This window comes from Paenarthrobacter sp. NEAU-H11 (assembly GCF_050573415.1).
Lineage (GTDB): Bacteria > Actinomycetota > Actinomycetes > Actinomycetales > Micrococcaceae > Arthrobacter.
Genome location: NZ_JBNZGA010000009.1, coordinates 1 through 56,931, shown reverse-complemented (window position 1 = coordinate 56,931; position 56,931 = coordinate 1). Strand labels below are relative to the sequence as shown.

Genomic DNA, 56,931 nt, shown 5'->3' with positions numbered 1-56,931 from the left:
GCCGCCGGTGAGGACGAAGATCAGGTCGAAGTACGTCAGGGACCCCACCACCATCAGGGTGGAGGAAGTGATGATGGTGTACTTCAGCTGGGGAAGGGTGATGTGGAAAAACTGCTTGATGGTTCCCGCCCCGTCGATCTCCGCTGCTTCGTAGAGTGACTTGGGAATCTGCCGCACCCCGCCCTGGTAAATGAGCGTATGGAAGGGGACGAACTGCCAGGCGATCACGAAGATGACCAGGCCCAGGGCCAGATGCGGGACTCCCAGCCAGTCCTGGGCCAGGAACGGCAGGCCGAGGCCCGTGGCCAGGCCGAAGTTCGGGTCCAGCAGGGCTTTGAAGGCGATCGCGACTGCTGCTGAGGAGAGCAGCAGCGGCAGAAAATACAGCACCGCAAGGGCCGCCCGGTAGCGCTGGCTTCCGGCGGTGAAGACTCCCAGAAGGAGGCTGATGGGAGTCTGGACCAGCCAGGACGCGATCATGATCAGGAAGGTCAGCCCCAGGGCGTTGTACAGCCCGGGATCCGCCAGCACCGAGAACCAGTTACCCAGCCCTGCTGATCCGATGGCACCGATGCCGTCCCAACTGGCGAAGCTGAGGATGAGTACACCGGCCAGCGGCACGACGGCGAAAACCAGGAAGAAGAACAGAGCAGGAACTGTCAGCCACGCGAGGGCCGCATTTCGCTGTCCGCTTTGCCCAGCGCCGGTTCTGGCGTCGGCCTCAGTCCTGCGCGCGGTGGAGACGGCGTTACTCATTTCCCGAGGGTGCCGTTCATGTTCTCAGCGAACTGCTGAGGGGTGATCGACTTCAGGAACAGCTGGTCGATGTTGTTCAGCAGCGTTTCGGCGGCGGTGGGGCTTAGCGCCTGGTCCCAGGACTGCTGGAAGTTGGGAGCGTTCTTGGCCAGATCGTAGACAAAGTTCAGGAAGTCCTTGTCCGGGGATGTGTTGAGTTTGCTTTCGATCCCGTTGACGATCGGGACGGAACCGGAATTGATGTAGGTGTCGATGACCGTCTCGGTCAGGATCCCGTCCTTGAAGAACTTCTTCGCCGTCTCCTTTTCCTTGTCTGTGGCCTTGGAGGAGATCGACATGTACGCGGCGGGGTTTCCCACGCCGTTCTTTGGGTCGCCCTTGCCGCCTGCAACGGTGGGGAACTGGACGAAGCCCAGTTTCCCGTCCTGGACGAAGTTCTGCCCATTCTTCTTCATGGCTCCGTAGGTCCATGAACCGTGCAGCATCATGGCGGCCTTGCCCGTGAACAGCAGGGCCTGGTCCGCATTGGAATCTGCCGCGATGGAGGAGAAGCCCTTGATGAACCCGTCCGCGGAGACGAGCTCCTGGATCTTGGTGCCGGTTTCGATGACGGCGGGATCCATCCAGGCATTGGGCTTGCCTTCGAAGATGGCGGTGAAGACTTCGTCGCCCCCGATGCGGTCAAGCAGGTATTCAAGCCACATCATGGAGGTCCAGCGCGACTGTCCACCGAGTGAGAAGGGAGCCACGCCCATGTCGTTGAAGGTTTTGACCAGAGACATGACGTCGTCCCAGGTCTTCGGCGGCTGGACGCCGGCCTTCTCGAACAGTTCCTTGTTATAGAACAGGACGATCGGGGCGACGTACTGGTTGGGCAGGGCGTAGATCTTCCCGTTGACGGTGGCTGCGCCGAATGAGGCGGGGAAGAACTTCTTCTGCAGATCCGGATTGTCATTGAGCCAGCTGGTCAGGTCCTCTACCTGGTTGGCCTCGGCATACGTCTTCAGGGTGCCGCCGCCCCAGCCGTAGATGATGGTGGGGGCCTGGCCGGCGCCGATGGCCGTTTTGATTTTGGTTTTGTAAGCGTCGTTCTGGAAGTAGGTTACGGCGATCTTGTCGTCAGGGTTTGCCGAACTGAAGGTGTCCACGGCCTTCTGCATGGTGGTCTCGTTCGGCTGACCGGACAGGTACCACATGCTGGCACCGCCTCCGCCGCTGCTGGAGGTCCCCGGTCCTGACGTCCCGCACGCCGTGGCGGTCATGGCGGCGAAGGGAGTGAGGGCAGCAAGGGCGAGGAAAGAGCGGCGGGAGGTCTGGGATTGCTTCATTGCTTCTCCATCTGAAAATGCTTCGTTGCAAAGGTTGTGGGGGTGTGAGCGGCGCACACTTTCGAAATATTTCGAGCAGGTGATTTAGGTCACGCTCTAAACTAAAGCTCAACACCATGGGAGTCAAGAGGCGCATGAAAGTTCTTTTGCGGGTCACTTGAGGGTTCCTTGACGTGGCTGGCCGGATTCCAGAGAATGTATTCACCGAAACTTTTCGAAAGGCTGCAAACCCATGGCATCGAAGATCGCTGAGCGGGCGAGGCCAACGCTCGCCACCGTGGCCCGGCAGGCCGGTGTTTCTGCGCCGACGGTGTCCAAGGTTGTCAACGGCCGCGAGGATGTGTCGCCGGAAACCCGGGCCCGCGTGCTGGCCGTCCTGGAGCAGGCCGGGTATCAGTCCCCGCTGCAGCGCCGTGCCGCCGGGGAAACCGGCACGGTGGTTGAGGTGGTCATCGATGTCCTCGATTCCGCGTACACCATCCAGGTGCTCAACGGCGTGCTGCAATCCGCGGCCGATGCCGACGTCGAGATTCTCGTCAGCGTCACCGGTCCCGCGAGCCAGGGCCGGCGCAGCCCCGAGCGCCGCGCGCAGCGCATGGTGGACGAGGGCAGGGCCGGAATGATCGTGGTGACCTCAGCCTTCAGCGAGACGCAACTGCACCCTTTCCGGCGCCGCCGGATTCCCGTCGTCGTGATTGACCCGCTGAACCCGCCCTCCGCTGACGTGGTCAGCATCGGTGCCACCAACTGGGCCGGCGGCAAGGCAGCCACGGAGCACCTGCTGGAGCTGGGGCACCGCCGCATCGCGTACATCGGCGGCATAGAGAAGGCCGAATGCAACCAGGCTCGGCTGCACGGCTACATGGCCGCACTCATGGCGCACGGCGTGCCGGTGGACCCGCAGTACATCTATTCCGGCGGCAGGTTCCGCCGGGAAAGCGGCGTCAAAGGCCTGAAGGCGCTGCTCGAGCTGGACAAGCTTCCGACCGCGATCTTCGCCGGCAGCGACACCATCGCCCTGGGCATCCTCGGTGAAGCGGGCCGGCACGGCATCCGGGTTCCCGAAGACCTAAGCCTTATCGGCTTTGACGGTACAAACCAGGGCGAGGAGTCCGTGCCTTCATTGAGCTCCGTAGCCCAGCCGCTGGAGGAGATGGGGCGGGCAGCGCTGCGGTCTGTGCTGCGCCAGGCGCGGGGGGAAGTCCTGGATTCGCACCGCGTTGAGCTGGCCACCCATCTGATTGTCCGCGATTCCACGGCGCCGCCCGCCGCCTGAGCTGCGCAAACCCCTGCGCGGGGGTCCCAGTGAGCGCCGAGCCCTACTTCTTGGTGAGCCGGTATCGCTCGATCTGCCTCAGGCGCCGCATCAGGCTGTCGCGCCGGGGGTGCGGGACGGTCTCGGCCGCCTCTGCCGTGAGGTCAATGTGCCTGGTGCCGTACTGCCATAGCAGCAGGTCGTCGAGCAGCCGGTCGGGACCGGGGGAGTAGCGGTGGTCCAAGGCCTTGCGGACCTCGGTGATCCGGTTGGCGCTGAGCAGCCCGGCCAGCTGCATGGTCTGGTTCAGGCCGTGGGCTGCGAGGAGTTCCGCCGCCCAGCCCCAGTCATCGTCCACTTTGCGGTCAACGTGGGGAAGCAGCGTGCGCCACACGTCGCGGATCCGGTTGGGCGTCAGCGGTGCCGCCCCTTCGCCGTCGGCATCCCAGAAACCGCGGACTTCCTCGTAGCGCTCGTGCAGGTCGGCGAACGCGGTCTCCACTGTTTCCAGCATGGCGGCCGTGGCCGTGAACTGCCGGTCGAAGTGGGGTGTCCAGGCCCGCGGGTCCTCGGCCTTGAAACGGATATCATGCTCGATCTCGCTCCACGCGTGGGCGAAAATGGTGCGGATCTGGCATTCGAAGAAGTAGCTGCCGTTGGGCACGGCATCCGGGTTGAAGACCGACTGGTACTCCTTGACGGCCTCGTTCTGGATGGTGCGCAGGATCAGGTGCCGGCTGGAGTACCCGTAGGTGCCCGATTCGATGGAGCCGATGTCCTTTTCCCGGTCCCCGCGGCAATCGAAGAGCTGCCGCTGGTGCTTGATGATGTTGGCCACCAGGGCATTCTCTGCGGGCAGCTTGGTGATCACCCGGATGCCCACCATGTCATTCAGGGTCCGGAACGGGTCAGGGAACTTGAGGACAGGGGGCGCGCCCGGCTCCAGGGGTTGCTCGATCCGGGAGATCTTCTCCTTGAACGATTCCACGGTCTTGGTGCGGCCCGTGACGAACAGCGGCGTGACCTCGGAGTCCTTGAGCATGTCCCGAAGCGTCAGCAGGACATCCCGGGTGACCAGCTTCAGGGCAGGGCGGACCCGCTCATAGATCTCCACGTTCTGCTCCACGGATTCGCGGAGGCTCGCATCCAGGCTGTCCCAATGACTCGGCATGGTTCCAGCTTACGGCGGAGGCCCGGCCGTGATCCCCGCACCGCCGTCGCTCCTTCACCGCGTTGCCCGGCGCCGGCTTGCGATTCCAGCGATTGCTCCGTACCTGCCGTTTTCACGCGCCAAAAGGGCCGGTACGGAGCAGTCGATGAAGGGGAGGCGTGCCGGGCGGGGTCCTCAGGCGCCCGGAGGCTGGTATTTGATCTCGGCCGCCTTCTGCAGGGCTTCAATGGTCTCCTCGACGCTCATCAGTACCGTGGTTTCGAATGAACTCAGGGCGCCGCCCCCGCTGATGGCCAGGGCCACCGCCGCCATGGACACGTTGTCCGGCGCCTCCCAAAGGTTGTAGCCATCGTGGCTGCCGAAGGCGTACCAGAACCCATGGAGCTTTCCGCCCACCGATTCGATGTACGCCTGGGCAGCTTTCCGCCGGTCTTCCGGGTTGTTGATCAACCGGCCCCAGGTCTCCGGCGTGTAGCTGAACCTTGACAGATAGAGCGGCATTTTTCCGATCCTTTCGGTCGGTGGAACGGAGGTAAGGTCCACCCAGAGTGGCACTGTGCTGCCCGTCCGGCAATGGCCTGTGTTGAGGCCCGGCAATGCACTGCGCGGTACGCTCGGCAGATGGCAAAGCGGCATAGGTATCACTACGGCGATGACCCCAGCCAGTGGGGCGAACTGTTCCTTCCCGAAATGCCAAAAGGGGCGGCCCACCGCGGCGTGGTGGTGGTGATCCACGGCGGCTACTGGCGGTCAAAGTACGGTGCCGAACTGGGGGAGCCCCTGGCCGCGGACCTTGCCGGGCACGGGTTCGCCGCGTGGAACCTCGAGTATCGCCGGGCGGGCAACGGCGGGGGCTGGCCGCACACTTTCTCGGACATCCTTGCAGGCATCGACAAGCTCCGGGAGCTCGCAGGGCCCCACGCCCTTGATTTGGGCAAGGTGGTGGCGCTGGGCCATTCCGCCGGCGGGCATCTCGCAGTGTGGGCGGCGGCCCGGGACCGCCTGGGCCGCCTGGGGCTGGAGGCCGAGCACCGCGAGGCCGGCGCCAGCCCCGACGGCGCCAGCCCCGACGGCGCCAGCCCCGACGGCGTCCGCCTCGCCGGCGTGGTCAGCCAGTCCGGCGTGCTCAACCTCGCGGCAGCGGAGGAACTGAACCTCAGCGATGGTGCCGTGGCCAACCTGCTGGGCGGGCCGTCGTCGGACTTCCCCGGCCGGCACAGGTACGCGGACCCGATGGCCGCGTTGCCGCTGAGCGTCCCCGTCTATGCCGTGCATGCAACGGACGACGCCGACGTGCCGCTGGGCATGTCAGCGTCCTATGTGGAGGCGGCCAGGTCCGGGCCGGCTCCCGCGAGGCTGGTCACGGTGCCGGGGGACCACTTCGCGCTGATCGATCCATCAACGGAGGCGTACGCGAAGTGCCGGGAGCTGGTGGGGGAGCTGCTGCACTGGGCTGAGCGTCATCGTGCTTAGCAACGTGCCGGCCGGCCTCTCCTCTGGCAGAGTATGAGCATGCTCACAGTTATTGGCGAAGGCCTCGTTGACGTTGTCCAGCGCGCCTCCGGAATCGAAGCCCACGTAGGCGGCAGCCCCCTGAATGTCGCAGTGGGCCTGGCCCGCCTCGACCACCCGGTGCAGTTCATCGGGCGGTACGGCCGGGACGCCTACGGTGACTCCGTCGCGGCGCACCTGCGCGCCAGCTCCGTGATGCTTCCCATGGGGCCGGATGACCTACCCACCAGCGTGGCCACCGCACTGATTGACGACGACGGCGCCGCCACCTACACGTTCGACCTCACCTGGCAGCTCCCCGGCATCGCCGACCGGCTCGCGTTCATGCTGCAGGGAACCACCCTGCTGCACACGGGATCCATAGCAACAATGCTGGCGCCGGGCGCCACCGAGGTGCTCGCCGCCGTCGAATTCGCCCACCCGCACGCCACCATCAGCTACGACCCCAACTGCCGGCCCAGCATCATCAGCGATGTTGACTATGCCCGCCGCCACGCGGAAAAGTTCGTGTCCCTCGCCGACGTGGTGAAGGCCTCGGATGAGGACCTGGCCTGGCTCTACCCAGGGCAGGATGTGCTGGAATCGGCGCGCAAGTGGCTGGCCCTTGGCGGGGAGGAGGGGCCGGCGATGGTGGTGGTTACGCGCGGCGCCGAAGGGCCCTGGGGGGTGTGCCGGGCGGGCGAGGCGCAGGTGCCGGCTCCCAAGGTTGTGGTGGCGGATACCGTGGGCGCGGGCGATTCCTTCATGGCCGCGCTCCTGTCCGGCCTGGTGGACCGCGGCCTGGACGGAGCCCAGAACCGGAAGGACCTGCGCGAACTCCCGGCGGAGGGGCTGGAGGAACTCCTGGCTCATGCAGCGAAGGCCGCCGCTGTCACGGTGTCCCGGCCCGGCGCAAACCCGCCGACCCGGGCTGAGCTGAACGGGGTGCCTGCGGAGGATTAGGCCGGATCATCGGTTGCTCCGATCAAGTATCCCTAACTGATACCTGCAGACTGCGACGCTCTCTCACTTAATGCGCTTAAACGGCCAGCGCTCTCTCACTTTCTAAAGGAAAGTGAGAGAGCGCTGGCCATGATGGCGCATTAAGTGAGAGAGCGTGTTGGTTGGGGTCCTAGTCCTTGCCGAGCCCCGCGGCCGAGGTCTTCTCGCCGGACAAGCTGTTGAGCGCCCGCAGGTCGAAGATACCGTTGATGTCCGCCTGCTTGGTGGTTCCGGCGGTCACCCCGTCAGCCAGGAGCTTTTGGTAGGTTCCGGCCAGCGGATCCACGGTGAACACGATGTTCTTCAGCGACCGGTCGATCACGTCGGCCTTCAGCTCGGCGCCGGCGGCTTCCCTGAGTGCGGCGTTGATGACACTGGCCTTCTCGCCGTCGGCTGCCCCGTTCAGCCACTCGACCGACTTCACATGGCCCTTCAGGAGTGCCTTCACGGTGTCCGGGTGGTCTGCGGCAAACTTCTGGTTCACGATCAGGATGGTGGTGGGGAACTCGCCCGGCTTGCCGGACAGCGAGCCGTCCCAGAGGTCCTTCTCGTCCACCAGGACCTTCGCGCCGGCGGTCAGCACCAGGCGGGAGGCCCAGGGCTCAGGCAGCCACGCGCCGTCGAGCTTTCCGTCCTGGAACAGTTTCAGGGTCTGGGCGTTCTCGGTGGGGTTGATGGCGACGTCGCCGCTGCCGTCCACGTTCGTCTTGTAGCCCTGGGAGGCCAGCCAAGCGCGGAGGGCAACGTCCTGGGTGCCGCCGAGCTGCGGGGAGGCGAGGGTCTTGCCTTTGAGGTCCGCCGCGGAGTTGATCTCCGGCTTGACCACCAGCTGGGCGCCGCCGGCGGCAGCGCCGGCGATGATGTTGATCGACTCGCCGCCGCTCTTGACGTACGAGTTGATGGCGGGGTTGGGGCCGATGTAGGTGGCGTCGATGGCGCCGGCGTTCAGGGCCTCGATGGCTGCCGGCCCGGCGTTGAACACCTGGGTGCTGAGCTTGGTGTCGCCCAGTTCGCCGGCAATGTAGCCCTGGCTGACGCCCACCAGGGCGGGGGCGTGGGTGACGTTGCCGAAGTAGCCAAGCTTCAGTTCGGCAGCGGGGTTGCCGGAGGGGGCGGTTTCCTGCACGGCAGCGGGAGTGCCGCCGCTGTTCACCGCCGCGGCGACGGCGGCACCTCCGCCCACCAGGGCGAGGAGCGCAGCGCCGATCCCGATCTTCTGGCCGAGGGAACGCTTGGGAGCGGCGGACTGTCCGGCCACGATGCGGGTGGAGCCTGGCTGGCTCCGGGGGCTCTTGTTCGAGGGGTCTGACACTGGGAATTCCTTTGCTGGGGCGGATGCTGAGACGAGATTACGGAGCACCCGGCAGCGCCACAATCATTCCCGTAGCGGGCGTTCACGGAAGGTCGCGAACGCTCAACAGGACGTAGCCCGGCGTCAAGAAACGTCGCGGGACGTCTTCCGTGGCCCGGCAGGATTGCCTACGCAGCCCTGATGAGTGGAGCTCGCTGAGGACCCGCCGCAGCCCGGCTGCGGTGGTAACGGGGTGTGGTCAGCCCGTGTCCAAGGTCACGTCGCCCAGCGGCGTGGACAGCACGGCGCGCAGCGCCGGGGCCGCGGCATATGCCACGCCCGGGAGCGCCAGCAGCTGGCGCACCGGCGGCGGCAGGCCGCCCAGCTGCAGCTCGCGCAGCGCGACGCCGCTGGTCGCCATGCGCGCGGTGGGATGCGTGCCGTCCCACTGGATCAGAGTCGGCAACGCGCCGCCGAGCTGCAATGCGCCGTCGTCGCGCACCAGGATCCGCCAGGCCAGCCTCCCCTGCAGCGTCTCGCGAGACATGGCCAGCGGCTGCCCCGGGTCGATCCCGACATTGACGAGACCTTCTCGGTGCAGGCCGAGCATGCGGGTGCGCGCCACCAGGTGCACCAGGCGCGGTGCATCGCCGATGCGCTGCTGCAGTGCCGGATCGTCGAGGCCGAACCAGCGCCGGCGCGCTGGCGGCGAAGCTTCCGGATCGATCGCGATGATCTCGAAGTACGCGCCCGGGAACGCAGCCGACGCGATGCTGAACACCCGGTTGTGCGTGCCCATCAGCAGGTGCTTGCCACCCGGCCCGGGCGTGATGCCGAGCGTGGCCTCGCACCAGGCCACGCCCTGTTCCAGGCTGGTCGCGGCGACGACGAGGTGATCGACTTCGGCGCTGCTCACAGGCCCTCCTTTACGCGGTTACAGGTCACGCGATAGCCGCCGATCCGGGTGCCGTCGGCTCCGGTCACCGCACGCAGCCGCCGTTACGTGCGGCCATCTGCGGGCGTTTGCCGGTTTAGGTGACGGTCAGCTGGGTGTACATCCCGGCCCAGTAGTGGCCCGGCAGATTGCAGACCAGTTCATATCTTCCGGGCTTCAGGTCAAGGGTGATCCATCCGGCAGCGGACGGGAGGATTCCGTTGCCCTCGCCTTCGGCGCAGGTGGCGGCGGCCTCGGCCAGGCTGCCGGCCTCGTCGATTTTCCCGTCCCGGCCGACCGGGCGGGTTCCGGCGATCTGGGTGTCCGCCAGCGGGATGATCATCATTTCATGAGGGATATTGCCGGCGTTGGTGACCAGGAAGGACACCTCGCCGCTCGTCACGGTGGACCGGTCGGCGGTCAGCTGCATGCTGCGCCGCATCATTCCGCGGCCGCCCATCATGGGGCCTCCCATATCGGATGCCGTGACATGGATGACCGCGCCCGGGAGCCTGGGCGGAGTGCACCGGGAGGTTCCAGGGAATCCGTAACCGCCCGGTGCCACCCCGCCGTTCATGAACACTATGGCCGTCATGGACGCGGCCGTCAGGACAAGGGCCGCGAGGATACCGAGCAGGACCTGCCCCCTGAGGGACCGGGTTTTCACGGTTTCCGTCTCAGCACGGCGCGGCGTTCATTGAACTCGGTGGCGTCAATCTCCCCCCGTGCGAAGCGTTCGTTGAGGATCCGCTCAGGATCGTCGTGCGGGGGCCCGTAGGATCGCCAGGCGCCGGGCTGCCCGCCGCGGATCAGGAGGATGACCACCGTCACCACGCCTCCCCAGAACAGCAGCATCATTAGCGCCATGGCCACCCAGCCGCCGATTCCCCCGTCGCCGTACCATCCGTACATCATGCCCGGACCTCCCTTTCTGTAGTTGTGACTGCTGCTTGCTTTCACCATTGCCTGTGGAGCGTCCAGCGAACAGGGTCCTTGGTCACGAGGGAGGCGCCTGCGCGCGCAGTTTTCTAGGCGGCCGAGCCTGCCTCGACCGGCAGGCCGCCGATGCGCCATTCAAGCATTCCTTCGTGCAGGCGCCGGGCACGGCGGCCGGCTGCGTGCAGCAGGGCCACGGCTTCGTAGGCAAGGACGCAGTAGGCGCCCCGACAATAGGCCACGACCTCTTGGTCCCCGGGCAGTTCGGACAGCCGGTCGCTGAGCTCCTCCAGCGGGATGGAGATGGCCCCGGGGATATGGGCGGCGTTGTATTCCTCGTTCGGGCGCACGTCGAGGACCGTTGCGGTTCCAGCCCGGGCGCGGGCGAGGAGCTCTTCGCGGCTCATTTCCTCCTCATCTCCCCGGCGATCTCCAAGTTCCAGATAAGCGACGCGTTTGGGTTCGACGCCGGCCACGTGCTCCTGCGCAACGGATCGAAGCAGGCTGTAGAGCCGCAGGATGTCGGGACCGGCGAGGTCGTAGTGGATTCGGTTGCCGTCCCGCCGGGTGGTTACCAACCCGGCTTGTCGAAGGGTTTGGAGGTGCGCCGAGGCCGTGCTTAACCCCAGCCCGGCGGCGGCGGCCAAGGTTTCCACGCTCCGTTCCCCCTGGCTGAGCAGGTCCAGCAGTTCCAGCCGCTTGCCGTTGGCCAGAGCCTTGCCTACCCGGGCGAACTCCTCGAAGAGTTCAGATTTCCTTGCCTTGTCGCCCACTTACTCCTCCAGACATCCATGTAATACTGGAACAAATACTATTCCACGTTTTCTTGGAATGCCAGCCTATTGCCGGTCCACCACCGGCACGGAAGGACCGTGCGCCATGGGCATCCGGGACGTGACCACGCTGGGCCTGCGGCAGAACCTGGCCCAGTTCATGCTCCTGGTCGCCGTCAACGCCCTTGTTGGCGGCACCCTCGGCCAGGAACGCACGGTGCTTCCGCTGCTGGCAGGGCAGGTCTTCCATCTGGACCTCTATACCTCCGCGCTCACCTACATCCTGGCGTTCGGCGCGGCCAAGGCCGGCACCAACTACTTCGCCGGCACCCTCTCGGACCGCTACGGCCGCAAACCGGTCCTGGTCGGCGGCTGGCTTGTCGCGCTGCCGGTGCCGCTGATGCTCATATTCGGAACTTCCTGGGCGTGGATCGTCGCGGCCAACGTGATTCTGGGCGTCAGCCAGGGCCTGACCTGGTCCACCGCCGTCGTGATGAAAATGGACCTCGTCGGACCGTCCCGGCGCGGCTTTGCCATGGGCTTGAACGAAGCGGCGGGCTATCTCGGCGTGGCCGCCACCGCCCTGGCCACCGGGTACATCGCCGCCGCTTACGGGCTGCGGCCGGGTCCGTTCCTGCTCGGCGCCGCTTACATTGCCCTGGGCCTGGGCCTCTCGGTCTTTGCTGTGAAGGAGACCCGGAACCACGCCCGGCTGGAGGCCGCGAACCACGTTTCCGCCCACGCCGGCGCCCACGGGAGGCTGAGCAACGGGGAAATCTTCACCCTCACCAGCTTCCGGGACAGATCCCTGTCTTCGGTCAGCCAGGCCGGGATGGTCAACAACCTCAACGACGGCCTCGCCTGGGGACTCTTCCCCGTCCTGTTCGCCGCCGCGGGACTCACGATCGAGAAGATCGGCATCCTTGCCGCCGTCTACCCTGCGGTCTGGGGCGCAGGCCAGCTCGTCACCGGGGCACTGTCGGACAAATACGGCCGCAAATGGCTGATTGTCGGCGGTATGCTCCTGCAGGCCGTCGCCTTGGCGATGATCGCCGTCGGCCAGGACTTCGGGATCTGGCTTGCCGCCGTCGTTCTCCTCGGGGCCGGAACGGCCATGGTGTACCCGACCCTGCTCGCCGCCGTCAGCGACGTCGCACACCCGGAATGGCGTGCTCGCTCAGTGGGAATCTACCGTCTGTGGCGCGACGGCGGCTTCGCCGTCGGAGCCCTCCTTGCCGGCGTCCTCGCCGACGCCTACGGGATCCCCGCGGCGGTCGCGGTCGTCGGCGCTGTCACAGGGGCGTCCGGCGTCGTGGTGGCGGTCCGCATGCGGTCAACGGACCATCACCGGCAGACGGCCTAGAAACGGACTCCCGGCCGCGGGGGCGGTTCAACCTGCTCCCGACACGAGTGGAGTGCCGACAGGGCGAGGTCCGCTAATGCTGGGTCAGCCGGAGCCTCGCAGCCCGTTCCACGAGGACCGGCACGTAATCCCGGATAGGGCCGTCATCGAGGACGCGGTGTTCTTCGGCGACCACGTTTTCGATGACGGAGCGCGGTTCCTCGGGGAAGCGCTCCGCCAGCCGGTCGACAACAGCCATGAGGGCCCGCACTTCGGGTTCGTTTGTCATTCCCAAAGCTTCGGCCTGGCGGGGAGGAGAGTCAACCATCACTTAGTCGTCCCACGTCAGCGCCCTTTAAGTGCCGTCCTGCACAGGAGGAATGGCCGCTGCCCCTGGCGGGCGGCGGCCACTCCTCATAGCGGTCCGGCTCTGTGCGGCTTCAGCCGGCGGCAGCCACCGGCCACGACTCGCGGACGGCCGACGGCGTGAACCTGGCGCCGGTGTCGGGGAAGCCCGGCACCTCGATCCGGGCGTGGGTGTGGACTTCCCGGACTGTCCGGCGGGTGTGCTCGGCGATCTCTTCCATGGTGGCCACCCACATGCCGTCCAGGCCCTTGACCCGTTCGATCAGCCGTTCCAGGGCTGCCGCCTTGGAGGGCCGGCCGGAGATGAAGGGATGGTTGGTGAGGACAAAGCAGCTGCCCTGCGCGTGGTGGGCCTCGGCCTCCAGCGTCCACATCTCCAGGACCTTCGCGGGGCTCTCAATGACGCCGCTGCCTGTCACGCCCGGGTAGAAGGCGTACTGCTCCCAGTCGTCCAGCGCCCAGTCCACCGGAATCTCCACAATGTCCCGGGAGTCGCCCGGGGCGACGCTGAAGCGGTAGGGGGCGTCGCCGTCGAGCAGGCTTGAATCGTAGAGGAACCCGCGGTCCGCCAGGAGGCCGGCGGAGTGCCAGTTCAGTTCCCACCACGGCGCCCGGTAGCCTGCCGGCTCCACTCCGGCGGCCTTGGCCAGCGCCTCGAGCCCGCGGTCGATGTACCGCGCCTCCGCCTCGGCGCTGATGCCCTTCATGGGCTCGTGCAGGTAGCCATGGTGGGCCACCTCGTGCCCCGCGTCCACGATCCGCCGGACGGTATCCGGGTAGCACTCGGCCGTGAAGCCGGGGACGAAGAACGTGGCGCGGATGTCCTGCCGCTGGAGGATCTGCAGCAGCCGCGGGACGGCAACCTTGGGTCCGTACGACTGGTGGGTCATCAGGGACATGCGGCTTGTGCTCTTGGGATCGTGGGAGATGGTGCAGGATTCTGCGTCGACATCGAACGTGAAGGATGCTGCGGCACGCTTGCCCTCGGGCCAGGTGATCGGGTGGGCGGAGTCGGGGAATGCTTCAGTCATGGTGGGATCCTGCGTTTCAGAGGGCTGCGGGCGTGCCGGGCTGGGCCGCGGCGCCTGTCAGTTCGGTGGGCAGATGGTGGGCGGCAGTTGTGGACGGAGCCTGCTCAATGAACCTGCGGTGCACCTTCGGGCCGAGGATGGCGTAGCTGGCGGCGCTTGCAAGGCCGCCGGCCAGCCAGGACAGGTCCCAGCCGCCCAGGGCCACGGCCATGGGGCCCTGCATCGCGGGAACGAGCCCGTACATGAACAGCCAGGTGGCGAAGATGCCTACCAGGAGGGACGTCACTCCCGCCCAGTTGACGCCGGGGAGCCGCCTGGTGCCGACGCCGTCGAACAGTCTTTCGGGGTTGCCGGGCCAGCGCTTGTCGATCCAGAAGTAGTGCACCAGCATCACGCCGCCCCAGGCAGCCACCCAGGCCACCAGGCCGATGAGCCACGCGTCGAGGACTGCGGCGAAGTCCTCCTGGAAGATGAAGAAGACGACGGCGGCGAGTGAGAAGACGCCGACGAACAGGTTGAGCTTGCGGCGGCTGATAGTGATGTCCAGCGCCTGGGTGGCCACCGAGAAGGTGTAGATGTTCAGGATGTTCGTGGCGATGGGGCCGTGCAGCACCATCAGCAGCACCGGCAGGGCGAGGACCCCGAAGTTCTGGACGATCAGCTTTCCGGGATCGATTTCGCCGCTGTTGGTGGCCAGGCTCGCACCCAGGATGCCCAGCCAGACGACGGGAATGAACTGGCCCAGGACTGATGCGAGGTAGACCTTCTTTTTGGGCACTTCGGTGCTCACGAAGCGGGAGTAGTCCGCGGCGTAGGTGAACCAGGTGATCCCCCAGCCGATGCCGATGGCGGTCATGACGGCGCTCATGGCGGCGATCCGCTCGGAGCCTTCCAGGATGTTGCCTGCCGGGCCGGCGTAGCCCCAGTCGATCTTCATGCCGAACCAGGCCACGGCGGACATGACCGCCAGGATGATGATGGTGGGCGGTACTGTCCACTTTTCGAAGGCGGCAATTGCCTTGTAGCCGAACCAGGCAATGGCTACCTGGGCGGCCATGATGGCTGTGGCCACGCCGATCTTCCAGCCGTAGTTATGGGCTGTGGGATCCAACCAGCCGAGCGTTCCGAAGAGCGCCATGACCAGGTCCAGGATGATCCAGGTGTTCACCGCGCACCAGCCGATGACCAGGAGTGCCTGGATGGCTGCCGGGAGGTAGTTGCCCCGCCGGCCGAACGCCGCGCGGGCCAGGACCATGCCGGTGGCTCCGGTCTTCTGGCCGAGGAGGACGAAGCAACCGAAGAGCAGCATGCCGATCAGGTTGCCCAGCACCAGGACGGTCACGGTGTCCGCGAAACCCAGCCCCAGGTGGATTCCGAGGGCACCCAATACCCAGTTGATCGGTGCGAGGTTGGCACCCGCCCAGATCCAGAACTGGCCTGAAACTTTGCGTGTGCGCTGGGACTCGGGGATTGGCTGGAGCCAGGCTTCGACGTCTTCCGCGTGGACGGACTGCTCGATTCCTGGCGTTGTGGGTTGTTGTTGCATCGAAGCCTCTTCGTTGAGGGGATGGGAGTTCTCCAAGATTATGTGTCGGGCGCCACATGCACCATCTACAATGTGTCTTTAGGTTTCCGATTAAACGCGACGGAGTGTCATGCCAGTCCGCTTGGAGGATGTGTTGAAACATCCCACCCTCACTGCTGCCGACCCGGTGGTCCGGGCTGCGGCCGGCGCTGTTCCCCGCACGCAGCTTCGCTGGGTCCACTCAAGCGAAGTCCTGGACATCGCTTCGCTGCTCGGAGGCGGTGAACTGCTGCTTACGGGCGGCCAAGCCCTAGCCGCGGCCTCCGATGAGCGCCGGACGGGCTACATTCGGGACCTTGCCAGGCGCGGGGTGGCGGCGCTCGCCGTCGAGACGGGAAGCGTCCTGCCTTCCATCCCCTCCTCGATGGTTTCCGCAGCCGAGGAAGCCGGGCTTCCGTTGATCGAGCTGCGCCGCGTGGTCCCTTTCGTGGCGGTCATGGAGGCGATCAACTCGCAGCTCGTCAGCCAGTCGGCCGCCCAGTTGCAGCAGGCCGACCAGGCCAGCCACGCCATGGCGGTGGAGCTCGCCCACGGGAGTAGCCTGGACAGGATTCTGGGCGTCCTTGCTGCTGCAACGGGCGCGGAAGTGGAGTTGATTTCCACAGCCGGGATCACCTTGGCCAGCGCCGAACCTGCAGGGGACACCGATGCACCTGCGCACGTCGCTTCGGCGGACGAAGCCCGGGACCACCAAAGAACCGTCCACGTCGAGGTTCCGGTGCGTGGGATCCCATCTGCCCGGCTGACCCTGCATGTCCGCGAGGACGCGGATGTGAACCTGGCGAGGATCGCCGGGAACCGGTCCGTGGATATTCTTTCCCTGGCCCTTTTGCAGCGGATGCCTCCCGGGCTGAAGGAACTGGCGGGCGCGGCCCTGATCCGGGCGATAGATTCCGGCAAGCAGAACTGGCGGCTCCAGGAGCTGGGTCCGGCCGCGGGAATTCCAGTGTCTGCGCGGGTGGTGGCGGTGGTTGTCCGTTCTCCAGCCTCCAAGGAGCTTCGGAGAAGCGTGGAGCACCTTTTGGACCCGGGCGGGCAGTACAGCGCCAGCTACGCGGACAACGCGGAGCTTCTCGCCTTGGCTGTCCTCCGTTCCGCCAATCCTCATTTGGAACGCCAGAAGATCGTGGACGGCCTGCAGTCGCTGGACGTGCCCGAGGGGACTCTCAGTGCCGTCGGCCCTGCCGCGTCGGGGATAGCGGCCGCCCCGTGGTCCCTGTCCGAGGCGAGGCTCACGCTGGAACTTGCTGCCGACGTCGGGCGCGGGAGGTCAGGAGCGATCTCTCCCCGGCGGGTGTTTGACGCCCAGGCGTTCGCCGTGGAGCGCCTGGCGGTCCGGTCAATGGATGAGCCCGTTCGGCGGGATTTCATCGGCCAGCAACTGGGCGCCGTTCTTGAGCACGACGCCCAGCGGCACTCACAGCTGGTGGAGACGCTGCGGGTCTGGCTGGATTTCGGCTGCAACACTGCGCAGGCCGCGCGGGACCTTCATCTTGAACGGCAGTCCATGCACCAGCGAATGCAGCGCATCTTCTCCCTGTGCGGCGGGGATCCCCGCGGCACCGGCCGCCTCGCTGCCCTGCACCTGGCCACCCGCCTCGCCGCCCTGCAGCCCAAATAGGACGCTCTCCCACTTAATGCGGGTTTTCCGGCGATCCTCTCTCACTTGATGCGGGTTTTCGGGCATCCCTCTTTCACCTCCAGCACCCCGACGGCAGCCCTGTGGATAACTTCTGCAGCGTGCTGCCGTATAGGGGCACAATGCCAGCATGCGAAAGCAAGTTCTGCCCCTGCCGTTGGCAACAGCTCCCTTCACGTTCAGCTCAGCCATGGCTTCCGGCGTCACGCTAAGCAGGCTCCGGCGCAAGGATGTGGTCAACGTGGGCCGCGGCCTGTACCGTCCTGCGGCCTGGGACTTTGATTTGGAGGGCGCGGCCAGGGTGTTGTCCGCCGCGTCGCCGGGAGCCTGGATCTCCCATGTGACCGCGGCCCGGCTTCGATGTCTGGTATTGCCTCCGTGGCTTGCCGATTCCACGGAGTTGCACCTCAGCAAGCCGCGTTCGCTGCCATCAGTTCGCCGGAAGGGCGTGTTCGGCCATACCGTGCTGGCACGCGAAGATGAGATCGAACTTGTCGACGGCATCCGCCTGAGCACGCGGTCCCGCACCTGGCTCGACTTGGCACGCGTGCTGCCGCTCCATGACCTGGTCAGCATGGGTGACCAGCTGATCCGGATCCCGCGGGTGGATTTTGAGGGAAGGACGGAGCCCTATGACACCATCGCGGGCCTTCGGGTGCTGGTCGGCCGCCACCCGAATCTTCAAGGCATCGTCCGCGCCCGTGAGGCGCTGGATCTGATGCGTGTGGGTGCAGACTCCGCGCCGGAATCGCTGCTTCGTCTGGCCATCGCTGACGCCGGGCTGCCGGAGCCCGGACTCCAGGTGCCGTTGCGCGCCGGAGACACGCGGTCGCCGTCGGCCGATCTCGGCTACCGTCATCGCCGCCTTGCGATCCAGTACGACGGCGGACATCACCTCGGGGAGGCGCAGATCCTCAGTGACAGGAGACGGGATAAGGCCTTCGAATCCGCCGGCTGGACCGTCCTGGTCTTCGACAAGGACGATCTTGCGGACGAATTTCAGCGCGCAGTACAGCGGATCAAACGGGCCCTTCGGAACAGTTGGCTTGACCACCCCCAGGCATCCGGGTTCGCCTGACAGCCGCACTGCCGCCGCAGATGGGATCAGACCAGCCAGCGCCACCAGCGTGGCTGCTCCGGTACCGGCGTCGGTTCCGGTTCCGGCTCCTCGCCCAAGGCCAGTGCGGCCTCGACGATGTCGTCCGCGGTGAGCGTCATGACGGCCTCACGATCGAGCGCGTCGAGACTTTGTTCCTCGTCGCGCGACAGCCGCAGCGCCTGACGGTTGAGCGCCTGCTCGAACAGCGTGCGGGCGAACCGTGCGTTGCCAGAGTCCTCGCCCGCGTGGAGCCCGGTGAAGATGCGGCGCAGCATCTGGTCCGCACCCGGCTCCAGCCTGTACTCGTGCTGGGCCAGCATCCGGTGGAAGATCGTCTGGAGGGCGTCGACGGAGTAATCGGGGAACGTGATTTCGCGGGCGAACCGGGAGCGCAGTCCGGGGTTCGAAAGCAGGAAGGACTCCATCAGCCGCGGGTACCCGGCCACGATCACGACCAGGCGGTGGCGGTGGTCCTCCATCCGCTTCAGCAGGACCTCGATCGCCTCGGGGCCGAAGTCCATCCGGCCGTCCTCCGGGGCCAGGGCGTAGGCCTCGTCGATGAACAGGACGCCGTCCAGCGCACGCCGGATCACCCGGTCCGTCTTGATGGCGGTCGTGCCGACGTACTGCCCCACCAGCCCCGAACGGTCCACCTCGACCAGATGGCCTTTCTGCAGCAGACCGACCGCGCGGTACATCTCGGCCAGGAGACGCGCCACGGTGGTCTTGCCCGTGCCCGGGTTTCCGAGGAACACAAGATGCTGTGACGTGGCCACCTCCGGCAGGCCGTGCGCCTTACGGCGGGCCTGGACCTGGAGCAGTGCGACGAGCGCCCGCACCTGTTCCTTCACTGTCTCCAGTCCGACCAGCGCGTCGAGCTCGGCCTGCACTTCCGACAGCGCCCGGGCCGGCCCGGGCCTTGCAGTGATGAGATCGCCGACCAGGTCGTCGACGCGCTCAGAACCGGGCAGCTTGATCTGATCGGCCAGGCGGCCGATGGTTTCGCGCAGGTCGTCGAGCGGATTGCGGCTGGCAGCCATGCATCCACTGTAGTCCTTGATCCCCGGTCGGTATGGGGGCTCCAGGAACAGCTACGGCAATGATCCCCGAATGTGAGAGAGCGTCCCGTCAAAACCCGCGTTAAGTGAGAGAGGATCGCCCGGAACCCCGCATTAAGTGAGAGAGGATCGGATGGGGAGGGCGGGTCAGCGGAGGACCACCGTGCGGTTGCCCTGCAGGATGACCCGGCCCTCGCAGTGCCAGCGGACCGCGTTGGACAGGGCCTTGCACTCGGTGTCGCGGCCGGCCGCAACCAGGTCCTCGGGCCCGTAGGTGTGGTCCACCTCCACGGTCTGCTGGGAGATGATCGGACCCTCGTCCAGCTCGCTGTTGACGTAGTGCGCGGTGGCGCCGACGGTTTTGACGCCCCGGGCGTAGGCCTGGTGGTAGGGCTTGGCGCCCTTGAAGCTGGGCAGGAACGAGTGGTGGATGTTGATGGCCTTCCCGTCGAGTTTGCGGGTCAGGTTGTCACTGAGCACCTGCATGTACCGGGCAAGCACCACAAGTTCCACATCGAACTCGTCCACCAGCTCCAGCAGTCGCGCCTCTGCCGCAGGCTTGGTGTCGGCGGTGACGGGCACGTGGAAGAACGGGATCCCGTGCCACTCCACCAAAGCCTGGTGGTCCGTATGGTTGGACACCACGGCCACCACGTCCACCGGCAGTTCGCCGATCCGCGCCCGGAACAGGAGGTCGTTGAGGCAGTGCCCGAACTTGGACACCATGATCAGCACGCGCCGCTTGGAGCCGTGCGGCTCCAGCCGCCAGCGCATCCCAAACTTCTCCGCAACGGGACCGAACGCGGTCCGCAGGGTGTCCACGGTGGAGGCATCGCCGTCGGACACGAAATGCACCCGCATAAAGAAGTGCTTCTCGGAACGCTCGCCGAACTGCTGGTTGTCGATGATGTCGCAGCCGTGCTCCAGCAGGAAGCCGGACACAGCGTGGACGATGCCCGGCGACTCCTGGCAGTCCAGCGTCAGGACATGCTCCACCGTGGTCACCGGCGCGGAACGGGAAGTTTCAGTCTCAATGGCAGTCATGGCTCAGCACTCGATCACATTCACGGCGAGTCCTCCTCGGGAGGTTTCCTTGTACTTGGTTTTCATGTCGGCGCCCGTCTCGCGCATCGTCTTGATGGCTTTGTCCAGGGATACCTTGTGGCTGCCGTCGCCGTGCAGGGCAAGGCGGGCGGCGTTGATGGCCTTGACGCTGGCGATGGCGTTGCGCTCGATGCAGGGGATCTGCACCAGCCCGCCCACCGGATCGCACGTCAGGCCCAGATTGTGTTCAATGCCCACCTCGGCGGCGTTCTCCACCTGCGCCGGCGTTCCGCCCAGCACCTCGCAGAGCCCGGCGGCTGCCATGGAGCAGGCGGAACCCACTTCACCCTGGCAGCCCACCTCGGCGCCGGAGATGGAGGCGTTGATCTTGAACAGGATTCCGACGGCGGCCGCGGCCAGCAGGAAGCGGACCACGCCGTCGTCGTTGGCGCCGGGGACGAACTTCACGTAGTAGTGCAGCACCGCCGGGACGATGCCCGCCGCGCCGTTGGTGGGCGCGGTGACGATCCGGCCGCCGGCTGCGTTCTCCTCGTTCACGGCGAGGGCGAACAGGTTCACCCACTCCATGGCCCGCAGCGGATCGGTCACGCCGGTGTCCGCCGTCAGGGTCTGGAACAACGACGGCGCGCGGCGGCGGACGTTGAGGCCGCCCGGAAGGATTCCTTCCGCGGCGCAGCCGTTGTCCACGCATTCGCGCATGACGGCCCACAGCTTCAGCAGTTCCTCCCGGAGCTCGGCTTCGGTCCGCCACACCAGTTCGTTGGCGAGCATGACGTCCGAGATGGACATGCCTTCGCGGCTGCAGATCGCCAGGAGCTCGTCCGCCGTGGTGAAGGGGTAGGGGAGGACCGTGGCGTCAGCGACCACGCGGTCGCCGGCGTCGGCATCCCCGTCCACCACGAAGCCGCCGCCAATCGAGTAGAAGCTCCGTTCGCTGAGGACAGCCCCGGAGTGGTCCAGGGCCCGGAAGGTCATGCCGTTGGGGTGGGCCGGGAGGGACTTCCGCCGGTGGAGGACCACGTCCTCGTCCCAGTTGAAGTCCACCCGGTGGTCGCCGCCCAGCCACAGTTCGGCGTCGAGGGCGGCCGCAGCCACCTGGTCATCGGCCGTCGACGTATCCACGGTTTCGGGGTCCAGGCCCTTGAAGCCCAGGACCACGGCCTTGTCCGAGCCGTGGCCCCGCCCCGTGGCGCCCAGCGAGCCGAACAGTTCGGCCTGCACGCGCCGGGTGGAGCTCAGGAGCCCGTCGCCCTTGAGCCCGTCGGCGAACAGCTTCGCCGCCCGCATCGGGCCGACCGTGTGTGACGACGACGGCCCGATGCCAACGGTGAACAGGTCCAGGACGCTGAGTGCCATTTAGGGGACCTCAGGGGATGCGTACTCGCGCATGGCGTCCAGGAGCCAGCGGCCCAGGAAATCGGCGAACGAGGCGCGGGGGAAGATCCGGTAGCTCTGGTCGCCGGTCTTCCACAGGACCACCGGGATGTTGCCGACCTCCGTGGAGAGCGCCGTTCCGGCCTTCAGCACGCGCGGGTGCAGGTCCAGCGAGCAGCCCTTCTCCAGGACGGCGCGGGCCCGCGGGCCGGTGAGTTCGAACGTGGTGCGGTTGGCGGAGAGGTCCACCACCTGGCCTTCGCCGTCCCCGAGCGCTTCGCGGAGCGCCTGGATCAGGCCGCCGCCGAGGGATTCGTGGGCTTCCCTCGGTGCCACCACCAGGAACTCTTGGGGCCCGAGCCACAGCACGGACGTATCACCCGTGCCGGCCACGCCGCCGCACGCTGCGGGCAGGCCGCCGGTGACGGAGGCGATGCGCTGTCCGGCGTCGCTGTCACGGCTGACCCGGAGGCCCACCATGGTCAGGAAGGACACTTCGCTGATCTCCGCCACGCCCGGGACGGAGCCGGTTTCAAAGTCTGCGCGGAGCTGGGCGGCGGGGCTGACGCGGAGTGAGAGGTTGTTCTCGTAGGAGGTTGCGGGTGCTGCTGTTTCAGCCATCTTTGCGGGTCCCTTCGGGGTCAAAAAGTACGGTTTCGGCGACGACGACGTCCACCAGCTGGTCGCCGGCGGCAGCCACGAGGGTTTCGCCGATGCGGTTGCGGCCGTTCTTGATCAGGGCCAGGCCGAACGACCTGCCCAGCGCCGCGCTGTGGTAGCTGGAGGTGACGAAGCCTTCCATCGGGACCGGTCCGTAGGCCGGGTTGGTGGAACGGCCCTTTTCAACGAGCTGGGTCCCTTCAGGCAGCCGCAGCGTCCCGTCCACGGGCAGCACGCTGACCAGGTGCTTGCGGTCCTCGCGCTGGCCGTCGGCCCGGGCGTAGGAGCGCTTGCCGATGAAGTCCTTGGCCTTGGAGACGATCCACTCCATGCCCGCGTCCTGCGGGGTGACGGTGCCGTCCGTGTCCTGGCCGACGATCGGGTAGCCCTTCTCGGCGCGGAGCACGTGCATGGTTTCGGTGCCGTAGGGGGTGATGTTGAACTCGGCCCCGGCGGCGGCCACGGCTTCCCAGGTGTTCAGCCCGTACCAGGACGGCACGTTGATCTCGTAGGCAAGTTCACCGGAGAAGGAGATCCGGCAGATCCGGGCGCGGACGCCGGAGGCCAGGGTGGTTTCGCGGAAGGTCATGAACGGGAAGGCTTCGGCTTCCAGTCCGCCGTTGGCGGCCAGTTCCGGGGCCACCTTCGCGAGGACGGCGCGGGATTTGGGTCCGACGACGGCAATGGTGCTCCACTGTTCGGTCACCGAGGTGCGGTGCACGTCCAGTTCCGGCCACTCGGTCTGCAGCCATTCCTCCAGCCAGTCCAGCACCTTGGCGGCGCCGCCGGTGGTGGTGGTCATGAAGTAGGTCTCCTCGTCCAGGCGCAGGGTCACGCCGTCGTCGAAGATCATGCCGTCCGCCATGCACATCACGCCGTAGCGGGCCGAGCCCGGGGCGAGCTTCTTGAAGGCGTTTGTGTAGATCCGGTTGAGGAACTCGCCGGCGTCCTTGCCCCGGATTTCGATCTTGCCCAGGGTGGTGGCGTCCATGAAGCCCACGGATTCGCGGACGGCGGCGCACTCGCGCAGCACGGCCGTGTCCATGTCCTCCCCGTCCTGCGGGTAGTACCAGGGCCGCTTCCACTGCCCTACATCTTCGAACAGGGCACCCTTGGCCACGTGCCAGGGGTGGATGGAGGTCTTCCGGGCGGGATCGAACAGCTCGCCGCGCTGGCGTCCGGCCAGTGCCGCGAATGCCACCGGGGTGAACGGAGCGCGGTAGGTGGTGGTGCCGATGTCGCCGATGCCGCGGGATGCTTCGCCGGCGGTCCGGAGCGCTGCGGCGATGACGCCGATCGCGTTGACGCCGGAGGTCTTGCCCTGGTCGTTGGCGGTGCTGATGGAGGTGTACCGCTTGATGTGCTCCACGGACCGCATGCCGGCTCCGGTGGAACGCAGCACGTCAGCCACGGACTGGTCGCGCTGGAAGTCGACGTAGTGCTGGTGCCAGTCGTCCGGGGTTCCGGTCTCGCCGGGGACGAGCCACAGCTGGCGGGTGGGGGCGGAGGCCTTGGGCTCGGCGAGTGGGGCGGGTTCGACTGAGGAGCTGAAACCGGCTGCGATGGCTGCGGAAGCGCCGGCGGCGACGCCCTCGGCGAGGCAGTCGCCCAACTCGAAGCTGCCGCGGCCCGAGCCGATGGTCTGCTGGTTGGGGACCACGGTACTCGGCACAAAGGCGGCCAGCTCGTCGTCCCAGCGCAGCTTGCCCTGCCGCTGGGAGTGCAGGTGGACCAGCGGGCTCCAGCCGCCGGAGACGGCCAGGAGGTCGCAGGCGATCTGTTCGACGCCCGAGGTGAGCTCGCCGTCGTCGTTAATGCTGCGGACGGTGACGCCGTCAACGCGGCCGTCCGCTGACTGCGAAGACGTGTTGGCCACGGCGCTGCCGATCAGCACCCGCGTGCCGGCCTCTACGGCGGCAGCGGCCACTGGGGTGAGCTGCGGACGGGCGTCCACCACGGCGGCGACCTTGACACCGGCGGCGCGGAGGTCCGCGGCCAGGGCGTAGGCACTGTCATTCGTGGTGCTGATGACCACGCGCCGGCCGGCGGCCACGGCATAGCGGTTGAGGTAGCTGCGGACAGCCGAGGCGAGCATGATGCCCGGGCGGTCGTTGTTCTCGAACACAAGGGGGCGCTCGTGGGCGCCGGGGGCCAGCACAACCTGGTTGGCACGGATGTGCCAAATACGCTGCCGGGAGACGCCCGGGGCGGCGGGGGAGGTCAGGTGGTCGGTGCGGTTCTGCACGGCGATGACGTAGTTGGCGTCATACGCGCCGAAGGCCGTGGTGCGGTTCAGGACGGTGGACTCGGCGCCGGAGACGAGCTCGGCTTCGACATCCGCCACCCATTCCAGCGCCGGCTTGCCTTCGATGGTCTCGGCCAGCCCGGGTGCCGTGGACCCGGAGAGGAGTGACCCGCCCAGCTCGGGCTGGTCGTCCAGGAGCATCACGCGGGCGCCGGAGCGGACCGCTTCACGGGCCGCGGCCAGGCCGGCGGGACCGCCGCCCACCACCAGGACGTCGGTGTGGACGTACTTCTTGTCGTACTCGGCGCGGTCTTCGGCCGGGTCGAGCTTGCCAAGGCCGCTGAGCAGTTCCGCCTTCAGGCCGTCCACCAGGGTGACGGTAGTGGCCGGAAGCATGGATTCGGCCACGTCACCGGGGAAACGCGCAGCGATCTTCACCATCGCGTTGGATTCCTCCACACCGGCGGACATGATGCCGCGGGGCCGGTCCTCGTAGAGGGAGTTGCCGGCGCTGATCCGGCCGTTGGCGATCAGGGCCGACGCGAGGGTATCGCCGGGGTGGCCGGTGAATTCCTCGCCGTCCACGGTGAAACGCCATGAGATGGTGCGGTCGATGCGTCCGCCGGCAGCGAGGCGGGCGTTCTGGGAAGTCACTTGGTTGCTCCTTCCGGGGCGGTGGTGCTGGCGGAGGTTGTGCTTGGGGCGATGCTGGTTGCAGCGGTGCTGGGTGCCGCGGTTCCGGTGGTGGTGCTGTCCGGGGCGAGGCTGGCGGTGCCGGTCTCACGGGTCACCTGGCCCGCTGCATCCGGCCGGGGCGTGCCCATGGGGTAGATCGCCTGGATCTCGTAGGTGACGGTGTCGCGGAGCATGTTGAACCACTGGCGGCAGCCGGTGCTGTGCAGCCAGCGCTCGGCGAAGGCGCCCTTGGTGTTGTCCCGGTAGAACAGGTACTCGGCCCATTCGCGGTCGTTGAGTTCGTTCGGGTTTTCCGGGTACGGCACGTGGGCCTGGCCGCCGTAGTGGAACTCGGTCTCGTCACGGGAGCCGCAGTTGGGGCAGGAGATGAGCAGCATGTGCGTCTTCTTTCTAAAGTGCAGTGTTCGCTGGCGGCTAGTGGGCCACGGCGGCGGCGCCGTGTTCGTCGATCAGCGCGCCGGTTTCGAAGCGTTCCAGCGCAAACGGCTTGTTCAGCTTGTGCGGGGAGCCCGTGGCGATGTTGTGCGCGAAGGTAAGCCCGGCCGCGGGGGTGGCCTTGAAGCCGCCGGTGCCCCAGCCGCAGTTCACGAACATGTTTTCCACCGGCGTGTTGCCCACGATGGGGGAGGCGTCCAGCGTGGTGTCCACGATTCCGCCCCAGGTCCTGAGCACGTGGGCCCGGGCGAAGATGGGGAAGAGCTCGACGGCGGCGGCCATCTGGTGCTCGATCACGTGGAAGGAGCCGCGCTGGCCGTAGCCGTTGTAGGAGTCCACGCCGGCGCCCATCACCAGCTCGCCCTTGTGGGCCTGGGACACGTAGACGTGCACGTGGTTGGACATGACCACGGTGGGGTGGACGGGTTCGTGCAGTTCGGAGACCAGCGCCTGCAGCGGGTGGGACTGGATGGGGAGCCGGAAGCCGGCCATTTCGGCCAGGACCGAGCTGTGTCCGGCGGCGGCGAGGCCCACCTTTTCGGTGTTGATGGTGCCGCGGTTGGTCTTGACGCCCACCACGCGGTTGCCGTCCTTGACGAAGCCGGTGACTTCGCAGTTCTGGATGATGTCCACGCCCATTTCGTCGCACTTGCGGGCGAACGCCCAAGCCACGTGGTCGTGCTTGGCGATGCCGGCGCGGGGCTGGTAGGTGGCGCCCATGACGGGGTAGCGGATGTTGTCGCTGATGTTCAGGATGGGGCAGAGTTCCTTGACCTGCTTGGGGTCCAGCCACTCGGCGTCCACGCCGTTGAGCTTGTTGGCGCCCACGCGCCGCATGCTTTCACGGACGTCGCCCAGCGTGTGGGCCAGGTTCATGACGCCGCGCTGGCTGAAGAGGAAGTCGTATTCCAGCTCCTCGGGCAGGACTTCCCAGAGCTTGAGCGCGTGCTCGTAGATGGCGGCGCTCTCGTCCCAGAGGTAGTTGGACCGGATGATGGTGGTGTTCCGGGCCATGTTGCCGCCGGCCAGCCAGCCCTTTTCCAGGACGGCGATGTTGGTCATCCCGTGGTTCTTGGCCAGGAAGTACGCGGTGGCCAGGCCGTGCCCGCCGCCGCCCACAATCACGGCGTCGTAGGAGGACTTGGGCTCCGGGTTGCGCCAGAGGAAATCCGGGTGCTCGGGGAGGAGGTCTGCGCTCACTGGGCTGCTCCAATCAGGTCTGCTTCAAGGGCGGCAACTTCAGTGCCGTTGCTGAGGTGGGGGTAGAGGGGGAACTTCTCCGCCAGGGCGGTGACGCGGGCGCGGAGTTCGACGGCGGTGCTGTCGCCCAGGGTTCCGCTGGCCGCCGATGCGATGAGCGCCGTCGCGATGATGTCGGCTACCTCGGCGAATTCCTTGGCGCCGAAGCCGCGGGTGGCGAGGGCCGGCGTGCCGATGCGCAGTCCCGAGGAGACCATCGGCGGGCGGGGGTCGAAGGGGACGGCGTTGCGGTTGACGGTGATGCCGATGCGGTGCAGGGCGTCCTCGGCCTGCTGTCCGTCCAGCTCGGAGTTGCGGAGGTCCACCAGGACCAGGTGCACGTCGGTTCCGCCGTTGACCACGGAGATTCCGGCCGCGGCAACGTCGTCGCGGAGGAGCCGTTCGGCCAGGAGCTTGGAGCCCTCCAGGACGCGTTCCTGGCGTTCCTTGAATTCGGGGCTCCCGGCGAGCTTGAAGGCCACGGCCTTGGCGGCGATGACGTGCTCCAGCGGGCCGCCCTGCTGGCCGGGGAAGACGGCGCTGTTGATCTTCTTGGCGTGCTGCTCCTTGGCGAGGATGACGCCGCCGCGCGGTCCGCCCAGGGTCTTGTGGGTGGTGGTGGTGACGACGTCGGCGTACGGCACCGGGTTCGGGTGCAGGCCGGCGGCCACCAGCCCGGCGAAGTGTGCCATGTCCACCATGAGGTAGGCGTCCACCAGGTCCGCAATGCGGCGGAACTCGGCGAAGTCCAGCTGGCGGGAGTAGGCGGACCAGCCGGCCACGATCAGCCTGGGCCGGTGCTCGAGGGCCAGCGCTTCGACTTCGGCCATATCGATGCGGAGGTCTGACTCACTCACGTGGTACGGGACCACGTTGTAGAGCTTGCCGGAGAAGTTGATCTTCATGCCGTGCGTCAGGTGGCCGCCGTGGGCCAGGCTCAGGCCCATGATGGTGTCGCCCGGGTTCAGCAGTGCGAACATGGCGGCGGCGTTGGCCTGCGCGCCGGAGTGGGGCTGGACGTTGGCGAACTCGGCGCCGAAAAGGGCCTTGACCCGGTCGATGGCCAGCTGCTCCACCACATCAACGTGCTCGCAGCCGCCGTAGTAACGCTTGCCGGGGTAGCCCTCCGCGTACTTGTTGGTCAGGACTGAGCCCTGGGCCTCCATGACGGCGGACGGGGCAAAGTTTTCGGAGGCGATCATTTCCAGCGTTGACTGCTGGCGGGCCAGCTCACTGGCAATGGCCTCCTGGACCTCGGGATCGACGACGGAAAGTCGCTCGTTCAACTGCTCAACCACGGATGCTCCTTTGAAATACCACTTGCTAACTAACTGATATATCAGTGTGATCTCAATGGTATGATTGGGATCACAGCTGAGTCAATAGCTGGACGAAAGTGGCACGAAGCTCCCGGTCGGTAGCCTCGTAACTGCAGCAAAGAACGGAGTGGCGCCTTGAATGCACTTCTTGCCCTGCCTCAGACGGAGGAGGAAGCACCGTCCCAGGCGGAGGCCGCGTACCGGCAGCTGCGGGACAAGCTGATCATGCTGGAAATCCGGCCGGGCGAGCCCATCAACGAGGGCCAGTTGGCGGCTGAGCTCGGGTTCGGCCGCACTCCCGTCCGGGAGGCCATCAAGCGGCTGGAAGTGGACCACTTGGTCATTTCCTACGCGCGCCGCGGAACCTTTGCCACGAACGTGGACTTCACGGAACTGGCGGATGTCTCGGAAATCCGGGAACTCCTGGAGCCGCTGGCCGCGCGCCGCGCGGCCAATAGGGCCAGTGACAGCATGCGCCGTGAACTGCTACAGGTGGCCGACGCCATCGCCGGGCTGGCGCCGGGCCAGGGCGAATCGCGCGAACTCATGCGCTACGACCTGATGGTCCACCGGCTGATCTACAAGGCGGCCGCCAACCCGCACCTGGAAAGCACCCTGATCCGCTACGACAACCTGGCCACGCGCATCTGGTGCGTGGTGCTGGACAAGGTGCCCTCCGTGACCGGCCACATCACCGAGCATGTGGACCTGCTCAAGGCGGTGGCCGCCGGCGACGCCGACAAGGCAGGCGAGCTGGCCCTGCACCACGTCACCAGCTTCGAGGAAACCATCCGCAAGGTGCTGTGAGTCCGGCCCGCTGGCCAACGTGGCCACCCGCCGTCGTACTTCCTATCCAAAGCGGGGTCACTTTCGGCCCATACCCCCCCGCCGGCACGGCCATCAAGTGACCCCGCGTTGCTCTAAGAAACCCGTTCAGGCGTGCGCCTGGGCCCGGACGGAGGTCCGTTCCACGGCGGGACAGAGTATTTTCGCAACCCCGGGCGCCGCGGTCCCGGGTGCGTCGTCCAGCCCGAGCAGCATCCGCACGCCCGCCGCGCCCAGTTCATAGTGGGGGAGCGAGACGGTGGAAAGCGGGGGACGCAGGTGCGCGGCAATGACTTCCTGGTTGTCGAACCCCACCACAGCCATGTCCTCGGGGATGGAGAGGCCGTGCTCGCGGAGGCCGTCGTAGAGGCCCATTGCCATCCGGTCGTTGTAGCAGTACACCGCGGTCACGCCGCGCTTGAGGAGTTCGGGGGTGGCCCCGTAGCCGCCTTCCTGGTCCGGATAGGCTTCCAGCACCAGCTCGGGGTCGAATGGAACACCGGCCTTCTCCAGTGCTTCCCGGTACCCCTGGAGCCGTCCGTCCTTGGCTGGGGCGGGGATGGTGGCGTTGATGAAGGCGATCTTCCGGTGCCCGTGTCCCAGCAGGATGTCGGTGGCTGAGCGGCCGCCCTGCACCTCGTCGGGCACCACGGCCCGGGTTCCCGGCTCCTGGGAGAAGCAGTTGACCAGGACGAAGTCGGCTTCCCGGAGCGGCGCCGGAATTTCCGTCTGGCGGTGGAACCAGGTGGAGTAGAGGATGCCGCGGACTTTGTATTCGAGCATCATCTGGATGGCGTCCTGCTCAAGCTCGCCGTTGCCTTCGGTGTTGGCGATGAGAAGGGCGTACCCGTGCTTCCACGCCTCGTCCTGTGCGCCGTGGATGATCTGGCCGGCGAAGGGCGTGGTGGCAACGCCGTCCGCCACCAGCCCGATGAACCGGGAGGTGCCGCTGACCAGGGTTTTGGCCATCGCGTTGGGGCGGTAGCCCAGGGTCCGGATGGCTTCCTGCACCCGCCGGCGGGTTTCCTCGGCGATCCGGGCGGCTTTTTTCTTGTTGACCACCAGGGACACCGTGGCCGTGGAAACACCGGCTGCTTCTGCCACGTCGCGGAGGGTGACAGGGTGCGCGCGCTCCGGGGTTTTTGGCGGCCGGGCCGCAGGTGCCGGCACCTCCGCACCATTCTCCATTGAACTCATCTGCCCTCCTTGAGGAGTATATCCATCCGCCGTTGCCGTCATCCTTTCGTCGCCCCGCTTTCGAGTCCCTGGATCATGGCCTTGTTGAGCACCAGGAACACCAGCAGCAGCGGGGTGATGGTCACGCACACGGCGGCGAAGGTTGCCGTCCAGTCCACCTTGCCCATGGCGCCGATGTAGTTCTGCAGGCCCAGCGGAATGGTCTTCAGGTCCTCGGACAGGACGAACGTGTTGGCGAAGATGAAGTCGTTCCAGATGAAGATGCTGTTCACCAGGACCACGGTCACCACGGTGTTCAGGGACAGCGGCATGGTGATCAGCCCGAAGATCCGGTAGGGGCCGGCGCCGTCCAGGGACGCTGCCTCGTACGTTTCCTTGGGGATGTACTCGTAGAACGAGCAGAAAAGGTAGATGGACATGGGCAGCGAGAAACCGGCCAGCGGGATGATCATCGACTGGTAGGTGTCCAGCAGGTTCACGGCCGAATAGTCGATGAACAGGGGGACCAGGGCGATCTGGACCGGGACGATGATGCCGATCAGGAACAGCCCGCGGACCAGTTTGCTGAGCCGGAAACCGAGGACCTGGATGGCGTAGGCGGCCATCATGCCCAGCAGGACAATCAGGATGTTCGCGCCCATGGTGACGATGAAGCTGTTCAGGATGTTCCGGCCCAGGTCACCGGTTTCGAAAGCCCGGGCATAGTTCTCCCACGTCAGGGAGCCGGGCAGGGCAAAGGGGTCACCGGTGGCGAAGTCCTGTTCCGTGCGGAGGCTGGTCAGGAAGAGCCACGCCAGCGGGTAGACCTGCACGATCACGATCAGCATGACCAGCACGCGGGACAACGTCCGGAACAGGTCGGGCCTGCGCCGGCGGCGCTTCACTGGCGGCCGTTGGGGCACGACGGCGGCGGGCGGGGTGGGAGGGGCTGCCTGGGTGATCATGAGTCTGCCTTCCGCTTCAGCAGGAACAGGATGAGGCCGACGGCCACGAGGCACTCAACCACGATGAACACGGAGATGGTGCTGGCGTAGCCGAAGTCCGTGCTGGTGAACGCCGTCTTGTACATGTAGGTGGTGAGCAGTTCCGAGGACTGCCCCGGGCCGCCGTTGGTCATCAGGTAGGGGATGTCGAAGCCGCGCAGCCCGTAGGTGGTGGCCATGATGGTGGTGGTGATCCACACCGGGCGGATGTACGGGAAGCGGATCTTGGTGAACAGCGTCCACCGGGACGCGCCATCCAGGACGGCAGCCTCCTCAAGCTCCTTGGGCACCGCGAGCAGGGCCGCGTAGATGATGAGCATGTACAGCCCGGTGAAACGCCACCCCTCCGGTGCGGACACCGCCGCAAGGACCGTGTTGACGTCCGAGAGCCAGGGCCGCTCGAGGCTGTCGAGGCCCACCCAGTGGAACAGCTGGTTGAGCAGGCCCACGGGCTCCAGGGAGTAGATCCGCACGAAGAGGAAGGCGATGGCCACCGTGGAGATCACGGCCGGCAGCAGGTAGAGGGTCTTGACCAGCTCACGTCCGCGGCGGAGCGACGTGAGGAGGCTGGCCACCGCCAGGGCGCCGCCGAGCTGCAGCACCAGGCAGATGGCCAGGTAGACGAGGGCGTTCAGGAACGCCCGCCAGAAGATATCGTCGGCTGCGAACATCCGGACGTAGTTGTCCAGGCCCACGAACTCCATGTCGCTGATGCCGTTCCAGGAGAAGAAACTGAGGAACAGGGACTGGAGGATGGGGAAGAGGACTGCTGCGCCGTAGAGGAGCAGCGGCGGGAGCAGGAAGACCAGGACCGAGGTCCGTGACCTGTTGGGCAGCATCCTGTTGGGTTGCATGGCGGGGCCTTTCGGGGCCTTGCGGGCGGGGGAGCGCTGGGATCCCCCGCCGCGTTGGTTTCGTGAGGAAGCAGTCCCTACTTGAAGAACTTGGGGGCGTTCTGCGCGATGGTCTTGTCCATGGTTTCGGTGAACTGCTCAGGCGTGATGTTGCCCTGCACCAGCAGCACCAGCTCCTGCTGCAGCCGGCCGTTGGTGGTCGGATCCAGCTGCGTATCCCACGGCATGGCCTGCTTGGAACCGAGGCTGTCGGCCTGGTCCAGGGCCTTCCGGTACAGCGGGGTGGCGTTGGCCGGGACAACGGTTTCGACGTCGGTGGTGGGGGACAGCGCGCCGGTGGCGGCATATTCGGCCGGGTACTTTTCCAGGGCGAACTTCAGGAAGTCGCTCACCAGGGGATCGTAGGTTTTGGCGTTCACCGCCATGCCGATGCCGGACGGGGACACGAATTCGTTGGCCGCCGTCACGGAGTTGGCCGTGGTGGGCAGGGTAAAGAAGTCGATGTCGTTGCGGACGGCAGGATCCAGCTTCTCCGTGGCCAGGCTGGGCAGTTCCCACGTGCCGATGTTGTACATGGCGGCCTGTCCGGAGGTGAACTGGTTTTGCGCGTCGGAGTAGCCCTGGGCGGAGAAGCCGTCCTGGAAGCACTTGGCCTTGCCCAGCTCCGCCATCCAGTTCACGGTCTTCTGGCCGGCGGGATCGCTGAACTTCGCCTCGCCCTTCTTCAGCTTCTGGACGAAGTCCGGGCCGGCCTCCCGGAAGGGCTGGTAGGCGACGTAGCGTTCCAGCGGCCACTGGTCCTGCCCGTCGATGGCGATGGGGGTGACGCCGGCGCTGCGCAGGGCAGTGCACATGGCCGGGATGTCGTCGAGCGACGTGGGTACTGCGACGCCGGCCTTCTGGAGCAGTGCCTTGTTGTACCAGATGAATTCCAGCTCGAACTGGAACGGAATCATGTACAGGGAGCCGTCGTCGAAGCGCTGGTAGTCCAGCGCGCCCGGACGGTAGTCGTCGTAGACGTTGAGCGACTTCAGCAGCTTTTCGGCGTCCACCATCTTGCCCTGCTTGGCCAACTCCTGGGCGAAGGGTGTGGCGTCGGTGTCGAACAGTTCGGGCAGCTTGTTGGCTGCCGCCAGGGTCTCGAGTTTCTGGATGTAGGAGGGACGGTCCGGGGTGGTGATCACGTTGAGCTCAAAGCCCGGGTGGTCCTTGGCGTAGTCGTCGGCCAGCTTTTTCATGATGTTGATGACCGCGCCGTCGGCGGGCCGGGAGAGCAGCCACGAGATCTCGCGCGGCTTGATCTCGCCTGTGGGGCTGACGTTGGACGGATCGGTGGAGCTTGCGCCGCCACAGGCGGTCAGCGCCAGGGCGGTAACGGCTGCGCAGGCGGCAGCGCGGAACAGGTTCTTCATTGGTCAATCTCCCTGGATTGGAACGGAGGATGGGGTTGCGGGGGTATTCAGTTGTCGGTGCGCTTGCGTACTTCGAAATCTGTGATGGTGACGGATCCTTCGCCGGCGAACACGCCTATTCCGCCGGCGGGGAGGTCGTAGATGCGGGTGCTGAGGGCCACCTGCCGGTCCACGACGGCGACGCACAGGTCGCCGTCGACCACCACTTCCAGCGTGTGGCGGCCGGGCGGGAGGTGGCAGGGGCGTTCCAGTTCGATGGCGTAGGGAACGTCGCCGGAAACGTGCCATTGGGCTTCTCCGGTGATGGTCCGGGGCCATCGGTCGAACACCAGGCGTCCACGCTTCGGTTCGAGGCGGAGGACGTAGGAGTGGTCGCCGTCCGGGCTGGAGCGCAGCAGGATCCCGCATTCCGTGGTGCCCGGCCGGATGTCCAGCACCGCTTTGGCATAGAACTGCGTGGGCGGATCGTTGCTGCTCACGATGGCGGCGTAACCATCCGGGACGTTCAACTGCAGAGGCAGCTCCTGGTCCAGTTCGAGCGGGACCCCGTCCCAAAAGCTGTCCACAAGCTCGTCCGCGAGGCCGAAAGCCAGGGTCCCGTCGGGGTTCTGCCGTGCCTCCAGGGCGGACATGGTGCCCGCCCACTGCCAGGCGCCGTCGTCGCGATTGCCTTCCTTGCTGGCAATCCAGCCGAAGAAGAACCGCCGGCCGTCCCGCTCCGCCGTCTTGGACGCGTAGAACGCACGCCCGTCGATGCTGTCCAGGTCCGGGACTGTCCACGGCCCGGTGGGGCTCTTGGCCATCCGGTACCGGGTGGTGAACGTTTCGGAGAACTCGGAGTAGACCATGTACCACCACCCGTTCCATTCGAAGACGTCCGGGCATTCATGCGTGATGTACCTGCGGGGATCCCAGAAGGGGTCCGTGTGCTCCCACGTCATCAAATCCGTGGACGTGCACTGCGCGATGACCCCGCGGCGGCGCTCCGGGCCGTCGGAGTGCCTGGCCGCCAGGAGCATCCGCCACAGGCCGGCCGCCTCGTCGCGGAAGACGAAGGGGTCCCGCCAGTCCGCGGACTCGAACCGGGCCGGCGCACCGAACGTAAGCTCGGGGTGCTTTACCCACGTGTTCATGCCGTCCGTGCTGGTGGCGTGCATGACCAGCTGCAGGGGCAGGCCGTCCGTCCCGAGGTTGCCCGGGTTCTGTCCCGTGTAGAACAGGTGGTGGACGCCTGAGTCGTCGGCAATGATGCTGCCTGTGTAGCAGTTGAAGTCGAGCTCGTCCGAGGTGCCGTGGGGAAGGGCCACCCCGTGGTCCTGGAACTGGGTGAGGTCCTTGGTGGTCACCAGGTTCCAGGCCGTTCCGGGCTTCGGGTCGGCGCGGACCTCGGAAAGGTAGAAGAGCCAGAACTCCCCGTCCTTCTGGAAGGGGATAAGGTCTCCAACCCATGCATCGGCGGGCTGGAAGAAGACTGGATAGCTCATCGGCGTTGATGTCCATTTCTGCTAAAGCGTTTGATCACCATGAAGCTAGCGTGGAATGGAGCGGCGATCAAGCGTTTTAGCAAAAATAGTTCCGGTGCGATTTTTCGGCCTGTTTGTGACGGCGGCAATTTTGCTGAAACGCTTGACCATAACGGTGCGGCTGGGTATCTTGTTCTGCTAAAGCGCTTAATCAGCCCATGGGCTGATCGGCGAACCACCGATGGTTCCATCCCCAAGCGCCCGGCGGAGCAGCCGCCCCCTGAGAGGAAGTCAACGATGACATCTGCCTTTTCCCGTCGCCGTGTCCTGCAAGGCACCGGAGCAGGAGTACTCGCCCTGCTCATGGGCGGCACGATCCCTGCCACGCCGGCCTGGGCCAAGCGCTCACTGCGGGCGGTTTATCACATGACGCCGCCCTCGGGCTGGCTGTGCGATCCGCAGCGCCCGGTGTTCCTGGGCGGTGAGTACCACCTCTACTACCTGCACTCCACGCAGAACAACGGCCAGGGCGGCTGGGACCACGCCACCACGGCAGATGGCGTGGCGTTCACCCATCACGGCGATGCGCTGCCGCTGCAGCCGGACTTCCCTGTGTGGTCCGGATCCGCGGTGGTGGACACTGCCAACACCGCAGGCTTCGGTGCCGGCGCCATCGTGGCCCTTGCGACCCAGCCCACGGACGGCATCCGCAAGTACCAGGAGCAGTACCTCTACCGGTCAACCGACGGCGGCTACACGTTCACCGCGCTGCCGGACCCGGTCATCGTGAACACGGACGGAAGGGCCGCCACCACGCAGGCGGAAATCGACAACGCCGAATGGTTCCGGGACCCGAAGATCCACTGGGATACGGTGCGCAACGAGTGGGTCTGCGTGATCGGCCGGGCCCGGTACGCGGCCTTCTATACGTCCCCGAACCTGTGTGACTGGCAGCTGAAGCGCAACTTCGACTTCCCCAACCCCGCGCTGGGTGGCATCGAGTGCCCCGATCTGTTCGAGATGACGGCCGACGACGGCACCCGGCATTGGGTGCTGGGCGCCAGCATGGACGCCTACAGCATCGGACTGCCCATGACCTACGCCTACTGGACCGGCACGTGGGACGGCACGCAGTTCCTGGCTGACGACGTCAGCAATCCGCAGTGGCTGGACTGGGGCTGGGACTGGTACGGCGCGGTGACGTGGCCGGCCGTTGAGGCACCGGAGCGCCGGCGGTACGCGATCGGCTGGATGAACAACTGGAAGTACGCCGCCCGCGACGTTCCCACGGATGCAACCGACGGCTACAACGGCCAGAACTCGATCGTGCGCGAACTGCGCCTCGAACGCCAGCCGGGCGGTTGGTACTCCCTGCTCAGCAGCCCGAACGGGGCGCTCGCGAATTACGCCAGCTCCGCCACCACGTTCCCCGGCCGCACCGTGAACGGCAGCTACGTGGTGCCCTGGAACGGCCGCGCCTACGAGCTGGAACTCGATATTTCCTGGGAGGCCGCAACGAACGTGGGGATCTCCGTGGGCCGCTCCGCTGACGGCGCCCGCCATACGAACATCGGAAAGTACGGCAACGAGCTCTATGTGGACCGCGCGCCGTCGGACCTGGGCGGCTTCTCGCTGGTGCCGTACACGCGCGCAGCAGCGCCCATCGACGCGGCCGCGCGGTCAGTGCACCTGCGCATCTTCGTGGATACCCAAAGCGTTGAGGTGTTTGTGAACGCCGGCCACACGGTGCTCTCGCAGCAGGTGCATTTCGCCGACGGTGACACCGGGATCTCCTTCTACACGGACGGCGGCCCTGCGACCTTCTCCGGCATCACCATCCGTTCGTTCCAGTAGCCGGCCACGCGAAGCGGCGGCCCCCACGAGTCCGTGGGGGCCGCCGTCGGGTTGCGGGAGGTGGATGATCGGCAGGAAGCTAGCTGATCGCGGCCCGCAGTTCCTTGGCGGCGACGGCGGGATCGTCGGCGCTGTAGATGGAACCGCCGACGACGGCCACGTCGGCCCCGGCGCGCTGCACGGCTCCGATGGTGGACAGGTTCACGCCGCCGGCCACCGAGAACGGCACGCGGGCCTCTTCTCCTGCGCTCAGCAGCACGTCCAGGTTGTAGCCCGGCTTGGCCTGCTCATCCAGGCCGGCATGGAACTCGATGAACTTGGCGCCCAGGGCGCGGGCTTCCTGGGCGCGGGCCACCTTGTCCGCAACGCCGATCAGGTCCACCACGATGCCCTTGTTGTGCTCCGTGGCGGCCTTCACGGCGCCGGCAATGGTGGAGTCGTCGGCGCTGCCCAGGACGGACACCAGGTCCGCGCCCGCGGTGAAGGCGATTTCGGCCTCGAGCTCGCCGGCGTCCATGGTCTTCATGTCCGCGAAGACAATCTTGTCCGGGTGGGCGGTCTTAACGGCGGTCACGGCCGAGAGCCCGGCGTTCTTGATCAGCGGGGTGCCGAGCTCGATGATGTCCACGGACTCGGCGACTTTGCCGGCAAGGTCCAGGGCGGCTTCGACGGTGAGGACGTCCATTGCTACTTGCAGTTTCATGTTCTATCTCTTTCGGTTGTGAAACGGACTTGCGGGGGGAGAGGGGGCTTATTCGAGGTTCGCGTGCCGCTGCCAGAGGTCCTCCGGGGCGGCGGCGTCCTCGTCCCACAGGCTTTGGAACACCGCCTCCGTGGTGGCAAAAAGCACCTGCTCAAAGAGGCTCCCGGAGTACTGCCGGGTCACCGCCGAGCCGTGGTCCGCCTTCTGTGCAGCCGGAATGAGGACGACGGCGGCGGCAGCGGCCGCGAGCGGGGAACCAGCGCTGGTGGTGTAGGCGGCCACGCGGGCGCCTTGGGCGACAGCGGTTTCCGCCGCTGTCACCACGCCGGCGGTGGTGCCGGAACCCGAGGCTGCGAGCAGCAGGTCCCCGGCACGGATGGCCGGTGCCGTGGTTTCGCCCACCACATGCACCGTCAGCCCGAGGTGCATCAGCCGCATCGCCGCCATCTTCAGGACCAGGCCGCTGCGTCCGGCGCCGGTGACGAAGATCCTGTCGGCCAGCCGAAGCTCGGTCACCAGGGCTGCGATCTCTGCGGCGTCCACGTGCTGGGAGACCCTGCTGACCTCGTCCATGACCAGGGCCCGGTTGCGGTCAAAGGCCCGGGCTGTGCCGGTCAGGGCTGGATCAGCCGGGGCCGCCGGGTCTGTTGCGGCGATGGTGCCCATGCTCGTACCTCCTTGAACGTTGTGATCCTTCAATGCTCGCCCGTCCGTTGGGTGGGTCCAACGCCATGATTGGACGGTCCCGGCTACCCAAAGGGGTGGGTCTCCTGCGCCCGGCCCGTACACTGGGCAGGTGGAACGCGCCAACAACACTGCCTTGCTTGAAGCCGCCGCCGCCCTGGCCGCGGCTCCCCTTATGGACATCGCCCACCGGCTGCGGGCGGCCCTCAGCCCCTACTGGGAATCAAGCGCCCTGGTGATTTTCACGGAAGACTGCACCGGCCGGCCGCAGAAGAAGGCCGGTGCCGAGGCCATCATCAGCCGCGTGTCCATCGCGGAACTGGACGCCCTCCGCACCCTGCTCGCCGGTGACGGTTACGGGGCGGACGGCGCCGCCTGGCGCGGTGAAGCCGTGTTCGGCGGCGAACTGCGCCCGGTCCTCGCGGTTTCCTCGCCCAGCAATGCACTGCTGGTCCTCTCCGACCCGCAGCCCGGCCAGGCCTCCGGGACCGGGCCGGACCCGCAGTGGGTCCTGCACTACCTCTGGACGATGGCAGCCGAGCGGATCCGCGAGAAGGTGGCTGATGCGCCGCCGTCGTACCTCATCGAGTCCCGCGCGGCCTCGGCCGAGCGCCTGCGTGTGACCGCCGAACTGGTGGACCGGCATTCCACCACCCTGGAAACGCTGCTCGCCGCGCTGAGGTCGCCGGCGCTGGCCGACGCCGCCGCCAGGACGGCGGCAACCGACGTCGCGGCCAAGGCCCTGGTGGGACTCCGTACGCTCAGCGACCGCACCACGGACCTCGTGGAGGAGCCCGTTGCCTCCGCATTCCAGCGCCTGCGCGAGGACCTGCGCCCGCTGATGAACTTCAGCGGCATCGACGTCCAGTTCATCGAGCCGCCCGTTAACGGCCGGGCACTTCCCGGCGAGGTGGCGCACGCCGCCAGGGCGATCGTCCGCGGCCTGGTGCTGGCCATGGTGGACCAGCAGGGAGTGCGCCGGATCCGCACCCAGTGGGATTGCGACGGCGTGAACCTGCTGGTCAACGTGCGCGACGACGGTCCCGGCGAACTTTCCGCCACCGAACCCGCCGTGGCACGCCTCGTCCAGCGCGTGGAGGCGCTCAACGGCAGCATGGGTGTGGACGTCATGCCGGGCTGGGGCGCCGACGTGGCCGTCACCCTACCGCTCGACCCGCCCAGCCGCCCGCCGGCCGACATTGCCGGCTGGAACCTGGGGGACCGTGAGCTGGAGGTCCTCCAGCTCCTGGCGGTGGGCCAGCGGAACCGGGGCATTGCCGCAAAGCTCCACATCAGCGAGAACACCGTGAAGTTCCACCTCCGCAACCTCTACCGGAAGATCGGCGCCTCCTCCCGCACCGAAGCCATGGCGCTCGCGCACAGCAACGGCCTGCGCTGACCTCCAGTTCGCTGGCTGCCGTGCACCGGGTCCTCGTGCGGGAGTCCGGTGCGGTGATTTCCCGCTGCGCAGGCTACTTGAGAGTATTAGTCATGGCTTCCAACAACGATCGCGAACCCGACGCCGATACCGAGGCGGGCCAGCACGGCGGCGTCCAGTCCGTGGACCGTGCCCTCGCCGTCCTGGAGATCCTGGCGCGGGACGGCCACGCCGGGGTGAGCGACATCGCCGAGGAAATGGGCATCCACAAGTCAACCGTCTCGCGGCTCCTGGGTTCGCTGGTGAGCCGGGAAATGGTCCACCAGAACAGCGAGCGGGGAAAGTACCAGCTGGGCTTCGGCATCCTGCGGCTGGCCAGCTCCATTCCGGGGCGGCTCAGCCTGGTCCGCGAGGCCCGGCCCGTCCTCGAGGCCCTGGCGGAGGAATTCAAGGAGACGGTGAACCTGGCCGTCCTCCGCTCCAACTATGCCGTCAACGTGGACCAGGCGATGGGCCCGTCAACCCTGGCCACCTACGACTGGGTGGGAAACCTGACACCGCTGCACGCCACCTCGAGCGGCAAGGTGCTGCTGGCCGCGCTGCCGGCGGAAGACCGGGACCGCATCCTGAAGGAGACGGGACTCCCGGCGCGGACGCCCCGGACCATCACCAACCGGAAGGAACTCGAAACCCAGCTGATCGACGTCGCCCGCGAGGGCTACGGCGTGGTGCGGGAGGAGTTCGAGATCGGGCTGACTGCCGTTGCCGTTCCGGTCTACAACCACCTGGGCGCCGTGATCGGGGCCATCAGCATTTCCGGGCCGGCGTTCCGCTTTGATCCGGAAACGGCCCCGGGGCTTATCGAAGCACTGAAGCAGGGCGGGCTCCAGGTCAGCGCCAGGATGGGTTACACCGGGCGCCGGTGACTGGGCGCCGCTGCGGCGGCTTGATTCACTCCGGGTTGTCCCCGTGCACGTTGCTGAGGTTGTCCTCGGAGCGGTCCAGGTACGCCAGCAGGAGATCCGCGGCGCGGTCCAGTTCGCCGGACTCCAGCGCCGCGCAGATGGCCTCGTTGTCCGCCAAATAGTGCTGGTAGAACTGCGCGTCCACTGTGGCTTTGTGGAAGAACAGCCGCATTTCCGCCAGGACCTGGCTCATGATGCTGTTCAGCCGGGGGCTCCTGGCCATGGCAACAATGGCGCCGTGGAAATGCTGGTTTGCGGTACCCAGGGCTTCATTGTCTCCAGCCGCTGCGGCGCGTTTTCCTTCCTCGACGGCGGCCCGGACGGCGGCGACGTCTTCCGGACTCCCGCCCGCGCGCAGGGCGCTGACTTCGATGGCGCGGCGGACCGTGTAGACGTCATGGACATCCGCTGCCTCGAGGCTGGCCACAAAAACGCCCCGGTTGGGGTGCCGGACCACCAGCCGCTCGCTGGCCAGTTCCGCGAAGGCCTCCCGCACCGTGTTGCGTGAGACGCCCAGGTCCTCCGCGATGGTGGATTCGGTAAGGCGTGCCCCGGGAAGCAGGGCCCCCTCCGCCAGCTGCAGGCGGAGTTCGTCAGCCACCCGTTCCGCCACGGAGGGGACGGCCACCCGGAGGCGGCCTGCGGAGCGGAGTGTGGTCTCTTGAGCGGGCATACTTCAGAATTTACACGATCGTCACATCGTGGAATCGAAGGATTGTTGAACAATCCGTAGATTTAGGGCATCCTAGTAAAGACCGCTCAATGAGATGGAGATCACAAGTGGCAAGCATCGACCTGAACAGCGACGTTGGCGAATCGTTCGGACACTGGACGCTTGGCGACGATGCCGCCATGTTCCGTTCCGTCACCAGCGCCAACGTGGCCTGCGGATTCCACGCCGGCGATCCCAGCGTGATCCGCCGCACCTGCCGCGAGGCCACGGCCGCCGGCGTTGCCGTCGGTGCACACGTCGGCTACCGGGACCTCGCCGGTTTCGGCCGCCGCTTCCTCGACATCCAACCCAATGAACTGGCCGATGACGTGGTGTACCAGATCGGTGCCCTGCAGGCGCTGGCCGCCACCGAGGGAGCAAAGGTCCGTTACGTGAAGCCGCACGGCGGCCTTTACAACGCGATCATCCACCACACCGCCCAGGCGCAGGCCGTCGTCGACGCCGTGAAATCGGTTGACCCGGGCCTGCCGATCATGGGCCTTCCCGGTTCCGAAGTCCTGCGGCTTGCAGGGGAAGTGGGCCTGCGTGCGGTTCCCGAAGCGTTCGCGGACCGCGCGTACAACCCGGACGGAACGCTCGTCTCCCGGTCTGAACCGGAAGCGGTCCTTTCCGACCCCGCCGAAGTGGCGGAGCATGTATTACGGATGGCCACCGAGGGGTCCGTCAGGACCATCGACGGTTCCATCCTGAAGATCCGCGCGGAAAGCATCTGCGTGCACGGTGACTCGCCGGGGGCCGTAGCCATGGCCGCTGCAGTGAAGTCCGCTCTCGGGGACGCCGGTGTCAGCATCGGCTCGTTCCTCTAAACCTGTTCCCGGCCGCTCACCGGCCCCGCACCATCCCCTCACCCCCGGAGGAAAAACATGACCAGCACCAACAAGGCAGCAAGGACCGCGGCAAGGAAGCCGCCGCCCGGCGCGCTCAAGGCCTACATTGCCAGCCTCACCGGCACCTCGCTTGAGTACTACGACTTTGCCATCTACTCCGTCGCCTCTGCGCTGGTGTTCCCCAAGATCTTCTTTCCCTCAAATGACGAGTTCGTCGGGCTGCTGCTCTCCTTCTCGGCCTTCGCGGTGGGGTACCTGGCCCGTCCCATCGGCGGCGTGATCTTCGGCCGCCTCGGCGACAAGATCGGCCGCAAGTACGTCCTCGTGTTCACCCTGGTGCTGATCGGCGTCGCCACCGTCCTCATCGGTGCCCTGCCCGACTACTCGGTCATCGGCGTCGCAGCCCCCACCATCCTGGTGCTCCTGCGCCTGGCCCAGGGCATCGGCGTCGGCGGTGAATGGGGCGGTGCGGTCCTGCTGTCCAGCGAATTCGGCGATCCCAACAAGCGCGGTTTCTGGTCCTCGGCTGCGCAGATCGGCCCGCCGGCCGGCAACCTGATGGCCAACGGCGCCCTGGCGATCCTGGCGGCCACGCTCAGCACCGAGGCCTTCCTCTCCTGGGGCTGGCGCGTAGCCTTCCTCGCCTCGGCCATCCTGGTGGTCTTCGGCCTCGTGATCCGCCTCAAGCTGGAGGAAACCCCGGTCTTCAAGGCCATCCAGGCCAAAGGCGACCGCCCCAAGGCGCCCATCAAGGAAGTCTTCACCACCGAACCCCGGGCCCTGGTCTCGGCCGCCCTCTCGCGCCTCTGCCCCGACGTCCTCTACGCTCTGTTCACCGTGTTCGTGGCCGTCTACGCCACCAAGGAACTGGGCATGACCACGGGCAACGTGCTGGCGGCAATCCTCGTCGGATCCGCTTTCCAGCTCTTCCTGATCCCGGCCGCCGGCGCCCTCACCGACCGCCTCAACCGCCGCTGGGTGTACGGCGTTGCCGCCGCCGCAACCGCCGCCTACATTCCGCTGTTCTTCCTGATGATCCAGGGCAAATCGGTGGTGATGCTGACCATCGGCGTGGTGATCGGCCTGGCCCTGCACGCCTTTATGTACGGCCCGCAGGCCGCCTTCATCACCGAACAGTTTCCGGCCCGCCTCCGCTACGCCGGCAGCTCGCTGGCCTACACCCTGGCCGGCGTCATCGGCGGCGCCGTGGCCCCGCTGATCTTCACCGCCCTGTACGGCGCAGCATCCGGCGGCTGGCACCTGATCGCCGGGTACATCCTCCTGACGGCCATCATCACCATTGTGGGCATGCGCCTGGGCCGCGACCCGCAGCCCGAGGCCGACCTCCGCCTGCTCCACGACGGCCACGCCCAGGAGAGCCACGCCTGACCGGCGCGGATTGCCATGGAAACAGTCACCAACCCCGCCACTGCGCGCGTCCTCGCCGCCCGTGTTTTGGCCGTACGGCCGGTAGGCACGACGGCGGTGCTCGCCGAACTCTCCGGGCTCCACGACGTGCTGGCGCTGCAGGCCCTCCTGCTGGAGCATCCGCTGCCCGGCCAGGTGGAGGTCCTCGCGGCCGCCGAAACCGTGATGGTCAAGGCGGATTCGCCCCGGGCCGCACGGCGGATGGCGGCCCGGCTGCTGGAGCTGGACCTGGCGGTGCACGCGCAGCCGGAAGGCAGGCTCGTGGTCATCGAGGCCGTGTATGACGGCGAGGACCTCGCTGACGTGGGCAGGCTCACCGGCCTCGGTGCCGAGGGAGTGGTGGCGGCCCACACGGGGCAGGTCTGGACCGTGGCCTTCGGCGGCTTTGCCCCGGGCTTTGGATACATGGTGGGGGAGAACCAGCTGCTGGAAGTCCCGCGCCGGAGCTCCCCGCGGACTGCCGTCCCGGCCGGATCCGTGGCCCTTGCAGGCAACTATTCCGCCGTCTACCCCCGGCAGTCCCCGGGCGGCTGGCAGCTGATCGGCCGCACCGCCGCCCGGATGTGGGACCTGGCCCGCGAGCAGCCCGCCTTGGCTGCCCCCGGGGACCGGGTGCAGTTCCGGGCGGTGCGGGAACTCGTGGAACTTTCCGCCCCGGAGGCTGATGCCGCGAATTCCGAAGCACCGGCAGCCCGGGAACAGGCCGGCCGTTCCGGACTGCGGATCCTGTCGCCCGGGCTCCAAAGCCTGGTCCAGGACCTTGGCCGGCCCGGCTACGGCGGCCTCGGTGTTTCCGCAGCCGGTGCGCTGGACCGTTCCTCCCTGCGCCGCGCCAACCGCATCGTGGGCAACGAGCCAGCTGCCGCCGTCGTCGAAACCGTTGCCGGCGGCCTGCGCGTGCAGGCCGTGGGAGACCAGGTGCTGGCTGTCACCGGCGCGCCGGCGGCACTGACTGTTGCCACGCCGTCGGACGTTCCCGCCGGCCCCGAAGCTGCGGATGCGGACGACGCCGGCCTGCCGGAGCGGGTGCGCGAGGTGCCCATGGCCACGGCATTCGCCCTGCTGGACGGCGAAACCCTGACCCTTGGCGCGCCGGAACGGGGCTTCCGCACCTACCTTGCCATCCGGGGCGGCCTGGACGCCGAAGCCGTGCTCGGCAGCCGGTCCACGGACACCATGTCCGGGATCGGGCCTGCGCCGCTGGCCCCGGGGCAATTGCTTGCCGCCGGAGCCGCCACGTCCTCCAACGTGGTGGGAAATCCTGAGGTGCAGCCGGACTTCCCGGACACCGGGGTGACTGTCCTGGACGTCGTGCCCGGTCCTCGGGATGACTGGTTCGGCGCCGCCGCACTGGAATCGCTCTGCACCCAGGACTGGAGCGTCACGCCGCGCTCCAACCGGGTGGGCATGCGCCTGGACGGTGAGCCGCTCCAACGGAGCCGGGACGGGGAACTGGCCAGCGAGGGGACCGTTGCCGGCGCCATCCAGGTCCCGCCGGAAGGGCAGCCCGTGTTGTTCCTGGCGGACCACCCCATCACGGGCGGCTACCCCGTGATTGGCGTGGTGGTGGACCACCAGCTGGACCTCGCCGCCCAGGTGCCCATTGGCGGCCGCATCAGGTTCCGTTGGGCCCCCGGCTACGGCCTGCCCCTTGAACCGTCCAGCACTTCCCTCAACGTTTCCCAGAAAAAGTGAGCAGCACATGCGCAAGGTCCTGATTGCCAACCGCGGAGAAATCGCCGTCCGCATCGCCCGCGCCTGCGAGGACGCCGGCCTGGAGTCCGTCGCCGTGTACGCGGACGTCGACGCGGACGCCATGCACGTCGGCGCCGCCACGGAGGCCTACAGCCTGGGCGGCAACGCGCCGTCGGAAACCTACCTGGATATCCCCAAGCTGCTTGCTGTCGCCAAGGAGTCCGGAGCGGACGCGGTGCACCCGGGATACGGGTTCCTGTCAGAGAACGCCGACTTCGGCCAGGCCGTGCTGGACGCCGGCCTGACCTGGATCGGGCCGGCACCGGAGGCCATAAGGCTGCTGGGCAACAAGATCACGGCCCGCGAAATCGCCGTCCGGGCAGGCGCGCCCCTGGTGGCCGGCAGCGACGGGCCGGTGGCCTCGGCCGGCGAGGCACGTGCCTTCGCGGAAGAACACGGCCTGCCCATCGCCATCAAGGCAGCCTTCGGCGGCGGCGGACGCGGGCTCAAAGTGGTCCGTGAAATGGACCAGATCGAGGAAGCCTTCGACTCGGCGGTCCGGGAAGCGGTGGTGGCCTTCGGCCGCGGCGAGTGCTTCGTGGAGCGGTACCTGGACCGGCCCCGGCACGTGGAAGCGCAGGTCCTGGCGGACCGGCACGGCAACGTGGTGGTGGTGGGAACGCGCGACTGCTCCCTCCAGCGCCGGCACCAGAAGCTGGTGGAGGAGGCGCCCGCGCCCTTCCTCACCGAACAGCAGACCCGCCAGATTTACGCCGCCGCCAAGGCAGTCTGCCGCGAAGCCGCCTATACGGGGGCGGGGACGGTGGAATTCCTGGTGGCCGCCGACGGCACGGTGGCGTTCCTCGAGGTGAACACGCGCCTGCAGGTGGAACACCCCATCACCGAGGAGACCACCGGGGTCGACCTGGTCCAGGAGCAGTTGCGGATCGCTGCCGGTGAGCCCCTGCGCCTCGCGGCCGATCCCGAACCCCGCGGGCATTCGTTCGAATTCCGGCTCAACGCCGAGGATGTGGGGCGGGGGTTCCTGCCCTCGCCCGGAACCATCGCCACGTTCAGCGGCCCAACGGGTCCAGGCATCCGGCTGGATTCGGGAGTCCGGGCCGGGTCCATCGTTGCGCCGCAGTTCGATTCGCTGCTGGCCAAGCTGATCGTCACCGGCGCCGACAGGCAGCAGGCGCTCCGCCGGGCCCGCCGTGCGCTGGCGGAAATGGAAATCACCGGCGTGGCAACCGTGCTGCCGTTCCACCGGGCCGTCGTCCAGGCGCCGGACTTCACCTCGGAAACCGCGCTTCGCATCCACACCCGGTGGATCGAAACGGACTTCGCGGGATCCATCCCGGCGGATCCCGGGTTCAGCACAACCGCTCCGGACGGTGCCCGGCGCACCATCACCGTCGATGTCGACGGCCGGCGCCTCGCCGTCGGCCTTCCCGCGGCCCTGCTGGACGGCTGGGCACGTTCCGGCGCCGGCCTGCCTGCAGGCGTTTCGCCGGCCGGGCATTCTTCGGAGGGGGAGCGCGACGGCGGCGCCGCGGCTCCCATTGTGGACCCCAGTGAGCTGCGGGCCGACATGGCGGGGACCGTGGTGAAGTGGCTCGTGGAACCGGGTGCCGAAGTGGCGGCGGGGGACCCCGTCGTCGTCCTTGAGGCCATGAAGATGGAAACCCAGGTTGCCGCCCACCGCGGCGGCACCGTCACGGAGATCCGGGCGAAAGCAGGCGGCGTAGTGAGTGCCGGGGCAGTCCTGGCGACGATCGCGGGTTAACCGGGAAACGAACGCGGAACCGTGGGGCCAACCGGCGGCTGTGCTTTCGCAGCGCTCAGAGATTCTCTTCGGGCCGGGCGGTGAGGATCCGATTGGCGTTGACCTGCAGGATGCCGAGCGACTCCTGGATCAGGGGTGAGGCGATGCTGCCCCTGCGCACCGCTGCGACAATGCGGCGCGTGGGCTTCGTTTGACCGGTGATGCGTAGCCGGACCACGTTTTCGGCACCATGCAAAGGCGCCAGCCGGGGCAGCAGGCCGACGCCCAGCCCCGCACCCACGAATGCGATGTGGGTTTCCCATTCAACGGCTTCATGGGCAATCCGCGGTGTCACCCCGACTGCCGTGAACGCCGCGGTGAAGAGGGAATGATAGGTGGAACCGGCGGACTCCGTGATCCAGGGTTCCGATGCCAGCTCTTCAAGCGTCGCTGTTTGGCGTGATGCCAGCGGATGGTCACCGGGAATGATCACGTCCAGCGGATCGTCGAGCAGGACTCTCTGCTCGAAGCGCGGATCGTCCTCACCGTAACTGTCGGACTGCATGGCGACGATAACTGCAAGGTCGATTCGTTCCGCAATCAACAAGTCGAAGCAGCGGGCCGGATCAGCCTCAAGGACCTGCACCTCCAGCAGGGGGTGTGTTGAGCGCAGCGTGGCGGCCAGCGGTGCGAGCAACTGGGCGGCTGCAGAGGAGAATCCGCCGAGGCCAAAGTGGCTCTGCACCTGGTCGCCGGCCTCCATGGCTGCGGCGCGCAGGCTCTCCCATTGGGCAATGAGGGGATCCGAGCCCGCCACGAGAAAGCGTCCCGTGGCGGTAAGCCGCACGCCCCGGCCGTCCTTCGCCAGCAGCTGCATTCCCAGCACGCGCTGCAGTTCCCGCAATTGCGCGGAGACGGCAGATGGAGAATAGCCCGTGAGCTCCGCGGTCCCGCCTATTGTGCCGCACCGGGCGAACACGCGAAGTGTGATGAGCCTCGGATCGATCATGCATCTATTCTGCATGGTTATCTTCAAAATCTTGCGCTTTTGTTGCAGCTGATGTGTCCCTAATCTCATCATTACAAGTTCTTCGACCAGGCCGTTAGCACCCGCGCACCCGTGGTCACCCCGCAACACCCACTACCCATGCCTCCCGGGAGGAAACCCATGACTGCTTCAGTGAACGTGCCCCTCAATTCACGCGGAAGACTCGCTGCATCATTGCCTGCCGAGCAGCTGGCGGAAATTACCGCGTTGTTTGAGTTCCGGCGCACTGGATACTCCCTCGATGCCCCCTTCTACACCGATCCCTCGATCTTCAAAATCGACATGGAGGCCATCTTCGGCCAGCACTGGATCTTTGCCGCCAGCACCGCCGAACTGCCGGAGCCGGGCGACTACGTCACGGTCGACTATGGGCCCTACTCCCTGATTGTGCTGCGCAACGACGACGGTGCCGTGAACGTCCTGCATAACGTATGCCGGCACCGCGGCGCCCGCGTTCTCACCGAGGCTGCCGGTTCAACCGGAAACCTGGTCTGCGGCTACCACTCCTGGACCTACTCGCCGGAGGGCAATTTGATCCATGCCTCCGCCCCGGGGGAAACGAAGTTCGACAAGAGCTGCTTCGGCCTCAAGCGCGCCCACGGACGCGAGGTCGCCGGACTCATTTTCGTCTGCATTGCGGATGAACCGCCGGCGGACTTTGACGAGACCTCAAAGATCTTTGAGCCCTACCTGGCGCCCCACGATCTCTCGAAGACAAAAATCGCCTACCAGCAGAACATCATTGAAGAGGGCAACTGGAAGCTCGTCATGGAGAACAACCGTGAGTGCTACCACTGCGACGGCCACCCTGAGCTCGCCTGCTCCCTCTTCCCCACCTGGGGCCTGACGGAAGGCCTGATCCCGCCCCATCTTGAGGAAGTGTGGGACCGGAACAAGGAGGCCCAGTCCTCCCTTGAGGAGCGTTGCCGCCGCTACGGCCTTCCCTACGAGGTGGTCGAGCAGCTTGACACGCGCATCGCGGGAATCCGCATCTCACGGGAATCGCTCGATGGAGAGGGCGAATCGTTCTCCGCGGACGGTCGGAGGCTTTCCAAGAAGCTGCTGGGTGACTTGCCCGACTTCCGCCTTGGCCGCTGCTCGATGCACCTGCAGCCCAACAGCTGGTTCCATTTCCTCGGCGACCACGTCATCACGTTCGCTGTCTTCCCCATCAACGAACACCAGAGCCTCGTACGCACCACCTGGCTGGTGGCCGACGACGCAGTGGAAGGCGTCGACTACGACCTGGAGAAGCTCACCCACACCTGGAAGCAGACGAACCTGCAGGACAAGGCGTTCGTGGAGCTGTGCCAGCAGGGCGCCGGCAGTCCCGCCTACGAGCCCGGGCCCTACATGAAGAGCGAATACCAGGTCGAGGCATTCATCAACTGGTACGTGCAGCGCGTGCAGGAGCACTTGGCGTGATTGAACTCCTCACTGAAACGGCAATCCAGGAACCACAGCGTATTCGCGGTCTTGAGATGCCGTGGAACAGGGTGATGGGAAACACCGAAACACCCGCCCGGGCAGCCCGTGCACTGGGTCCATGGCATCCGCAGGAGTTCATGGCCGAATGCGTCGAGACCGTTCCCGAGGCCGGCGCCATGATGACCTTCGTGTTCCGCCGATGCGACGGCGCGCCTTTGGCGTTCCGTGCCGGCCAGTACGTGAACGTCGCATTTCCCGTGAATGGCGAGGACCAGGAGCCGGTGGACCGCAGCTACTCGCTGTCCAGCTCGCCCACCGAGCCGTGGACCTTCAGCATCACCGTCAAGTGCGACCCCACGGGACTGGTCTCGCCCTGGGTGCACGAGAACGTCAAACCCGGCACCGTTCTTGAGATGCTGGGACCGGTGGGAGCATTCCACCTCCCGGATGCCGACCGACGTGCACGGTATCTCCTGCTTGCCGCCGGCGCAGGCATCACGCCCATCATGTCCATGGTGCGGACCATCCATTCCCTGCCCGGACACGCCGATGTTGTGGTGCTCTACCACGGCTCGGATCCTGGAGGCTTTGCCTTCCACCGGGAATTGGCCTATATCGCCTCCGTGGACTCGCGCGTCAAGGTCTACTACTCCCTCGGTGACCGCAGCGTGCCGGAGGGATGGGAAGGGCTCCGTGGAAGGCTGACGGCGGCCACGCTCGAGGAGGTGGCCCCCGACGCCAACGGCCGCCAGGTGTACGCATGTGGTCCCGAGGGTTACCTGAACACGGCCACCGAGCTGCTCAAGAAGGTCGGCGTCGACGACACTTCCATTTACATGGAGTTCTTCTCGGGAGACCGCCAGACGCTCCTTGAATACCAGGCGGAGGTAGCACTTGCAGCCGACGTCGCGGAGGAAATCGCCGAGGAGATCTCCGAATCCGCCGAGGACTACTTTGAAAGCCAGCCCGCCGCGTTCGGGCTCTACGAGCCTGGCTACGACGCTGACGGGACTCTGCAGGCCTCCGGCATGCCGCTGGAAATCGCCGACCTGGACACGCCCGGCTCCGACCCCTCCGCCGACAGCCCGGGCGGTGAGCCGGAAGCCGGTTCCCCTGATGCCTCGAGCTTCGACACGGTGGGAACAGGCAGCCTCACCATGTCCTTCATGCGTACCGGCATCAATGTGCGGATCGACCCCACCGAGCGCATCCTCGAGGTGGCCCAGCGTGCGGGCGTCAGGATCGGCGCGAACTGCAAGGAAGGCATGTGCGGCTCCTGCAAGGTCGTCAAGCTTTCAGGGGAGATCGAGATGAACCACCAGGGCGGGATCCGGGCGCGGGAAATCTCTGCGGGTAAGTTCCTGCCCTGCTGCTCCACCGCGCAGACGGACCTGGTGATCGATGCCTGACCCCCTGTTCCGGCCCGCTGTCAAGGCGTGGCCGGAACCCCTGAAATAGGGCTTAAGACTTCAGAAAAACCTTGACACGCGGCCGCTATGCAGGCCACTCTGTTGCTTATCGCGAGACGTGTTGATCTTTACGGAACAACTGCCGCGATGGAAGCAAAGCTGACCTTGATGACCGAATGCCAGGAAGACCCCGATCTTCCGCCCGGCTTGGGGACGCCGGAGTACAGCGTCAAAACCGAGAATTCAAACCAAAGGACTTGACATGGCTTTGAGCAGCGACATCCGCCCGGATGCCCAACCCCCTCTCGAGATGGAAGAGCCCAAACCCGTTCCCGCACCGGAGCACGCTCCTTCCGCCCACGACTCACACGACGCGGAGGACACCGAACAAATCATGCAGGAACTCCGCCAGACCAGGGCCGAACAGGCTGTGGCAGAACGGCGGAACCGTAAGCTCACCCTCGACAAGGCCACCTTCGGCATCACCGGTGTCCTCGCCCTGGCCTTTGTGGCCTGGGGCTTCCTGGGCCGGGACAGCCTGGCCGCCACCTCAACACTCGCCCTGGGCTGGGTCATGGAGTACACCGGCTGGCTCTTTATGGTCCTGGCCTCGTTGTTCGTTGTGTTCGTCCTCTGGCTGGCCCTGGGCAAGTGGGGCAATATTCCCCTCGGCAAGGACGGCGAAAAGCCCGAGTTCCGCACCGTTTCATGGATCGCCATGATGTTCGCTGCCGGTATGGGCATCGGCCTGATGTTCTACGGCGTTGCCGAACCGCTCTACCACTACATTGCGCCGCCGCCCGGCACCGTGGACGGACGGACCCCCGCAGCCATCCAGACGGCCATGGCCACCTCCATCTTCCACTGGACGCTCCACCCGTGGGCGATGTATGCCGTCGTTGGCATCGCCATGGCCTACGGCACATACCGCCTGGGCCGCCGGCAGCTGATCTCGGCAGCGTTCACGTCGCTGTTCGGCATCAGGACGGTAGAAGGCCCGGTGGGCAAGTTCATCAACATCCTGGCGATCTTTGCCACGCTGTTTGGCACGGCCGCGTCCCTGGGCCTCGGCGCACTCCAGATCGGCAGCGGACTGACATCCAACGGGTGGATCGGCGAGATCGGCACACCTGTACTGGTGGCCATCGTTGCCATCCTGACCGCCTGCTTCGTCGCCTCGGCAGTGTCCGGCATCAGCCGCGGCATCCAGTGGCTGTCCAACATCAACATGGTCCTCGCCGTGATCCTGGCGCTGATCGTCTTCGTGGCCGGACCCACCCTGTTCATCCTCAACCTCATTCCGGCTGCAGTAGGCGACTACGCCAGGGACCTGGCCGAAATGTCCTCGCGGACCGAAGCAGTGGGGGACGAGGCGCTGCGCACCTGGATGTCCGGCTGGACCATCTTCTACTGGGCCTGGTGGGTTTCCTGGACGCCGTTCGTGGGCATGTTCATCGCCAGGATCAGCCGAGGACGCACCATCCGGCAGTTCGTCACCGGCGTCCTGCTGGTTCCCAGCATCGTGAGCGTCATCTGGTTCGGGATCTTTGGCGGCACGGCGTTCAAGGTCCAGGAAGACGCGGACAAGGCCGGCACCCCGGGCCTGGTGTCCATGGCCAGCGGTTCACCGTCCATCGACTTCGACGGAGCCCTGTTCGACCTGGTCCGGAACATGTCCATGCCTGCCTGGCTGACCACAGCCGTTATTGTCCTCGCCATGGTCCTGGTGGCCATCTTCTTCATCACCGGTGCCGACTCGGCGTCGATCATCATGGCGTCCCTGAGCTCCAACGGATCCTCCGACCCGAAGCGCGGGCTCGTCATCTTCTGGGGCCTGCTCACCGGCGCAGTCGCCGCCGTGATGATGCTGGCCGGTGGTGATGAGCCCTCCGAGGCGCTGTCCGGCCTGCAACGCATCACCATCGTGGCCGCCCTGCCGTTCGTGCTGGTCATGCTGCTGCTCTGTGTGGCCCTGGTCAAGGACCTGCGGCGGGACCCGCTGTCCCTGCGGCGGCGGCTGGCTGACTCCGTAGTTGAGCGCGCCATCCGTACGGGCGTTGACCAGCATGGCGGCGTCCAGTTCGACCTCGTCACCAAGCATGAATGCGGCGAACGCTGCCCGGACGGCACGTGCCGGGGAGACAGTCCAGGCAGTGATGCAGCCAGCAGCGATTCCCCGAAAGCGGGCTCCACCAACGGTGAACCCGCTGACGCCATCAAACCGGCACCCACACTTTAGGAGCACACCATGACCATCGTTATCGAGAACATCCCGTCAGGCACCGCCGCTGTCGGCGCCCCTGCCAGCAGCACCGCCGCAGCCGCCGCAGCCACGGCGGGCCCCACCACGCGCCAGGCCCAGTTCGTCCTTACCCTGTCCTGCCCGGAGCAGCCCGGCATCGTCCGGGCAGTCACGGCCTTCCTGGCGGACCGCGGCTTCGACATCGTGGAGCACCAGCAGTTCGACGACCACGTCAGCGGCAAGCTCTACCTCCGCACGGCCTTCACCCTTGGCTCCGACATCCACCAGGAGAACGGGCTCAACCACCAGGACGTGGAAGGCCTCAGCTCGGCCTTTGCGCCCATCGCCGCTGAGTTCGCCATGGACTTCACCATCAACGACGGCAGGCCGCAGCGGCTCCTGGTGATGGTCTCGAAGTTCGGCCACTGCCTTAACGACCTCATCTTCCGGTGGCAGGCCGGGAGCCTTGGCGCGGAGATCGCCGTCGTGGTTTCCAACCACGAGGACCTGCGTCCCATGGCGGAAGCCGCCGGACTGCCCTTCATCCACGTCCCGGTGACGTCGGCCACCAAACCCGAGGCCGAGGCCCGGCTCCTGGAACTGGTGGCCGAGTACAACGCGGACCTGGTGGTCCTGGCCCGCTACATGCAGGTCCTTTCCAACGATCTGTGCGAAAGCCTCCGTGGCCGCGCCATCAACATCCACCACTCCTTCCTGCCCGGCTTCAAGGGCGCCAAGCCGTACCACCAGGCCTATGACCGCGGCGTGAAGCTCGTCGGAGCCACCGCCCACTACGTGACGGCAGACCTTGATGAGGGACCCATCATCGAGCAGGAGGTGTTCCGGGTGGACCACAGCCTCGACGCGGACGCCCTGGTGACCGTGGGCCGCGACGCCGAAACACAGGCGCTGGCCCGGGCCGTCAAATGGCACTGCCAGCACCGGGTCCTGCTCAACAACACCCGCACCGTCGTCTTCCGCTAACGCCAACGCCCGCCAAGCTAACAGGAGAAACAAGACCCATGAGCGCATCACCACGCGTTGTCATCATCGGCGCCGGCATTGTCGGAACCAACCTTGCCGACGAACTCGCCACCCGCGGCTGGACCAACATCACGGTGGTGGAACAGGGCCCGCTGGAACTTGCCGGCGGCTCCACGTCGCACGCGCCGGGCCTGGTGTTCCAGAACAACCCGTCACGGACCATGACCGAATTCGCCACCTACACGGTGAACAAGCTGCTGGCCCTGAGCAAGGACGGCCAGTCCTGCTTCAACCAGGTGGGCGGCCTGGAACTGGCAACCACCCCCGAGCGCCTGGCCGACCTCAAGCGCAAGATGGGCGTGATGACCTCCTGGGGCGTCGAAAGCAGGATCGTCGACGCCGACGAATGCGAAAAGATCTACCCCCTCCTGAACACGGGCAAGCTCACCGGCGGCCGCGAAGTCCTGGGCGGCCTGCTCATCCCCACCGACGGCCTGGCACTGGCCGCCCGTGCGGTGCAGCTGCTGATCGAACGCTCCAGCGAGCGTGGCGTGACCTTCCTCGGCTCCACTACGGTGACCGGCATCGCCCGGGAGGGCGGCAAGGTGACCGGCGTCGAAACCGGCAACGGACTGATCCCGGCGGACATCGTGGTGTCCTGCGCAGGTTTCTGGGGCCGTGAACTCGGCAAGATGGTGGGCCTGGAAGTCCCGCTGCTGCCGCTGGCCCACCAGTACGCCATCAGCACCCCGCTGCCCGAACTCGAGGGCGTCAACGAGCTTCCCAAGGGCGCCGGCAAGCCCATCCTGCGCTACCAGGACAAGGACCTGTACTACCGGGAATGGGGCGATCGCATCGGCATCGGCAGCTACGCCCACCGCCCCATGCCGGTGGACATGTCCGCCCTGCCGAAGGTCGCCGCAGAGGAAATGTCGGACCACCGCATGCCCTCCCGCCTGGAGTTCACCCTGGAAGACTTCCTGCCCGCCTGGGAGGACAGCCAGGACCTGCTGCCGGCGCTGCGCAGCTCAGCGATCCAGGACGGCTTCAACGGCATCTTCTCCTTCACCCCGGACGGCGGCCCGCTCATGGGCGAGGCGCCCGAGCTCTCCGGCTTCTTCGTGGCCGAAGCCGTCTGGGTCACGCACTCGGCCGGCGTGGCCAAGGCAATGGCGGAGCTGCTGGTGGAAGGCCGGTCCCGCACGGACCTGCACGGCTGCGAGCTCACCCGCTTCGAAAAGGTCCAGACCTCCGATGCGTACGTCAGCGAGACATCCCAGCAGAACTTCGTGGAGATCTACGACGTGATGCACCCGCTGCAGCCCAGGGAATCTCCGCGGGACCTGCGCGTGAGCCCGTTCAACGTCCGCCAGAAGGAACTGGGAGCGTTCTTCCTGGAGTCCGCCGGCTGGGAGCGGCCGCACTGGTTCGAGGCCAACCGCGGCCTGCTCGAGGAGCTGCCGGCCGAGTGGCAGGCGCCGGAGCGGGACTCCTGGTCCGCCATGTTCTCGTCCCCCATCTCGGCGGCCGAGGCGTGGAAGACGCGTACCGCCGTCGCGCTTTTCGACATGACGCCGCTGAAGCGGCTGTCCGTGGTGGGCCCGGGCGCGCAGGCGCTGCTGCACCGGCTCAGCACCGGCAACATTGCCAAAAAACTGGGCGCAGTCACGTACTGCCTGCTGCTGGAGCACGACGGCGGCATCCGCAGTGACGTGACCGTCGCGCGGCTGGCGGAGGAGGATTTCCAGCTGGGCGTGAACAGCAACGTGGACTTCGACTACCTCCGGGTGGAGGCCCGGAAGCAGTCCGCTGCCGATCCAAGCCAGTGGGTGCATGTCTCCGACATCACCGGCAGCACCTGCTGCATCGGGCTGTGGGGCCCGCTGGCGCGCGAAGTGATCGGCAAGGTCAGCTCGGATGACCTCACCAACGACGGCCTGAAGTACTTCCGCACCAAGGAAATCTCCGTGGGCGGCATCCCGGTGACAGCCATGCGGCTCTCCTACGTGGGCGAACTCGGCTGGGAACTCTACACCACCGCCGAGTACGGGCTGAAGCTCTGGGACCTGCTGTTCGAGGCGGGCCGGGAGCACGGCATCATCGCCGCCGGCCGGGGGGCGTTCAACAGCATGCGGCTGGAGAAGGGGTACCGGCTGTGGGGCACGGACATGACGTCCGAACACCACCCCTACGAGTCCGGCCTGGGCTTCTCGGTGGCCAAGGACAAGACCGGTTTCGTGGGTTGTGAGGCTCTCGCCGCCCGCAAAGAGCAGCCCGCCACGCGGGCGCTGCGCTGCCTGACGGTCGACGACGGCACGTCCATCGTGCTGGGCAAGGAACCGGTGTACGCGGACGGTGCTGCGGTTGGTTACGTCACGAGCGCCGCCTACGGCTACACCGTCCGCAGGCCGATCGCCTACGCTTGGCTGCCGGCGTCGGTATCCGAGGGCGACTCGGTGGAGATTGAGTACTTCGGCAAGCGCATCGCAGCCACCGTCACCCCCGAACCGCTCTTCGACCCGGGCATGGAGCGCCTCCGCGGCTAACCGTTCGCGGGAGGGTACGACATTTGCCCCTGGGCTCCCGTCCTCAGGTCGAGGCCCGCGGTTAAATGTCGTACCCTCCCGCGATGATTTTGGTATGGGGAAAGCGGCGGTGGCGAAGGCGTTTGCGGACATGAATGCCGCTCTTGCCGTGCTCATTGCCGAGGCGGACGGGTGCGGTTCGGAGCCGTTTTCCGCTGCTGATCCGCTGGCCGGGCTGGCCGACGGGTGCCTGGACATCCTTGCCGGGGCCGCCGGGGTCCAGGCCAGGGTGGCGGGGCTGGTGGTCAGCGCTGCAGGGACTTACGCCGCCACCGCACGGGCGGCCGCCCCGCCGGACCCGCCCGTGCAGGCGCTTGAAAGGGCTATCGCCGCCGAGATCAGCTGTGTCATGGCCATCGGTGACCGGGCCGCCGGAGCC

Annotated in this window: 48 protein-coding genes and 1 pseudogene (1 of these 49 only partly in view); 20 read left to right on the top strand and 29 right to left on the bottom strand. The window is 66.7% G+C overall.

All coding sequences use genetic code 11. From position 1 onward, the window contains the following. Both ACQ3DC_RS12705 and ACQ3DC_RS12700 read right to left on the bottom strand, forming a co-directional pair. On the bottom strand, positions 1–756 hold the 5' portion of the coding sequence (locus tag ACQ3DC_RS12705; protein ID WP_430752389.1) for a carbohydrate ABC transporter permease. It extends 183 nt beyond the left edge of the window; 756 of the gene's 939 nt are visible here — the first part of the coding sequence; its start codon is at positions 754–756; its stop codon lies beyond the left edge, outside the window. Next, the gene (locus tag ACQ3DC_RS12700) at positions 753–2,084 is read right to left on the bottom strand and encodes an extracellular solute-binding protein (RefSeq protein ID WP_421093135.1); all 1,332 of its coding nucleotides are present in this window, start codon (positions 2,082–2,084) and stop codon (positions 753–755) included. The genes ACQ3DC_RS12705 and ACQ3DC_RS12700 overlap by 4 nt, the downstream gene beginning before the upstream one ends. Before the next feature lie 232 nt (positions 2,085–2,316). On the opposite strand from ACQ3DC_RS12700, the gene ACQ3DC_RS12695 reads away from it, so the two are divergent. Further along, positions 2,317–3,360 carry a LacI family DNA-binding transcriptional regulator gene (locus ACQ3DC_RS12695; protein WP_157239929.1) on the top strand — a complete coding sequence of 348 codons (1,044 nt, stop codon included), beginning with the start codon at positions 2,317–2,319 and terminating at the stop codon, positions 3,358–3,360. Positions 3,361–3,403: 43 nt separating this feature from the next. Here the strand turns inward: ACQ3DC_RS12695 and ACQ3DC_RS12690 are convergent, their stop codons facing one another. Together ACQ3DC_RS12690 and ACQ3DC_RS12685 are read right to left on the bottom strand one after the other, a co-directional pair. Beyond that, positions 3,404–4,510 carry a GTP pyrophosphokinase gene (locus ACQ3DC_RS12690; protein ID WP_323057919.1) on the bottom strand — a complete coding sequence of 369 codons (1,107 nt, stop codon included), beginning with the start codon at positions 4,508–4,510 and terminating at the stop codon, positions 3,404–3,406. 174 nt (positions 4,511–4,684) lie between these two features. Continuing rightward, positions 4,685–5,011, bottom strand: a complete 327-nt coding sequence (locus ACQ3DC_RS12685) for a GYD domain-containing protein (RefSeq protein WP_157239925.1) — start codon at positions 5,009–5,011, stop codon at positions 4,685–4,687. A gap of 120 nt (positions 5,012–5,131) precedes the next feature. Between ACQ3DC_RS12685 and ACQ3DC_RS12680 the strand changes: the two genes are divergently transcribed. Both ACQ3DC_RS12680 and ACQ3DC_RS12675 read left to right on the top strand, forming a co-directional pair. Further along, on the top strand, positions 5,132–5,983 hold the full coding sequence (locus ACQ3DC_RS12680) for an alpha/beta hydrolase (RefSeq protein ID WP_430752388.1): 852 nt from the start codon (positions 5,132–5,134) through the stop codon (positions 5,981–5,983). 39 nt (positions 5,984–6,022) lie between these two features. Continuing rightward, complete coding sequence (locus ACQ3DC_RS12675) at positions 6,023–6,964, top strand: carbohydrate kinase family protein (protein WP_157239921.1); 942 nt, start codon at positions 6,023–6,025, stop codon at positions 6,962–6,964. Positions 6,965–7,133: 169 nt separating this feature from the next. Here the strand turns inward: ACQ3DC_RS12675 and ACQ3DC_RS12670 are convergent, their stop codons facing one another. The 5 genes from ACQ3DC_RS12670 to ACQ3DC_RS12650 form a co-directional block, all read right to left on the bottom strand. Further along, entirely contained in the window at positions 7,134–8,315 is a 1,182-nt protein-coding gene (locus ACQ3DC_RS12670; RefSeq protein WP_430752387.1) for an ABC transporter substrate-binding protein, read from the bottom strand. Between the two features lie 238 nt (positions 8,316–8,553). Continuing rightward, a complete protein-coding gene (locus ACQ3DC_RS12665; RefSeq protein WP_430752386.1) occupies positions 8,554–9,210 on the bottom strand; it encodes a VOC family protein in 657 nt (218 codons plus the stop codon). Positions 9,211–9,325: 115 nt separating this feature from the next. Next, on the bottom strand, positions 9,326–9,895 hold the full coding sequence (locus tag ACQ3DC_RS12660) for a sulfocyanin-like copper-binding protein (RefSeq protein WP_430752385.1): 570 nt from the start codon (positions 9,893–9,895) through the stop codon (positions 9,326–9,328). Continuing rightward, positions 9,892–10,143: an SHOCT domain-containing protein gene (locus ACQ3DC_RS12655; protein ID WP_157239918.1), complete on the bottom strand. Its 252-nt coding sequence runs from the start codon at positions 10,141–10,143 to the stop codon at positions 9,892–9,894. Before ACQ3DC_RS12655 ends, ACQ3DC_RS12660 begins: the two co-directional genes overlap by 4 nt. A gap of 113 nt (positions 10,144–10,256) precedes the next feature. After that, positions 10,257–10,937, bottom strand: a complete 681-nt coding sequence (locus ACQ3DC_RS12650) for an ArsR/SmtB family transcription factor (protein ID WP_323057913.1) — start codon at positions 10,935–10,937, stop codon at positions 10,257–10,259. 106 nt (positions 10,938–11,043) lie between these two features. Between ACQ3DC_RS12650 and ACQ3DC_RS12645 the strand changes: the two genes are divergently transcribed. Then, positions 11,044–12,300: an MFS transporter gene (locus tag ACQ3DC_RS12645; protein ID WP_430752384.1), complete on the top strand. Its 1,257-nt coding sequence runs from the start codon at positions 11,044–11,046 to the stop codon at positions 12,298–12,300. A 73-nt stretch (positions 12,301–12,373) separates the two neighbouring features. Here ACQ3DC_RS12645 and ACQ3DC_RS12640 read toward each other — a convergent pair whose 3' ends face one another. The 3 genes from ACQ3DC_RS12640 to ACQ3DC_RS12630 all read right to left on the bottom strand — a co-directional run bounded on the left by ACQ3DC_RS12640 (position 12,374) and on the right by ACQ3DC_RS12630 (position 15,222). After that, on the bottom strand, positions 12,374–12,568 hold the full coding sequence (locus tag ACQ3DC_RS12640) for a three-helix bundle dimerization domain-containing protein (RefSeq protein WP_157239914.1): 195 nt from the start codon (positions 12,566–12,568) through the stop codon (positions 12,374–12,376). Between the two features lie 151 nt (positions 12,569–12,719). Beyond that, positions 12,720–13,676, bottom strand: a complete 957-nt coding sequence (locus ACQ3DC_RS12635) for a polysaccharide deacetylase family protein (protein WP_157239912.1) — start codon at positions 13,674–13,676, stop codon at positions 12,720–12,722. Between the two features lie 16 nt (positions 13,677–13,692). Next, positions 13,693–15,222 carry a purine-cytosine permease family protein gene (locus ACQ3DC_RS12630; RefSeq protein WP_430752383.1) on the bottom strand — a complete coding sequence of 510 codons (1,530 nt, stop codon included), beginning with the start codon at positions 15,220–15,222 and terminating at the stop codon, positions 13,693–13,695. 109 nt (positions 15,223–15,331) lie between these two features. On the opposite strand from ACQ3DC_RS12630, the gene ACQ3DC_RS12625 reads away from it, so the two are divergent. Further along, positions 15,332–16,882, top strand: coding sequence for a PucR family transcriptional regulator (locus ACQ3DC_RS12625; RefSeq protein WP_430752382.1), 1,551 nt, complete (start codon positions 15,332–15,334; stop codon positions 16,880–16,882). Positions 16,883–17,030: 148 nt separating this feature from the next. Then, on the top strand, positions 17,031–17,978 hold the full coding sequence (locus ACQ3DC_RS12620) for a DUF559 domain-containing protein (RefSeq protein ID WP_430752381.1): 948 nt from the start codon (positions 17,031–17,033) through the stop codon (positions 17,976–17,978). A 26-nt stretch (positions 17,979–18,004) separates the two neighbouring features. Here ACQ3DC_RS12620 and ACQ3DC_RS12615 read toward each other — a convergent pair whose 3' ends face one another. From ACQ3DC_RS12615 to glyA, 8 genes are all read right to left on the bottom strand, one after another. Then, on the bottom strand, positions 18,005–19,039 hold the full coding sequence (locus tag ACQ3DC_RS12615; RefSeq protein ID WP_157239905.1) for an AAA family ATPase: 1,035 nt from the start codon (positions 19,037–19,039) through the stop codon (positions 18,005–18,007). 165 nt (positions 19,040–19,204) lie between these two features. Then, the gene (gene purU / locus ACQ3DC_RS12610; protein WP_157239903.1) at positions 19,205–20,101 is read right to left on the bottom strand and encodes a formyltetrahydrofolate deformylase; all 897 of its coding nucleotides are present in this window, start codon (positions 20,099–20,101) and stop codon (positions 19,205–19,207) included. 3 nt (positions 20,102–20,104) lie between these two features. Next, positions 20,105–21,478 (bottom strand): L-serine ammonia-lyase, encoded by a 1,374-nt coding sequence (locus ACQ3DC_RS12605; protein ID WP_430752380.1) that lies wholly within the window; start codon positions 21,476–21,478, stop codon positions 20,105–20,107. Then, positions 21,479–22,117, bottom strand: a complete 639-nt coding sequence (locus ACQ3DC_RS12600) for a sarcosine oxidase subunit gamma (protein WP_430752379.1) — start codon at positions 22,115–22,117, stop codon at positions 21,479–21,481. Continuing rightward, a complete protein-coding gene (locus tag ACQ3DC_RS12595) occupies positions 22,110–25,055 on the bottom strand; it encodes a sarcosine oxidase subunit alpha family protein (protein ID WP_430752378.1) in 2,946 nt (981 codons plus the stop codon). The genes ACQ3DC_RS12600 and ACQ3DC_RS12595 overlap by 8 nt, the downstream gene beginning before the upstream one ends. Continuing rightward, positions 25,052–25,474 (bottom strand): sarcosine oxidase subunit delta, encoded by a 423-nt coding sequence (locus ACQ3DC_RS12590; protein WP_157239897.1) that lies wholly within the window; start codon positions 25,472–25,474, stop codon positions 25,052–25,054. Before ACQ3DC_RS12590 ends, ACQ3DC_RS12595 begins: the two co-directional genes overlap by 4 nt. 37 nt (positions 25,475–25,511) lie before the next feature. Then, complete coding sequence (locus ACQ3DC_RS12585; protein WP_321214995.1) at positions 25,512–26,732, bottom strand: sarcosine oxidase subunit beta family protein; 1,221 nt, start codon at positions 26,730–26,732, stop codon at positions 25,512–25,514. Next, entirely contained in the window at positions 26,729–28,069 is a 1,341-nt protein-coding gene (gene glyA / locus ACQ3DC_RS12580) for a serine hydroxymethyltransferase (RefSeq protein ID WP_323057906.1), read from the bottom strand. The genes ACQ3DC_RS12585 and glyA overlap by 4 nt, the downstream gene beginning before the upstream one ends. A gap of 156 nt (positions 28,070–28,225) precedes the next feature. Here glyA and ACQ3DC_RS12575 point away from each other — a divergent pair, with 156 nt between their 5' ends. Next, positions 28,226–28,897, top strand: a complete 672-nt coding sequence (locus tag ACQ3DC_RS12575; RefSeq protein WP_157239895.1) for a GntR family transcriptional regulator — start codon at positions 28,226–28,228, stop codon at positions 28,895–28,897. 126 nt (positions 28,898–29,023) lie between these two features. Here the strand turns inward: ACQ3DC_RS12575 and ACQ3DC_RS12570 are convergent, their stop codons facing one another. The 5 genes from ACQ3DC_RS12570 to ACQ3DC_RS12550 form a co-directional block, all read right to left on the bottom strand. After that, complete coding sequence (locus ACQ3DC_RS12570) at positions 29,024–30,112, bottom strand: LacI family DNA-binding transcriptional regulator (RefSeq protein WP_430752377.1); 1,089 nt, start codon at positions 30,110–30,112, stop codon at positions 29,024–29,026. Positions 30,113–30,150: 38 nt separating this feature from the next. Then, positions 30,151–31,056 carry a carbohydrate ABC transporter permease gene (locus ACQ3DC_RS12565; protein ID WP_430752376.1) on the bottom strand — a complete coding sequence of 302 codons (906 nt, stop codon included), beginning with the start codon at positions 31,054–31,056 and terminating at the stop codon, positions 30,151–30,153. Then, positions 31,053–31,934 (bottom strand): carbohydrate ABC transporter permease, encoded by an 882-nt coding sequence (locus tag ACQ3DC_RS12560; protein ID WP_430752458.1) that lies wholly within the window; start codon positions 31,932–31,934, stop codon positions 31,053–31,055. Before ACQ3DC_RS12560 ends, ACQ3DC_RS12565 begins: the two co-directional genes overlap by 4 nt. A 92-nt stretch (positions 31,935–32,026) precedes the next feature. Continuing rightward, positions 32,027–33,361 (bottom strand): ABC transporter substrate-binding protein, encoded by a 1,335-nt coding sequence (locus ACQ3DC_RS12555; RefSeq protein ID WP_430752375.1) that lies wholly within the window; start codon positions 33,359–33,361, stop codon positions 32,027–32,029. Positions 33,362–33,408: 47 nt separating this feature from the next. Next, a complete protein-coding gene (locus ACQ3DC_RS12550; RefSeq protein WP_430752374.1) occupies positions 33,409–34,845 on the bottom strand; it encodes a family 43 glycosylhydrolase in 1,437 nt (478 codons plus the stop codon). Between the two features lie 276 nt (positions 34,846–35,121). Between ACQ3DC_RS12550 and ACQ3DC_RS12545 the strand changes: the two genes are divergently transcribed. After that, positions 35,122–36,678 carry a glycoside hydrolase family 32 protein gene (locus ACQ3DC_RS12545; RefSeq protein ID WP_430752373.1) on the top strand — a complete coding sequence of 519 codons (1,557 nt, stop codon included), beginning with the start codon at positions 35,122–35,124 and terminating at the stop codon, positions 36,676–36,678. 79 nt (positions 36,679–36,757) lie between these two features. Here ACQ3DC_RS12545 and hxlA read toward each other — a convergent pair whose 3' ends face one another. Together hxlA and hxlB are read right to left on the bottom strand one after the other, a co-directional pair. Continuing rightward, complete coding sequence (hxlA, locus tag ACQ3DC_RS12540) at positions 36,758–37,381, bottom strand: 3-hexulose-6-phosphate synthase (protein WP_430752372.1); 624 nt, start codon at positions 37,379–37,381, stop codon at positions 36,758–36,760. Positions 37,382–37,429: 48 nt separating this feature from the next. Next, positions 37,430–38,047, bottom strand: coding sequence for a 6-phospho-3-hexuloisomerase (hxlB, locus tag ACQ3DC_RS12535; protein WP_321215006.1), 618 nt, complete (start codon positions 38,045–38,047; stop codon positions 37,430–37,432). 193 nt (positions 38,048–38,240) lie between these two features. Here hxlB and ACQ3DC_RS12530 point away from each other — a divergent pair, with 193 nt between their 5' ends. Both ACQ3DC_RS12530 and ACQ3DC_RS12525 read left to right on the top strand, forming a co-directional pair. Beyond that, positions 38,241–39,464 carry a helix-turn-helix transcriptional regulator gene (locus ACQ3DC_RS12530; RefSeq protein WP_321216323.1) on the top strand — a complete coding sequence of 408 codons (1,224 nt, stop codon included), beginning with the start codon at positions 38,241–38,243 and terminating at the stop codon, positions 39,462–39,464. Between the two features lie 92 nt (positions 39,465–39,556). Next, positions 39,557–40,369: an IclR family transcriptional regulator gene (locus ACQ3DC_RS12525; RefSeq protein WP_157239871.1), complete on the top strand. Its 813-nt coding sequence runs from the start codon at positions 39,557–39,559 to the stop codon at positions 40,367–40,369. A 25-nt stretch (positions 40,370–40,394) separates the two neighbouring features. Here ACQ3DC_RS12525 and ACQ3DC_RS12520 read toward each other — a convergent pair whose 3' ends face one another. Beyond that, a complete protein-coding gene (locus ACQ3DC_RS12520) occupies positions 40,395–41,081 on the bottom strand; it encodes a GntR family transcriptional regulator (protein ID WP_104996383.1) in 687 nt (228 codons plus the stop codon). Between the two features lie 107 nt (positions 41,082–41,188). Between ACQ3DC_RS12520 and ACQ3DC_RS12515 the strand changes: the two genes are divergently transcribed. Genes ACQ3DC_RS12515 through ACQ3DC_RS12500 form a run of 4 tightly spaced genes read left to right on the top strand, consistent with a single transcriptional unit; the run spans position 41,189 to position 46,877 of the window. Continuing rightward, positions 41,189–41,947 carry a LamB/YcsF family protein gene (locus tag ACQ3DC_RS12515; RefSeq protein ID WP_430752371.1) on the top strand — a complete coding sequence of 253 codons (759 nt, stop codon included), beginning with the start codon at positions 41,189–41,191 and terminating at the stop codon, positions 41,945–41,947. 57 nt (positions 41,948–42,004) lie between these two features. Next, positions 42,005–43,357, top strand: coding sequence for an MFS transporter (locus ACQ3DC_RS12510; protein WP_157239868.1), 1,353 nt, complete (start codon positions 42,005–42,007; stop codon positions 43,355–43,357). A gap of 15 nt (positions 43,358–43,372) precedes the next feature. Next, entirely contained in the window at positions 43,373–45,091 is a 1,719-nt protein-coding gene (locus ACQ3DC_RS12505; protein ID WP_430752370.1) for a 5-oxoprolinase/urea amidolyase family protein, read from the top strand. Positions 45,092–45,098: 7 nt separating this feature from the next. Further along, entirely contained in the window at positions 45,099–46,877 is a 1,779-nt protein-coding gene (locus ACQ3DC_RS12500) for a biotin carboxylase N-terminal domain-containing protein (protein ID WP_430752369.1), read from the top strand. Between the two features lie 55 nt (positions 46,878–46,932). On the opposite strand, the gene ACQ3DC_RS12495 is transcribed toward ACQ3DC_RS12500, so the two are convergent. Beyond that, positions 46,933–47,865, bottom strand: a complete 933-nt coding sequence (locus ACQ3DC_RS12495; RefSeq protein ID WP_157239862.1) for a LysR family transcriptional regulator — start codon at positions 47,863–47,865, stop codon at positions 46,933–46,935. Between the two features lie 159 nt (positions 47,866–48,024). Here ACQ3DC_RS12495 and ACQ3DC_RS12490 point away from each other — a divergent pair, with 159 nt between their 5' ends. From ACQ3DC_RS12490 to ACQ3DC_RS12465, 6 genes and pseudogenes are all read left to right on the top strand, one after another. Continuing rightward, positions 48,025–49,329, top strand: coding sequence for an aromatic ring-hydroxylating oxygenase subunit alpha (locus ACQ3DC_RS12490; protein ID WP_157239860.1), 1,305 nt, complete (start codon positions 48,025–48,027; stop codon positions 49,327–49,329). After that, a complete protein-coding gene (locus ACQ3DC_RS12485) occupies positions 49,326–50,741 on the top strand; it encodes a ferredoxin reductase (protein ID WP_430752368.1) in 1,416 nt (471 codons plus the stop codon). Before ACQ3DC_RS12490 ends, ACQ3DC_RS12485 begins: the two co-directional genes overlap by 4 nt. A gap of 262 nt (positions 50,742–51,003) precedes the next feature. Further along, positions 51,004–52,980, top strand: coding sequence for a BCCT family transporter (locus tag ACQ3DC_RS12480; RefSeq protein WP_321215011.1), 1,977 nt, complete (start codon positions 51,004–51,006; stop codon positions 52,978–52,980). A gap of 9 nt (positions 52,981–52,989) precedes the next feature. Next, a complete protein-coding gene (gene purU / locus ACQ3DC_RS12475) occupies positions 52,990–53,967 on the top strand; it encodes a formyltetrahydrofolate deformylase (RefSeq protein WP_157239856.1) in 978 nt (325 codons plus the stop codon). A 38-nt stretch (positions 53,968–54,005) separates the two neighbouring features. Continuing rightward, positions 54,006–56,513 (top strand): GcvT family protein, encoded by a 2,508-nt coding sequence (locus tag ACQ3DC_RS12470; RefSeq protein WP_430752367.1) that lies wholly within the window; start codon positions 54,006–54,008, stop codon positions 56,511–56,513. A 94-nt stretch (positions 56,514–56,607) separates the two neighbouring features. Further along, positions 56,608–56,931, top strand: a pseudogene (locus tag ACQ3DC_RS12465) (HNH endonuclease signature motif containing protein); the annotation flags it as partial.

Excerpts from the sequence above, each read along its gene's own strand:
- hxlB (WP_321215006.1), bottom strand. The coding sequence starts at position 38,047 with ATGGGCACCATCGCCGCAACAGACCCGGCGGCCCCGGCTGATCCAGCC.
- ACQ3DC_RS12495 (WP_157239862.1), bottom strand. The coding sequence starts at position 47,865 with ATGATCGATCCGAGGCTCATCACACTTCGCGTGTTCGCCCGGTGCGGC.
- purU (WP_157239856.1), top strand. The coding sequence starts at position 52,990 with ATGACCATCGTTATCGAGAACATCCCGTCAGGCACCGCCGCTGTCGGC.
- ACQ3DC_RS12605 (WP_430752380.1), bottom strand. The coding sequence starts at position 21,478 with ATGGCACTCAGCGTCCTGGACCTGTTCACCGTTGGCATCGGGCCGTCG.
- ACQ3DC_RS12505 (WP_430752370.1), top strand. The coding sequence starts at position 43,373 with ATGGAAACAGTCACCAACCCCGCCACTGCGCGCGTCCTCGCCGCCCGT.
- hxlA (WP_430752372.1), bottom strand. The coding sequence starts at position 37,381 with ATGAAACTGCAAGTAGCAATGGACGTCCTCACCGTCGAAGCCGCCCTG.
- ACQ3DC_RS12600 (WP_430752379.1), bottom strand. The coding sequence starts at position 22,117 with ATGGCTGAAACAGCAGCACCCGCAACCTCCTACGAGAACAACCTCTCA.
- ACQ3DC_RS12530 (WP_321216323.1), top strand. The coding sequence starts at position 38,241 with ATGGACATCGCCCACCGGCTGCGGGCGGCCCTCAGCCCCTACTGGGAA.
- ACQ3DC_RS12520 (WP_104996383.1), bottom strand. The coding sequence starts at position 41,081 with ATGCCCGCTCAAGAGACCACACTCCGCTCCGCAGGCCGCCTCCGGGTG.
- ACQ3DC_RS12620 (WP_430752381.1), top strand. The coding sequence starts at position 17,031 with ATGCGAAAGCAAGTTCTGCCCCTGCCGTTGGCAACAGCTCCCTTCACG.
- ACQ3DC_RS12560 (WP_430752458.1), bottom strand. The coding sequence starts at position 31,934 with ATGCTGCCCAACAGGTCACGGACCTCGGTCCTGGTCTTCCTGCTCCCG.
- ACQ3DC_RS12590 (WP_157239897.1), bottom strand. The coding sequence starts at position 25,474 with ATGCTGCTCATCTCCTGCCCCAACTGCGGCTCCCGTGACGAGACCGAG.
- ACQ3DC_RS12615 (WP_157239905.1), bottom strand. The coding sequence starts at position 19,039 with ATGGCTGCCAGCCGCAATCCGCTCGACGACCTGCGCGAAACCATCGGC.
- ACQ3DC_RS12510 (WP_157239868.1), top strand. The coding sequence starts at position 42,005 with ATGACCAGCACCAACAAGGCAGCAAGGACCGCGGCAAGGAAGCCGCCG.
- ACQ3DC_RS12690 (WP_323057919.1), bottom strand. The coding sequence starts at position 4,510 with ATGCCGAGTCATTGGGACAGCCTGGATGCGAGCCTCCGCGAATCCGTG.
- ACQ3DC_RS12630 (WP_430752383.1), bottom strand. The coding sequence starts at position 15,222 with ATGCAACAACAACCCACAACGCCAGGAATCGAGCAGTCCGTCCACGCG.
- ACQ3DC_RS12675 (WP_157239921.1), top strand. The coding sequence starts at position 6,023 with ATGCTCACAGTTATTGGCGAAGGCCTCGTTGACGTTGTCCAGCGCGCC.
- ACQ3DC_RS12695 (WP_157239929.1), top strand. The coding sequence starts at position 2,317 with ATGGCATCGAAGATCGCTGAGCGGGCGAGGCCAACGCTCGCCACCGTG.
- ACQ3DC_RS12680 (WP_430752388.1), top strand. The coding sequence starts at position 5,132 with ATGGCAAAGCGGCATAGGTATCACTACGGCGATGACCCCAGCCAGTGG.
- ACQ3DC_RS12525 (WP_157239871.1), top strand. The coding sequence starts at position 39,557 with ATGGCTTCCAACAACGATCGCGAACCCGACGCCGATACCGAGGCGGGC.
- ACQ3DC_RS12570 (WP_430752377.1), bottom strand. The coding sequence starts at position 30,112 with ATGAGTTCAATGGAGAATGGTGCGGAGGTGCCGGCACCTGCGGCCCGG.
- ACQ3DC_RS12635 (WP_157239912.1), bottom strand. The coding sequence starts at position 13,676 with ATGACTGAAGCATTCCCCGACTCCGCCCACCCGATCACCTGGCCCGAG.
- ACQ3DC_RS12625 (WP_430752382.1), top strand. The coding sequence starts at position 15,332 with ATGCCAGTCCGCTTGGAGGATGTGTTGAAACATCCCACCCTCACTGCT.
- ACQ3DC_RS12640 (WP_157239914.1), bottom strand. The coding sequence starts at position 12,568 with ATGACAAACGAACCCGAAGTGCGGGCCCTCATGGCTGTTGTCGACCGG.
- ACQ3DC_RS12500 (WP_430752369.1), top strand. The coding sequence starts at position 45,099 with ATGCGCAAGGTCCTGATTGCCAACCGCGGAGAAATCGCCGTCCGCATC.
- ACQ3DC_RS12565 (WP_430752376.1), bottom strand. The coding sequence starts at position 31,056 with ATGATCACCCAGGCAGCCCCTCCCACCCCGCCCGCCGCCGTCGTGCCC.
- ACQ3DC_RS12480 (WP_321215011.1), top strand. The coding sequence starts at position 51,004 with ATGGCTTTGAGCAGCGACATCCGCCCGGATGCCCAACCCCCTCTCGAG.
- purU (WP_157239903.1), bottom strand. The coding sequence starts at position 20,101 with ATGACTGCCATTGAGACTGAAACTTCCCGTTCCGCGCCGGTGACCACG.
- ACQ3DC_RS12700 (WP_421093135.1), bottom strand. The coding sequence starts at position 2,084 with ATGAAGCAATCCCAGACCTCCCGCCGCTCTTTCCTCGCCCTTGCTGCC.
- ACQ3DC_RS12555 (WP_430752375.1), bottom strand. The coding sequence starts at position 33,361 with ATGAAGAACCTGTTCCGCGCTGCCGCCTGCGCAGCCGTTACCGCCCTG.
- ACQ3DC_RS12490 (WP_157239860.1), top strand. The coding sequence starts at position 48,025 with ATGACTGCTTCAGTGAACGTGCCCCTCAATTCACGCGGAAGACTCGCT.
- ACQ3DC_RS12645 (WP_430752384.1), top strand. The coding sequence starts at position 11,044 with ATGGGCATCCGGGACGTGACCACGCTGGGCCTGCGGCAGAACCTGGCC.
- ACQ3DC_RS12550 (WP_430752374.1), bottom strand. The coding sequence starts at position 34,845 with ATGAGCTATCCAGTCTTCTTCCAGCCCGCCGATGCATGGGTTGGAGAC.
- ACQ3DC_RS12655 (WP_157239918.1), bottom strand. The coding sequence starts at position 10,143 with ATGATGTACGGATGGTACGGCGACGGGGGAATCGGCGGCTGGGTGGCC.
- ACQ3DC_RS12545 (WP_430752373.1), top strand. The coding sequence starts at position 35,122 with ATGACATCTGCCTTTTCCCGTCGCCGTGTCCTGCAAGGCACCGGAGCA.
- ACQ3DC_RS12470 (WP_430752367.1), top strand. The coding sequence starts at position 54,006 with ATGAGCGCATCACCACGCGTTGTCATCATCGGCGCCGGCATTGTCGGA.
- ACQ3DC_RS12685 (WP_157239925.1), bottom strand. The coding sequence starts at position 5,011 with ATGCCGCTCTATCTGTCAAGGTTCAGCTACACGCCGGAGACCTGGGGC.